Annotated in this window: 56 protein-coding genes and 1 pseudogene (2 of these 57 running past the window's edge); 27 read left to right on the forward strand and 30 right to left on the reverse strand. The window is 67.9% G+C overall.

Features of this window, described 5'->3' with window-relative positions:
* Together FND50_RS27465 and FND50_RS27470 are read right to left on the reverse strand one after the other, a co-directional pair.
* Nucleotides 1–607: the beginning of an MFS transporter gene (locus tag FND50_RS27465; RefSeq protein ID WP_144287804.1), read on the reverse strand. The gene continues 758 nt to the left of window position 1, outside the view; the window shows 607 of its 1365 coding nt (coding positions 1–607); its start codon is at nt 605–607; its stop codon lies beyond the left edge, outside the window.
* 151 nt (nt 608–758) lie between these two features.
* Nucleotides 759–1652: a LysR family transcriptional regulator gene (locus FND50_RS27470; RefSeq protein ID WP_144287805.1), complete on the reverse strand. Its 894-nt coding sequence runs from the start codon at nt 1650–1652 to the stop codon at nt 759–761.
* Between the two features lie 134 nt (nt 1653–1786).
* On the opposite strand from FND50_RS27470, the gene FND50_RS27475 reads away from it, so the two are divergent.
* A complete protein-coding gene (locus FND50_RS27475; protein WP_144287806.1) occupies nt 1787–2479 on the forward strand; it encodes an SDR family NAD(P)-dependent oxidoreductase in 693 nt (230 codons plus the stop codon).
* Between the two features lie 12 nt (nt 2480–2491).
* Here FND50_RS27475 and FND50_RS27480 read toward each other — a convergent pair whose 3' ends face one another.
* The 4 genes from FND50_RS27480 to FND50_RS27495 all read right to left on the reverse strand — a co-directional run bounded on the left by FND50_RS27480 (nt 2492) and on the right by FND50_RS27495 (nt 6007).
* On the reverse strand, nt 2492–3211 hold the full coding sequence (locus FND50_RS27480; RefSeq protein ID WP_144287807.1) for a maleylpyruvate isomerase family mycothiol-dependent enzyme: 720 nt from the start codon (nt 3209–3211) through the stop codon (nt 2492–2494).
* A gap of 11 nt (nt 3212–3222) precedes the next feature.
* Nucleotides 3223–4050: a fumarylacetoacetate hydrolase family protein gene (locus FND50_RS27485; protein WP_087559642.1), complete on the reverse strand. Its 828-nt coding sequence runs from the start codon at nt 4048–4050 to the stop codon at nt 3223–3225.
* A 7-nt stretch (nt 4051–4057) separates the two neighbouring features.
* Complete coding sequence (locus tag FND50_RS27490) at nt 4058–5137, reverse strand: cupin domain-containing protein (RefSeq protein ID WP_144287808.1); 1080 nt, start codon at nt 5135–5137, stop codon at nt 4058–4060.
* 63 nt (nt 5138–5200) lie between these two features.
* Complete coding sequence (locus FND50_RS27495; RefSeq protein WP_005253927.1) at nt 5201–6007, reverse strand: IclR family transcriptional regulator; 807 nt, start codon at nt 6005–6007, stop codon at nt 5201–5203.
* Between the two features lie 48 nt (nt 6008–6055).
* Here FND50_RS27495 and FND50_RS27500 point away from each other — a divergent pair, with 48 nt between their 5' ends.
* The 3 genes from FND50_RS27500 (at nt 6056) to FND50_RS27510 (ending at nt 9646) form a co-directional block, all read left to right on the forward strand.
* On the forward strand, nt 6056–7318 hold the full coding sequence (locus FND50_RS27500; protein ID WP_144287809.1) for an aromatic acid/H+ symport family MFS transporter: 1263 nt from the start codon (nt 6056–6058) through the stop codon (nt 7316–7318).
* Nucleotides 7319–7386: 68 nt separating this feature from the next.
* Nucleotides 7387–8586, forward strand: a complete 1200-nt coding sequence (locus FND50_RS27505) for an FAD-dependent monooxygenase (RefSeq protein ID WP_144287810.1) — start codon at nt 7387–7389, stop codon at nt 8584–8586.
* Nucleotides 8587–8623: 37 nt separating this feature from the next.
* Nucleotides 8624–9646: a magnesium transporter CorA family protein gene (locus tag FND50_RS27510; protein WP_144287811.1), complete on the forward strand. Its 1023-nt coding sequence runs from the start codon at nt 8624–8626 to the stop codon at nt 9644–9646.
* A gap of 17 nt (nt 9647–9663) precedes the next feature.
* On the opposite strand, the gene FND50_RS27515 is transcribed toward FND50_RS27510, so the two are convergent.
* Nucleotides 9664–11241 carry an FMN-binding glutamate synthase family protein gene (locus FND50_RS27515; protein ID WP_206032162.1) on the reverse strand — a complete coding sequence of 526 codons (1578 nt, stop codon included), beginning with the start codon at nt 11239–11241 and terminating at the stop codon, nt 9664–9666.
* Nucleotides 11242–11292: 51 nt separating this feature from the next.
* Nucleotides 11293–11916 carry a TetR/AcrR family transcriptional regulator gene (locus FND50_RS27520; protein WP_005253918.1) on the reverse strand — a complete coding sequence of 208 codons (624 nt, stop codon included), beginning with the start codon at nt 11914–11916 and terminating at the stop codon, nt 11293–11295.
* Between the two features lie 82 nt (nt 11917–11998).
* Here FND50_RS27520 and FND50_RS27525 point away from each other — a divergent pair, with 82 nt between their 5' ends.
* Together FND50_RS27525 and FND50_RS27530 are read left to right on the forward strand one after the other, a co-directional pair.
* On the forward strand, nt 11999–12934 hold the full coding sequence (locus tag FND50_RS27525) for a patatin-like phospholipase family protein (RefSeq protein WP_144287812.1): 936 nt from the start codon (nt 11999–12001) through the stop codon (nt 12932–12934).
* Nucleotides 12931–14412: an NAD(P)/FAD-dependent oxidoreductase gene (locus FND50_RS27530; RefSeq protein WP_144287813.1), complete on the forward strand. Its 1482-nt coding sequence runs from the start codon at nt 12931–12933 to the stop codon at nt 14410–14412. Before FND50_RS27525 ends, FND50_RS27530 begins: the two co-directional genes overlap by 4 nt.
* On the opposite strand, the gene FND50_RS27535 is transcribed toward FND50_RS27530, so the two are convergent.
* From FND50_RS27535 to FND50_RS27555, 5 genes are all read right to left on the reverse strand, one after another.
* Nucleotides 14393–15538, reverse strand: coding sequence for an acyl-CoA dehydrogenase family protein (locus tag FND50_RS27535; RefSeq protein ID WP_144287814.1), 1146 nt, complete (start codon nt 15536–15538; stop codon nt 14393–14395). The two genes, FND50_RS27530 and FND50_RS27535, sit on opposite strands and share 20 nt — an antisense overlap.
* 14 nt (nt 15539–15552) lie before the next feature.
* Nucleotides 15553–16734, reverse strand: coding sequence for a thiolase family protein (locus tag FND50_RS27540; RefSeq protein ID WP_007300355.1), 1182 nt, complete (start codon nt 16732–16734; stop codon nt 15553–15555).
* Nucleotides 16735–16826: 92 nt separating this feature from the next.
* Complete coding sequence (locus tag FND50_RS27545) at nt 16827–18383, reverse strand: GMC family oxidoreductase (protein WP_144287815.1); 1557 nt, start codon at nt 18381–18383, stop codon at nt 16827–16829.
* Entirely contained in the window at nt 18380–19939 is a 1560-nt protein-coding gene (locus tag FND50_RS27550; protein WP_144287816.1) for an APC family permease, read from the reverse strand. Before FND50_RS27550 ends, FND50_RS27545 begins: the two co-directional genes overlap by 4 nt.
* Nucleotides 19940–19966: 27 nt before the next feature.
* Nucleotides 19967–21469 carry an aldehyde dehydrogenase family protein gene (locus tag FND50_RS27555; protein ID WP_144287817.1) on the reverse strand — a complete coding sequence of 501 codons (1503 nt, stop codon included), beginning with the start codon at nt 21467–21469 and terminating at the stop codon, nt 19967–19969.
* 225 nt (nt 21470–21694) lie between these two features.
* Between FND50_RS27555 and FND50_RS27560 the strand changes: the two genes are divergently transcribed.
* Nucleotides 21695–22642 carry an aldo/keto reductase gene (locus FND50_RS27560; protein ID WP_144287818.1) on the forward strand — a complete coding sequence of 316 codons (948 nt, stop codon included), beginning with the start codon at nt 21695–21697 and terminating at the stop codon, nt 22640–22642.
* A 2-nt stretch (nt 22643–22644) separates the two neighbouring features.
* Here the strand turns inward: FND50_RS27560 and FND50_RS27565 are convergent, their stop codons facing one another.
* Nucleotides 22645–23562, reverse strand: a complete 918-nt coding sequence (locus FND50_RS27565) for a tyrosine-protein phosphatase (protein ID WP_144287819.1) — start codon at nt 23560–23562, stop codon at nt 22645–22647.
* Nucleotides 23563–23788: 226 nt separating this feature from the next.
* Between FND50_RS27565 and FND50_RS27570 the strand changes: the two genes are divergently transcribed.
* The 4 genes and pseudogenes from FND50_RS27570 to FND50_RS27585 all read left to right on the forward strand — a co-directional run bounded on the left by FND50_RS27570 (nt 23789) and on the right by FND50_RS27585 (nt 26694).
* Nucleotides 23789–24565 (forward strand): SDR family oxidoreductase, encoded by a 777-nt coding sequence (locus FND50_RS27570; RefSeq protein ID WP_144287820.1) that lies wholly within the window; start codon nt 23789–23791, stop codon nt 24563–24565.
* Nucleotides 24566–24600: 35 nt separating this feature from the next.
* Nucleotides 24601–25392, forward strand: coding sequence for an SDR family NAD(P)-dependent oxidoreductase (locus FND50_RS27575; protein WP_144287821.1), 792 nt, complete (start codon nt 24601–24603; stop codon nt 25390–25392).
* 46 nt (nt 25393–25438) lie between these two features.
* Nucleotides 25439–26251: an SDR family oxidoreductase gene (locus tag FND50_RS27580; protein ID WP_144287822.1), complete on the forward strand. Its 813-nt coding sequence runs from the start codon at nt 25439–25441 to the stop codon at nt 26249–26251.
* A 33-nt stretch (nt 26252–26284) separates the two neighbouring features.
* Nucleotides 26285–26694, forward strand: a pseudogene (locus FND50_RS27585) (hypothetical protein).
* A gap of 6 nt (nt 26695–26700) precedes the next feature.
* Here the strand turns inward: FND50_RS27585 and FND50_RS27590 are convergent.
* Nucleotides 26701–27312 (reverse strand): maleylpyruvate isomerase family mycothiol-dependent enzyme, encoded by a 612-nt coding sequence (locus FND50_RS27590; RefSeq protein WP_005565301.1) that lies wholly within the window; start codon nt 27310–27312, stop codon nt 26701–26703.
* Between the two features lie 120 nt (nt 27313–27432).
* On the opposite strand from FND50_RS27590, the gene FND50_RS27595 reads away from it, so the two are divergent.
* The gene (locus FND50_RS27595; RefSeq protein WP_144287823.1) at nt 27433–28722 is read left to right on the forward strand and encodes an HNH endonuclease signature motif containing protein; all 1290 of its coding nucleotides are present in this window, start codon (nt 27433–27435) and stop codon (nt 28720–28722) included.
* Between the two features lie 32 nt (nt 28723–28754).
* On the opposite strand, the gene FND50_RS27600 is transcribed toward FND50_RS27595, so the two are convergent.
* Nucleotides 28755–29930, reverse strand: coding sequence for a hypothetical protein (locus tag FND50_RS27600; protein ID WP_144287824.1), 1176 nt, complete (start codon nt 29928–29930; stop codon nt 28755–28757).
* Between the two features lie 95 nt (nt 29931–30025).
* Here FND50_RS27600 and FND50_RS36355 point away from each other — a divergent pair, with 95 nt between their 5' ends.
* Nucleotides 30026–30664 carry a hypothetical protein gene (locus tag FND50_RS36355; protein WP_186301162.1) on the forward strand — a complete coding sequence of 213 codons (639 nt, stop codon included), beginning with the start codon at nt 30026–30028 and terminating at the stop codon, nt 30662–30664.
* A gap of 6 nt (nt 30665–30670) precedes the next feature.
* On the opposite strand, the gene FND50_RS27610 is transcribed toward FND50_RS36355, so the two are convergent.
* Nucleotides 30671–31906: a type II toxin-antitoxin system HipA family toxin gene (locus FND50_RS27610; protein ID WP_005258080.1), complete on the reverse strand. Its 1236-nt coding sequence runs from the start codon at nt 31904–31906 to the stop codon at nt 30671–30673.
* On the reverse strand, nt 31906–32154 hold the full coding sequence (locus FND50_RS27615; protein ID WP_005258081.1) for a helix-turn-helix transcriptional regulator: 249 nt from the start codon (nt 32152–32154) through the stop codon (nt 31906–31908). Before FND50_RS27615 ends, FND50_RS27610 begins: the two co-directional genes overlap by 1 nt.
* Nucleotides 32155–32352: 198 nt before the next feature.
* On the opposite strand from FND50_RS27615, the gene FND50_RS27620 reads away from it, so the two are divergent.
* Nucleotides 32353–33123, forward strand: coding sequence for a deoxyribonuclease IV (locus FND50_RS27620; protein ID WP_144287825.1), 771 nt, complete (start codon nt 32353–32355; stop codon nt 33121–33123).
* On the opposite strand, the gene FND50_RS27625 is transcribed toward FND50_RS27620, so the two are convergent.
* A complete protein-coding gene (locus FND50_RS27625; protein WP_144287826.1) occupies nt 33120–34583 on the reverse strand; it encodes a SulP family inorganic anion transporter in 1464 nt (487 codons plus the stop codon). The two genes, FND50_RS27620 and FND50_RS27625, sit on opposite strands and share 4 nt — an antisense overlap.
* 97 nt (nt 34584–34680) lie before the next feature.
* On the opposite strand from FND50_RS27625, the gene FND50_RS27630 reads away from it, so the two are divergent.
* Genes FND50_RS27630 through FND50_RS27640 form a run of 3 tightly spaced genes read left to right on the forward strand, consistent with a single transcriptional unit; the run spans nt 34681 to nt 36906 of the window.
* Nucleotides 34681–35469 carry an amino acid ABC transporter substrate-binding protein gene (locus tag FND50_RS27630; protein ID WP_007298021.1) on the forward strand — a complete coding sequence of 263 codons (789 nt, stop codon included), beginning with the start codon at nt 34681–34683 and terminating at the stop codon, nt 35467–35469.
* A 10-nt stretch (nt 35470–35479) separates the two neighbouring features.
* Nucleotides 35480–36148 carry an amino acid ABC transporter permease gene (locus FND50_RS27635; RefSeq protein WP_005258090.1) on the forward strand — a complete coding sequence of 223 codons (669 nt, stop codon included), beginning with the start codon at nt 35480–35482 and terminating at the stop codon, nt 36146–36148.
* Nucleotides 36145–36906 (forward strand): amino acid ABC transporter ATP-binding protein, encoded by a 762-nt coding sequence (locus FND50_RS27640; RefSeq protein ID WP_144287827.1) that lies wholly within the window; start codon nt 36145–36147, stop codon nt 36904–36906. The genes FND50_RS27635 and FND50_RS27640 overlap by 4 nt, the downstream gene beginning before the upstream one ends.
* 4 nt (nt 36907–36910) lie before the next feature.
* On the opposite strand, the gene FND50_RS27645 is transcribed toward FND50_RS27640, so the two are convergent.
* A complete protein-coding gene (locus FND50_RS27645) occupies nt 36911–37405 on the reverse strand; it encodes an N-acetyltransferase (protein ID WP_005258099.1) in 495 nt (164 codons plus the stop codon).
* Between the two features lie 119 nt (nt 37406–37524).
* Between FND50_RS27645 and FND50_RS27650 the strand changes: the two genes are divergently transcribed.
* A complete protein-coding gene (locus FND50_RS27650; RefSeq protein ID WP_144287828.1) occupies nt 37525–38772 on the forward strand; it encodes a lipase family protein in 1248 nt (415 codons plus the stop codon).
* Nucleotides 38773–38775: 3 nt separating this feature from the next.
* Here the strand turns inward: FND50_RS27650 and FND50_RS27655 are convergent, their stop codons facing one another.
* Genes FND50_RS27655 through FND50_RS27665 form a run of 3 tightly spaced genes read right to left on the reverse strand, consistent with a single transcriptional unit; the run spans nt 38776 to nt 41961 of the window.
* A complete protein-coding gene (locus tag FND50_RS27655) occupies nt 38776–39627 on the reverse strand; it encodes a patatin-like phospholipase family protein (RefSeq protein ID WP_144287829.1) in 852 nt (283 codons plus the stop codon).
* Between the two features lie 17 nt (nt 39628–39644).
* Nucleotides 39645–41444, reverse strand: a complete 1800-nt coding sequence (locus FND50_RS27660; protein WP_144287830.1) for a long-chain fatty acid--CoA ligase — start codon at nt 41442–41444, stop codon at nt 39645–39647.
* Nucleotides 41437–41961, reverse strand: coding sequence for a MarR family winged helix-turn-helix transcriptional regulator (locus FND50_RS27665; protein WP_144287831.1), 525 nt, complete (start codon nt 41959–41961; stop codon nt 41437–41439). The genes FND50_RS27660 and FND50_RS27665 overlap by 8 nt, the downstream gene beginning before the upstream one ends.
* 190 nt (nt 41962–42151) lie before the next feature.
* On the opposite strand from FND50_RS27665, the gene FND50_RS27670 reads away from it, so the two are divergent.
* Together FND50_RS27670 and FND50_RS27675 are read left to right on the forward strand one after the other, a co-directional pair.
* A complete protein-coding gene (locus FND50_RS27670) occupies nt 42152–42655 on the forward strand; it encodes a GNAT family N-acetyltransferase (protein WP_144287832.1) in 504 nt (167 codons plus the stop codon).
* Nucleotides 42656–42723: 68 nt separating this feature from the next.
* Nucleotides 42724–43152, forward strand: coding sequence for an antibiotic biosynthesis monooxygenase (locus tag FND50_RS27675; protein WP_144287833.1), 429 nt, complete (start codon nt 42724–42726; stop codon nt 43150–43152).
* On the opposite strand, the gene FND50_RS27680 is transcribed toward FND50_RS27675, so the two are convergent.
* Nucleotides 43098–43613, reverse strand: coding sequence for an SRPBCC family protein (locus FND50_RS27680; RefSeq protein WP_144287834.1), 516 nt, complete (start codon nt 43611–43613; stop codon nt 43098–43100). The genes FND50_RS27675 and FND50_RS27680 overlap by 55 nt on opposite strands.
* A 128-nt stretch (nt 43614–43741) precedes the next feature.
* Here FND50_RS27680 and FND50_RS27685 point away from each other — a divergent pair, with 128 nt between their 5' ends.
* Genes FND50_RS27685 through FND50_RS27705 form a run of 5 tightly spaced genes read left to right on the forward strand, consistent with a single transcriptional unit; the run spans nt 43742 to nt 50958 of the window.
* The gene (locus FND50_RS27685; protein ID WP_144287835.1) at nt 43742–45064 is read left to right on the forward strand and encodes an SWIM zinc finger family protein; all 1323 of its coding nucleotides are present in this window, start codon (nt 43742–43744) and stop codon (nt 45062–45064) included.
* Nucleotides 45061–46536, forward strand: coding sequence for a DUF5691 domain-containing protein (locus tag FND50_RS27690; protein WP_144287836.1), 1476 nt, complete (start codon nt 45061–45063; stop codon nt 46534–46536). The genes FND50_RS27685 and FND50_RS27690 overlap by 4 nt, the downstream gene beginning before the upstream one ends.
* Nucleotides 46533–47636, forward strand: a complete 1104-nt coding sequence (locus FND50_RS27695; protein ID WP_144287837.1) for an AAA family ATPase — start codon at nt 46533–46535, stop codon at nt 47634–47636. The genes FND50_RS27690 and FND50_RS27695 overlap by 4 nt, the downstream gene beginning before the upstream one ends.
* Nucleotides 47633–49801 carry a DUF5682 family protein gene (locus FND50_RS27700; protein WP_186301163.1) on the forward strand — a complete coding sequence of 723 codons (2169 nt, stop codon included), beginning with the start codon at nt 47633–47635 and terminating at the stop codon, nt 49799–49801. Before FND50_RS27695 ends, FND50_RS27700 begins: the two co-directional genes overlap by 4 nt.
* Nucleotides 49798–50958: a VWA domain-containing protein gene (locus FND50_RS27705; RefSeq protein WP_144287839.1), complete on the forward strand. Its 1161-nt coding sequence runs from the start codon at nt 49798–49800 to the stop codon at nt 50956–50958. The genes FND50_RS27700 and FND50_RS27705 overlap by 4 nt, the downstream gene beginning before the upstream one ends.
* A 7-nt stretch (nt 50959–50965) precedes the next feature.
* Here FND50_RS27705 and FND50_RS27710 read toward each other — a convergent pair whose 3' ends face one another.
* From FND50_RS27710 to FND50_RS27735, 6 genes are all read right to left on the reverse strand, one after another.
* On the reverse strand, nt 50966–51169 hold the full coding sequence (locus tag FND50_RS27710) for a hypothetical protein (RefSeq protein WP_005252231.1): 204 nt from the start codon (nt 51167–51169) through the stop codon (nt 50966–50968).
* A 186-nt stretch (nt 51170–51355) separates the two neighbouring features.
* Nucleotides 51356–52483 carry an acyl-CoA dehydrogenase family protein gene (locus tag FND50_RS27715; RefSeq protein ID WP_144287840.1) on the reverse strand — a complete coding sequence of 376 codons (1128 nt, stop codon included), beginning with the start codon at nt 52481–52483 and terminating at the stop codon, nt 51356–51358.
* Between the two features lie 9 nt (nt 52484–52492).
* Nucleotides 52493–53668: an acyl-CoA dehydrogenase family protein gene (locus tag FND50_RS27720; RefSeq protein ID WP_005568314.1), complete on the reverse strand. Its 1176-nt coding sequence runs from the start codon at nt 53666–53668 to the stop codon at nt 52493–52495.
* A 117-nt stretch (nt 53669–53785) separates the two neighbouring features.
* Nucleotides 53786–54229 (reverse strand): hypothetical protein, encoded by a 444-nt coding sequence (locus FND50_RS27725; protein WP_043790546.1) that lies wholly within the window; start codon nt 54227–54229, stop codon nt 53786–53788.
* 23 nt (nt 54230–54252) lie between these two features.
* Nucleotides 54253–54756, reverse strand: a complete 504-nt coding sequence (locus tag FND50_RS27730) for a twin-arginine translocation pathway signal (RefSeq protein WP_144287841.1) — start codon at nt 54754–54756, stop codon at nt 54253–54255.
* Nucleotides 54753–55280, reverse strand: coding sequence for a hypothetical protein (locus FND50_RS27735; RefSeq protein WP_065492009.1), 528 nt, complete (start codon nt 55278–55280; stop codon nt 54753–54755). Before FND50_RS27735 ends, FND50_RS27730 begins: the two co-directional genes overlap by 4 nt.
* Before the next feature lie 189 nt (nt 55281–55469).
* On the opposite strand from FND50_RS27735, the gene FND50_RS27740 reads away from it, so the two are divergent.
* On the forward strand, nt 55470–55931 hold the full coding sequence (locus tag FND50_RS27740; protein WP_144287842.1) for an Asp23/Gls24 family envelope stress response protein: 462 nt from the start codon (nt 55470–55472) through the stop codon (nt 55929–55931).
* Nucleotides 55928–56159 carry the 5' portion of an Asp23/Gls24 family envelope stress response protein gene (locus FND50_RS27745; RefSeq protein WP_005252220.1) on the forward strand. The gene runs 83 nt beyond the window's last position, so the window shows 232 of its 315 coding nt (coding positions 1–232); the start codon lies at nt 55928–55930; its stop codon lies off the right edge, out of view. The genes FND50_RS27740 and FND50_RS27745 overlap by 4 nt, the downstream gene beginning before the upstream one ends.

Raw genomic sequence — 56159 nt, forward strand, 5'->3', positions numbered from 1 at the left:
CGAAGATGCTGAGCAGGAAGGGCACACGCCAGCCCCACGAGTAGAGCGCGTCGTCGGGCAGCGCGGCCACGGGAATGAACACCAGGCTCGAGATGACGATGCCGAACATGATGCCGCTCATGGTGAACGAGGTGTAGAACGAGCGACGGTTGTCCGGTGCGTGTTCGAGCGTCAACGCGGAGGACCCGGGCGATTCGCCGCCGGCCGACAGGCCCTGCAGCAACCGCAGGAGCACCAGGATGATGGGCGCGGCGATACCGATCTGGTCGTACGTGGGCAGGCAGCCGACGACCACGGTCGCGATACCCATGAGCAGGAGGCACGCCAGCAGCGAATTCTTGCGCCCGTATCGATCCCCGAGATGTCCCCACAGCACTGCGCCGAGTGGACGCGCGATGTACGCCACACCGAGCGTGCCGATCGACAGCAGGGTCGCCGTGGCTCCTCCGCCCGGGAAGAAGATCCGCGGGAAGACCAGCGCTGCCGCGGACCCGTAGATGAAGAAGTCGTAGTACTCGAGCGTGCTGCCGAGGAATCCCGAGACGGCGGCCCGGCGGGCGTTCTCGTTCGGTTGTCCCCCGGTGTCGCGAGTAGACGTGCTTGCCATGGTGTTCCTTTCGTCCCAGGGATCCGGTGCGCCGCAAGGCTTCTTCGAGGGTGACCCACCTCACACGAAGTTCCGGACCGTGACGAGCGTGTCATGGCGGACTATGCGCAGTCCAGCGCAAAAAAAGTCTTAGATATAGACCGAAAATGTCCTAATCGGGCGTCGGGAGAATGTTCTCCGATACCGTGAGGGCCACCCGGAGCGCGTCGGAGACCCGACGCGGGGACCAGGCGAGTCCGTGGTTCATGTAGATCGGCTCGCCGGTGAGCGGCACGAACACCGTGCCCGGGGGCGTGAGCGCGGCAATACCCGACGTCATGAGCGCCACGCCGACACCCGTCGCCACCAGCATCAGGATCATGTACGGGTCGGTGATCTCCTGCACCACGCGGGGACGGAATCCCGCATCGACACAGGCCCGCATCGCGACCTCCTGCAATGCCGAGCCTGCCGACAGCGGTGTCGTGACGAACCCGTCTTCGGCGAGGTCGCGCAAGTCGATCTCCGGCTCCGAGGCGAGCGGGTGGTCCGCCGGGAGCACCGCCCCGAACGGCTCGCGGCGGATCAACCGGGTGGACACCGAGGCGGTCTCCACGGGAAGTCCGACGAACGCGAGATCGAGTGCGCCACTGTCGAGTTGAGTGATGGCGTCGCGGGTCATGATGCGTCCGACGAGGGTGAGTTCGATGTCGGGGTAGCGCTGCCGGAGTGCACGGGTGAGCGGGGGCAGCGACAGGTGATTGAGCACGCCCGTGAAGCCGATCTTGATGCGGCCGTACACGCCCCCGGCGGACGCGCGGGTGGCCTGCCGCGCGATGTCGACACTCTCGAGAATGCGGTAGGCGTGCGGCAGGAACGTGTGGCCGGCCGACGTCAGGGCCACACTGCGGGTGCTCCGCTCGAACAACGGCACGCCGATGTCCTTCTCGAGTTTGCGCACCGTCTGACTCAGCGGCGACTGGGCCATCTGGAGCCGCGCGGCGGCCCTGCCGAAATGCAGTTCTTCGGCGACGGCGACGAACGCTTGCAGCCAGCGAATCTCCATCGGATTCCCTTCGGCGAGTTTGATGTGTGTGGCTCAGCCCATATATTCCAATTCGTACACAGTGCGAAACCGATCATTCCGATTTCGCACATAGAACAAGACTAATGCGCACACAGTCGCGAGGAGAAACCACCATGGCCACGTATCCCGAGGGCGCGACCGCGCTCGTCACCGGCGGAGCGAGCGGAATCGGTGCGGCGTGCGCGAAACGCCTCGCCGGCGCCGGGGTCCGCGTCGTCACCGCCGACGTCGCCGCTGGGGCCGACGAGCACCTCGACGTCACCGACGCCGACGCCGTCGAGAAGCTCGCCGCCCGGCTCGGCCGTGTCGACATCCTCGTCAACAGCGCCGGTGTCGTGGGACCGTCCGCTCCCCTGGTGGACGTCGACCTCGAGGACTGGCGCCGCACGTTCCGCATCAACGTCGACGGGACGTTCCTCCTCTGCCGCGCGTTCGTGCCGGCCATGGCCGACGCCGGCTGGGGGCGGGTCGTGAATCTGGCGAGCATCGCGGCGAAGGATGGAAATCCCAACCAGAGCGCCTACTCGGCGTCGAAGGCCGCCGTGATCGCGCTGACGAAATCACTCGGCAAGGAGGTCGCGCAAACCGGTGTCCTGGCCAACGTGGTGGCGCCCGCTGCAGTGGAGAGCCCGATGAATGCCGGCACCGACCCGGCGATCCTCGCGCGGTCGCAGAGCCTGACCCCGATGGCCCGGATGGGACGGCCCGAGGAGATCGCCGAACTCGTCGCATGGCTGTGCTCGGAAGCGCTCAGCTTCTCGACCGGCGCCGTCTACGACGCCAGCGGTGGCAGGGCGTCGTACTAGCGGGACACTCGCTTACAGCCAGTGCGGTGGCTGTTTCAGATCCCCTTCGATTCCTACGCCGACGGTGCCGCGTCCGGCGGCCCACCGCACGACCGCGGCGAGGGGCCCGGACACCTTGTCCGCCGGCGATGAATCCGGCTGCACGGCAACCGGTTCACCTCCGTCGACCGCGAGTATCAGACCGGCGCCGAGGTCCTTGCGCTGCCACATCCCGACGATGTCGGTGAGCAGCGACTCGAGGACCACGTCGGGGAAGTCGCCGAACCGGCCGCCGTTGCCGAGGTCGACCGCGTGGATCCACACCTCCCGGGTGCGCATCCACGCCGTCTCCGACACCGGCACCAGCCGGCCCTGCGCGGTGCGGACCTGCGCCTCCCACGCCGAGGCCGGCAGCTTGCGCCACTTCTCGTCGAGCCGGGCGACGGTGTGGTCGAACAGGTTCCGCAGCGCCGCCGCCGACAGGGTGGCGCCCTCGGCGATCTCCCGGCCCCGCTGCTCCGGCGACGCATACATCGGGGTCTGCACCCCGGTGGCGGCCCAGTCCAGCAGCCGGCACAACGCGGCCGCGTTGTAACCGACGTGCGCCACCAGATGTCGACGCGACCACCCCGACAGGAGGGTCTCCCCGTCGAGGTCGGAATCGGACACCTCGGCGAGGCGTTGCGCGAAGTAGGCGGTGCCGCGGCGGGCGATCAGCAGCCGCTCGGACACATCGAGATCGTGGAAACCCACCGGGTGCACCCCTATTTGACGATCGTCGTGTTGCGGACGGTGCCCAGGCCCTCGATGGTGACCTCGACGGTCTGCCCGTCCTGAATGTAGAGACCGGGCTTGCGGGCGTGCCCGACCCCGCCGGGGGTGCCGGTGATCACCACGTCCCCGGGCTGCAACGTCACGATGTGCGAGATGTACTCCACCAGCCTGGCCGGGGTGAACACCAGATCGTCGGTGGTGGTGGTCTGCACCACCTGCCCCTCCAGGGTGGTGACCAGGGTGCCGCCGAACGTGTAGGAGTCGGTGGTCGTCAGGAACGGCCCGAAGCCGCTGGTCTTCTCGAACGTCTTGCCCTGATCCCACTGCAGCGTCCGGTACTGGTAGTCGCGCATCGTGTAATCGTTCATCACCGAATACCCGGCGATGTAGGACTCGGCGTCGGCCTCGGGCACCTGGTACGCCTGCCGGCCGACGACGAACGCCAACTCCCCCTCCCAGTCCAGCTGGGCGGCGGCATACGCCGGGACGATCACGTCGTCGTACGGGCCGGTCAACGCTTCCTTGAACTTCGCGAACAGGGTCGGATACTGCGGCAGATCGCGGCCCATCTCCTGGATGTGGTTGGCGTAGTTGAGGCCGACGCAGATGATCTTCCCCGGGTGCGGGACCACCGGGGCGTAGTCGGCGCCGTCGAGGTCGACGGTGGCACCGGACGCGTTGTCCGCGATCGACCTCCAGTCCGGGTCGGTCAGCAGGGCGGACAGGTCCGGGTACCCGTCGATGATCGTGCCGGTGGTGTCGGAATCGACGCGGACGGCGACAGTGGCACCGCCGCGGCGCAGGGTGGCAAGCTTCATGGGATTGTCAGGCTCCTTCGGAGATGAATGTGCGGGCAAAGTGCAGGCGCTCGACGATGGGGGCGTCGGAGAACGCGAACAGGTCGAACTCGGTGTCGGCCTCGATCGACCACTCCGTCCAGGACGGGACGACGATCATGTCGCCCGTGGCCACGGTGCGGGCCTGGCCGCCGAGGACGAACCGCCCCGTCCCGTCGAACACCTGGTAGACGGTCGACCCGACGTCGCGGCGGGGCCGGGTGCGGGCGCCCGCGCGGAGGCGGTGGAACTCGGCGCGGATCGTGGGCATCACGTCGCCGCCGGTGGTCGGGTTGGTGTAGCGGACCGCGGCGTGACCGGGTTCGGTGGTCGCCGCAAACCCCTCGTCCTCGAGTGCCAGTTGCTCGCGCAGTGCGGCGTCGGTGTGCTCCCACCGGTACGCCGCGATCGGCGAGGACGTTTTCGCGTCCAACCCGACCAGCGGTCGCAGCCCCGGATGCGCCCACAACCGCTCCGACCGGGACACGTCCGGGGTGGAGTCGTCGGTGACGTTCTCGGACCCGAATTCGAAGAACCCGGTGTCGGTGTAGTGCACGAACGGGATGTCGAGGCCGTCGATCCAGGCCATCGGCTGATCGGTTTCGTTGTGGTGGCCGTGGAAATGCCAGCCCGGGGTCAGCAGGAAGTCGCCGCGCCGCATCGCGACCGGGTCCCCGTTGACGACCGTCCACACCCCCTGCCCCTCGACGACGAACCGGAACGCGTTCTGCGCGTGCCGGTGCTCGGGCGCCACCTCCTTCGGGCCCAGATACTGGATCGCCGCCCATAACGTCGGCGTCACATACGGCACCCCACCCAGGCCGGGGTTCGCCAGGGCGATCGCCCGGCGTTCCCCGCCCCGGCCGACCGGCACCAGATCCCCGGCCCGCTGCGCCAACGGATACAACGTCGACCACTTCCACACGAACGGCACCGCCCGCGACGTCGGCGTCATCGGCATCAGATCACCGAGCTGGGTCCACAACGGTTTCAGGTGTTCGCTCTCGAAGTCCCGGTACAACTGGGCGAGTGGAGCGTCGTCGTCGAGGTGCGGTTCGGTAGCGGTCATGGCATCGACGCTAGGAGGGTCGGCGTCCCGGCCGATACAGAATTCTTCTGTGCAGAATTGCTGTCAGGGTTCGAGGTCGGCGATGTCCACTTCGAGCTCGCGGATCGCGTTCTTGATCTGCGACACCAGCGGTCCCTGTGAGTGCTGTCGGAAGCGGGTGATCGGCACGGCCACCGTCAGCGCCCCGACGGCCGTGCGGGCCCGGTTCCGGATCGCGACACCGAACGCCGCGACCCCTTCCTCGGTCTGCTGCACGTTGACGGCGAATCCGACTGCGCGGGCGGCGGACAGTTCGCGCCGGAACCGCTCGAAGTCGTCGGGTGACAGACGGCGGTCACCCCACTCGCGTTCGTCGTCGGCCAGATCCGCGGGCCTCAGGTACAGCTGTTCGAGCGTCTCCCTCGGCAGTTCTGCCAGCAGAATGCGCCCGCCCGCAGTCAATTCCGCGTCGAGCACCTGCCCCTGACGGTCGCCCACGCGCAACATCCCGGTCGACTCGGCGGACGACAGGAAGCGCGCCTGGGTGCCGACGCGGATCACGAGGTTGACGGTCTCGCCGCACAGGATCGCGAGGGCTTCCATGTGGGGCCGGCAGAGGTCGGTGAATTCACGGGTCCACCCGCGCTGTGCGGGGCCGGCGCCCATCGCCGACCCGGGGTGGTACATGCGTTTCTCGTCCTGAACGGCGAACCCCCGGTACACCAGCATTGCCAGCAGCCGGTGCGCGGTGGACGGCGCGATGCCGAGTTCCTCCGCAGCATCCTTGAGCCGCAGCCCGCCGACGTCGCGCAGCATTTGCAGGAGGCGCAACGCGTTGTCGACGGACTCCAACATGTACGTCGGCTTTTCGATCGTTCGCTTCTTCTGCACAGCAGAACTTTATTGCACGTGGGCTGTGCGCCGCATCACCCTCGATTCATGCCCCTCACAGCCACCACCGCGGCGCCACCGGTGAACCGGGTCGGACTGGACCGCACCGCCATGATCGCCGTCGTCGTCTGCTGGCTGTTCGTAGTCTTCGACGGCTACGACCTCATCGTCTACGGCAACGTCATCCCCAGCCTGCAGAAGGAATGGGGCATCAGCGCCGCGACCGCGGGCACGCTCGGCAGCCTCGCATTCCTCGGGATGATGATCGGCGCCGTGCTCGCGGGACGCCTCTCCGACGTGGTGGGACGCAAACGCGCGGTGATCGGATGCGCGATCGTCCTGTCCGTGTTCACCGCGCTGTGTGCGCTGGCGACCGGACCGGTCATGTTCGGCGCATTGCGTCTGATCGCCGGACTCGGCTTGGGCGGCCTCGTGCCGACCTCCAATGCACTTGCCGCAGAGCTGATCCCCGCGAAGTGGCGCGCCGCGGTGGCCACGATGATGATGTCCGGTGTTCCCATCGGCGGTTCGATCGCGGCACTGATCGGCATCCCCGTCATCCCGAACTGGGGTTGGCAGCCGATGTTCGTCTTCGCGCTCGTCCCGCTGATCCTGCTGGTGCCGATCGCGTGGAAGACGCTGCCCGATCACACCGCCGCGGTAACGTCGACGCTGCCCGATCACACCGCCGCGGTAACGTCGACGGAGGTGCGGCCGGCAACCGGCTTCAGCGCACTGCTCGGTACCCGGTGCCGGTCTGTCAGCATCATGTTCGCGCTCGCCACCGTGGTCACCCTGCTCGCCTGGTACGGCCTCGGCACGTGGCTGCCCAAACTCATGCAGGGCGAGGGAACCGATCTCGGCAGCACGCTCACGTTCGCGCTCGCACTCAACCTCGGCGCCGTGGCGGGCTCGTTCGTCACCGCGTGGGGCGGCGTCCGGTTCGGCACGATCCCCACGAGCATCGTCGCCGCACTCCTCGCGGGTCTCGCGTTGCTGACGTTGCTCACCGGCCCACCGGTGGCGCTGATCTATGTGATCTTCGTGCTCGCCGGCGTCGGGACACACGGAACTCAGTGCCTCATCATCGCGGCGGTCGCGTCCTACTACCCCGATTACCTCCGGGGCACCGCCCTCGGCTGGGCGCTGGGTGTCGGCCGTATCGGTGCCGTCGCCGCACCGCAGATCGGTGGCTGGCTCCTGGCCGCCGGACTCGGCGCGGATTCCAATTTCATCCTCTTCGGTGTCAGCGCCCTCGTCGCCGCACTGCTGCTCACCGTGATCTGGCGCCGCTTCCCCTCCCCCACGTGAGTGCCGCCGCGTGCCCCGGCACGCATTGCCACTCACATGCCCCGAACGCTCGAAACGAAGGAACTGTCATGTCGAATCTGCAGGACGCACGCATCATCATCGCCGGAGGCGGGATCGGTGGCGCGGCCAACGCCCTGGCTCTCGCCCGGAAGGGCGCGAACGTCACGTTGTTCGAACGTGCCTCCGAGTTCGGTGAGGTCGGCGCCGGACTGCAGGTCGGACCGCACGGCGCCCGCATCCTCGACTCCTGGGGCGTGCTCGACGACGTTCTCTCCCGGGCCTTCCTGCCGAAGAACATCGTGTTCCGCGACGCGATCACCGCGGAGGTGCTCACCACGATCGACCTCGGCGCCGACTTCCGCGCCCGCTACGGCGGACCGTACTTCGTCACCCACCGCAGTGACCTGCACGCGACCCTCGTCGACGCCGCGCGGGCTGCGGGCGCCGAACTGCACACGGGCGTCACCGTCACCGACGTGATCACCGACGGTGACAAGGTGACCGTCGGCACCGACGACGGCTGCAGGCACGAAGCGGACATCGCGCTCGGCATGGACGGCCTCAAATCCCGGCTGCGGGAGAAGATCTCGGACGACGAACCCGTGTCCTCCGGCTACGCCGCCTACCGGGGCACCACCCCGTACCAGGACGTCGCACTCGACGAGGACATCGAGGATGTGGTCGGGTACATCGGACCGCGGTGCCACTTCATCCAGTACCCGCTGCGCGGCGGCGAAATGCTCAACCAGGTCGCGGTGTTCGAATCGCCCGGTTTCAAGAACGGAATCGAGAACTGGGGTGGACCCGAGGAGCTCGAACAGGCCTACGCGTACTGCCACGAGAACGTCCGCCGCGGGATCGACTACCTGTGGAAGGACCGGTGGTGGCCGATGTACGACCGCGAGCCGATCGAGAACTGGGTGGACGGGCGGATGATCCTGCTCGGCGACGCAGCGCACCCGCCACTGCAGTACCTGGCCTCGGGAGCCGTGATGGCGATCGAGGACGCCAAGTGCCTCGCCGACTATGCCGCCGAAGACTTCTCCGCAGGCGGAAACTCCGCGTGGCCGCAGATCCTGAAGGAGGTCAACACCGAACGCGCACCGCGCTGCAACCGCATCCTCACCACCGGACGCATGTGGGGCGAGCTGTGGCACCTCGACGGCACCGCCCGCATCGCGCGCAACGAACTGTTCCGCACCCGCGACACGTCGAGCTACAAGTACACCGACTGGCTGTGGAGGTATTCGTCCGATCGCGCGTCATAACCGCTTCCCTGCCGGAATGGTTCGGCAGACTGGGAGCGTGACCCTCAACCTGGTGCAGACCCGTGTGTGGCGCGACGGCGAGTGCGTCGGCAAGGATTTCCCGCTTGCCGACGTGTCCGAACAGGTGAAGGACGAGAATGCGCTCGTGTGGGTCGACCTGTGCGACCCCGACCACGAGTGCCTGACCGAGCTTGCGGCCGAGTGGTCGCTCGATCCGAACGCCATCGAGGATGCCGTCGCCCGCGGTGAGCGGCCGAAGGCGACGCGCTATGCGGGCCATGCGTTCGTGACCGCGTACGCCACCTGGTTCGAGACCGACGACGTCAGCACTCTCGGCGTCCTCGATTCCCGGCTTCGGCTCAGCCGCGTCTCCGCGTTCGTGGTGTCGAACGGGATCATCACGGTGCGGCGGGACGATCGATTCGACATGTCGCAGGTGGTGGAGCGCTGGGAGGAGGACCCCACACTGCTCACACCGGGTTCCGGCGCACTCGCGCTCCTGCACGGACTGCTCGACGCCATCGTGGACGGGCAGTTCGAGACGATCGAGACGATCGACGACGCGATCGAAGCGCTCGAGGAGGGCTTGTTCGACGAGTCCGCGCGGACCCGGGAGATTCAGCAGCGCACGTACCGGCTGCGGAAGGAACTGGTGCAACTGCGTCGCGTCGTGCTGCCGATGCGTGAGGTGGTGGGCGCCGTCATGCGCGGGCGCGCCGAATCAGGACGCGACAAGTCGCCGGTTCTCGACAGCTTGTACACCGATCTCTACGACCACGTGACGCGCGCCGCGGAGTGGACGGAGTCGTTGCGCGACATGGTGGTGACCGTCTTCGAGACGAATCTGTCGCTCCAGGATGCCCGGCTCAACACCGTCATGAAGAAGCTCACCGGTTGGGCGGCCATCATCGCGGTTCCCACCGCGGTGACCGGGTGGTTCGGTCAGAACGTCTTGTTTCCCGGAGTCGGGCAACTGTCGGGAATGATCGCCAGCACCATCGTGATCGTGACGTCGGCCACCCTGCTCTACATCCTGTTCCGCCGACGCGACTGGCTGTAGTCGGGACGGACACGCCCTCAGGGCGCCGTCTTCGCTCCTGGCGACCCGGTCTCGCCCGCGGGAACGGCGGCGGCCTCGCTCATCAGGCGGGTGATCTCGGCACGGTCGGCGTCACCGGGCAACCCCCAGCCGGTCCGGTAACCGTAGAGGTCGGCGAGCGTGATCGAATGCCGGTTGCCGTCCGCGACCTCGACGTCCGACGCGGTGATCAGGCCCGGGTGCGCGACACCACACGCCTCGGCCACCTTGAATACGTCCCGGCGCAACGCCCGCAGGTAGTTCGCGGCCCGGACCGATTTGATGCCGGCGTCGAGTCCGTGTGCGAGCCAGGGGTTTTGCGTCGCAACACCCGTCGGGCACCGATCGGTGTGGCACTTCTGCGCCTGGATGCACCCGACCGCGAGCATCGGCTCACGCGCCACATTGATCAAGTCGCATCCGAGCGACATCGCCGCCACGGCATTGTCGGGCAGGCCCAGCTTGCCCGAGCCTATGAACGTGATGCCGTCGGTCAGACCGGCTTCCGCGAACTTGGCGTACACGCGCGCGAAGCCGCTACGGAACGGCAGTGAGACCGCGTCGGTGAACACCAGCGGTGCCGCGCCGGTACCGCCCTCACCCCCGTCGATGGTCACGAAGTCGACACCCCGCCCGGAGTTGCTCATCGCGTCGACCAGCAGGTCCCAGAACGTCGGGTCGCCGACCGCGGACTTGATCCCGACCGGCAGCCCCGTCTCGGCGGCGAGGAGCTCCACCCAGTCGAGCATGCTGTCGACGTCACGGAAGGCCGTGTGCCGGGACGGGCTGATGCAGTCACGGCCCTCCGGTACGCCTCTGATCTCGGCGATCTCCGGTGTCACCTTCGCCCCGGGCAGGAGACCCCCGAGGCCCGGTTTCGCGCCCTGGCTGAGTTTGATCTCGATGGCCCGCACCGGCGCCGACTCGACCAGCGCCCGGAGCCGCGCCAGGTCGAACCGGCCGTCCTCGTCGCGGCAGCCGAAATACGCGGTCCCGATCTGGAAGATCAGGTCTGCGCCGTTCCGGTGGTATCGGGAGATTCCACCCTCGCCGGTGTTGTGCAGGCAATCGGTGGCAGCGGCACCACGGTTGAGAGCGACCACGGCCGCGGACGACAGCGCCCCGAAACTCATCCCCGAGATGTTCACGATGGAGCGCGGGCGGAATGCATGCGTCCGGCCGCGGGCGGCACCGAGCACCTTCGCCGACGGAATCGCGAGATGTTCGTCGGCATGCGGCATCGCCGAGGGAGGAATCTCCGAGAACGTCCGGTGCTTGATGATGGTGTAGCCGTCGGTGAACTCGATGTCGTTGTCCGTACCGAACCCGAACGTGTCGGTCACCCGCTTCGACGACGCGTACACCCAGCGACGCTGGTCCCGGGTGAAGGGACGTTCCTCGTCGTTGCCGGTCGTAATGTACTGCCGGAGTTCCGGGCCGAGCGACTCGAGCAGATAACGTCCGTGCCCGACCACGGGAAAATTCCGGAGCAGCGCGTGGCGTCGCTGAACAAGGTCGTACGACGCGATCGCAGCCGCGGCGGCAGCCGGAATTGCCAGGACGTTCCACCGCTTCATGAATTCACCGTACGCGCGCGCCGCCACTCGGATCGGCTCCTCGCGCCAATTTCACCCCGGCACGGACCCCGGAGTCGGAGCCTCCTGCGACACCGAAAGCAGCACCCGCAAGTTGTCGGTGACCACCCGAGCGGAAATGGTCGGATCGATGGCGCGCTGAATACCCAGTCCGACACCGAGGCTGAGGATGCTGCCGGCCGCATCCTCCGCGGGCACCGGCAGGACGACCCCGAGTGAGTCGGTGAACGACTTCAGCAGTGTCACCGTGATCTCCCGCGCGACCCCGAGGGTGGCGGTGAGTGCGTCGCGGAGTTCGGGATCGTGGCGGGACAACACGATCAGCTCGAACTCGAGCATGGTCCATCCGACGTCGCCGAGCGTCTTCTCCGCCCAGGACTGGAACGCCTCGAGTCGCTCCTCCATCGTGTCGCCACCGCCGAGCGCCTCGGCGATCTCCTGCCCCTTGGTGGCGTGGATGAGCCCGAGCACCTCGAGGCACAGTTCCTTCTTGTTCTTGAAGTTGGAGTACACCGCCCCCTTGGAATAGCCGGCCTCGTCGGCCACCTTCTCGAGCGACGTGGCCGCGTACCCGTCAGCCAGGAAGAGGTCGCGTGCAGTCGCGACGAGATGCGCCCGCGTGCGCGCCTGACTCTCCGACCTGGTCAATCGCGCCATGCTCACCCTTTCTTCGAAGCCCCTGCGAGAATATTCCAATTTTCATATACCGCCGGTATCTGGTTTCTGCTAGGTTCTAGATATGACTTCGAGTGACATACAACTCAGCCGCGGACTGGTGATCGGTTGCGGCGGCACGCTCGGCGCGGCCTGGACCGTGGCGGCCCTGGTCGCCGTGAGCGACGCGCTGGGCTGGGACCCACGCGACGCCGACGTACTCGTGGGCACGTCCGCCGGCGCCGAACTCGTCACCATGCTGGGTGGCGGGGCGGGCGTCGACGAACTGCTCGCGATGCAGCTCGGTGGGCCCACCCATCCGGCGCTCGACGGACACCTCGCCGCCGCACCGGGACGGTTCCCGCCACTCCCCGGGCCGGGCCTCGGTTCGCCAGGGCTGTTGCGCCGCGGGCTGCCACCCGTGACCGCCGCGAGCGGACTGCTCCCCCGCGGCCGCGGCGACGCGGCCTGGCTCGACCGGCTCGCACAACGGTTCGCCTGCGACTCCGGCTGGGTGCGCCACCCGGCGACGTGGCTGGTGAGCATGGACTACGACACGGGAGAGCGCGTCGCGTTCGGCTCACCCGGTGCACCGGCCGCGACCCTGTCCGAGGCGCTGCGGGCGTCGTGGGCGATTCCCGGCTGGTATCCCCCGGTCCCGATCGGCGGCCGCCGGTTCGTCGACGGCGGCGCGGCGTCCACGGCGTCCGCCGACCTGGTGCTGCCCCTCGAACTCGACGAGGTGGTCGTGCTGGCACCGATGGCGTCGACCGGCCGCATCGCCGGCCGCGGGGCGGCCCGGATCGAACGCCTGATGCTGCGGAACTGGATGAGTTCCGGGCTGGACGCCGAGATCGCGAAGCTGGAGGCGGCCGGCACCCGGGTGATACGCCTCGACGCGACCGCCGAGGACCTCGCGGTCATGGGTCCGAACTTCATGGACGGCCGGCGCCGGCTCGCCACACTCGAACATTCCCTCGTCACCATCCGCACTCAGCTCGCGAACGGAGTACGCGCATGAAGCATTACGACATTCTGATCGTCGGTGCCGGGATCTCCGGTATCGGAGCCGCAATTCGTCTGAAGCAGAGCGGAATCGACAACTTCGCCATCCTCGAGAAGGGGGACGCGCTGGGCGGGACCTGGCGCGACAACACCTACCCGGGCTGCGCGTGCGACGTCCCCTCGGCCCTGTACTCCTACTCGTTCGCACCCAACCGGGAGTGGTCGCGGTTGTTCGCCGGACAGGAGGAGATCCGCGGGTACATCGAGCGCACCGCCGCCGAACACGGGGTGCCCGCACACGTGAAGTTCGGCACCGAGATGCAGCGTGCCCAGTGGAGCGAACAGAGCAGGCGGTGGACGGTGGACACGTCCGCGGGCACGTTCACCGCACACGCTGTCATCGCCGCCGCCGGACCGTGGAACGAACCGCTCGTTCCCACCATCCCCGGCCTCGACACCTTCACCGGCGAGGTGTTCCATTCCTCCCGCTGGAATCACACCTACGACCTCACCGGCAAACGCGTGGCCGTCGTCGGAACCGGTGCGTCCGCAGTGCAATTCGTCCCGGCGATCCAGCCGCAGGTCGAATCGCTGCATCTCTACCAGCGCACCGCGCAGTGGGTGCTACCGAAACCGGATCACACCCTGCCCGGCGTCGAGCGCGCGATCATGCGCCGGGTACCGGGTGCGATCCGCGCGCTGCGACGCGTCGAGTACGCGATCATGGAATCGCTCGGACTCGGTTTCCGGCACCCGTGGATCCTGCGGGTGATCCAGCAGGTCGGCAAGGCACAACTCCGCGCGCAGGTGCGGGATCCGAAGCTGCGCACGGCGTTGACCCCCGACTACACGCTCGGGTGCAAGCGACTGCTGCTGTCCAACACCTACTACCCCGCACTCACCCGCCCGAATGTCGAGGTGCATGCCAACGCCGTGGAGTCGGTGCGCGGAAACGTCGTCATCGGCAGCGACGGCGCAGAACGGGAAGTGGACGCCATCATCTTCGGCACCGGCTTCCACATTCTCGACATGCCGATCGGTGCCACGGTGTTCGACGGCGACGGTCGCAGCCTCGACGATCACTGGAAGGGCAGCCCGCAGGCCTACCTCGGCACCACCGTCGCGGGTTTTCCCAACGCCTTCGTCCTCCTCGGGCCCGCGCTGGGCACCGGCCACACGTCGGCGTTCATGATCCTCGAGGCGCAACTTGACTACCTGATCCAGGCCGTCACCACTGCCCGGAGCAACGGGTGGACCAGGATGGAACCGCGCCGGGAAGTGCAGGACGCGTTCAACGCCCAGGTCCAGGAAGCCCTGGCCACCACCGTGTACAACGCCGGTGGCTGCCAGAGCTACTTCCTCGACGTCAACGGCCGCAACAGCTTCAACTGGCCGTGGTCGACCGACCGCATGCGGCAGCGACTCGGCCGGTTCGACGAGGCGGCGTATGACGTGTCGTGTGAGCCGGCGTCGGCTACAGCGACTTCGCGATGATTCCCTTCATCACCTCGTTGGCGCCCGCGTAGATCTTCTGGACGCGGGCGTCCTCGTACATCCGGGCGATCAGGTACTCGCGCATGTACCCGTAACCGCCGTGCAACTGCACGCACCGGTCGATCACCGCGCACTGCTGCTCGGTGAGCCAGTACTTGACCATCGCCGCCTCGGACGGGTCCAGTTCCCCACGAAGGTGCGCCTCGATGCAGTGGTCCAGGAACACCGCACACGTGCGGGCGATGGTCTGGCACTCGGCGAGCTCGAACGCCGTGTTCTGGAACTCGAACAGACTGTGCCCGAACGCCTGCCGCGACTTCGTGTACGCAACGGTGTCCTCCACCGCACGCGTCATCGCACCGGACGCCTGCGCGCCGATGATCAACCGCTCCTGCACCAACTGCGCCATCAGCTGCCCGAAACCCTGCCCCTCCTCGCCGAGCAGATTCGACACCGGCACCCGCACGTCGGTGAACGACAACTCCGACGTGTCGGCCCCGTGCTGACCGACCTTGTCCAGCACCCGCCCGACAGCGAACCCCGGGCAGTCCCGCAGATCCACGATCAGCAGCGCCACCCCCTTGGCGCCTGCCTTCGGGTCGGTCGTGACCGCCAGCACGATCATGTCGGCCGACGCACCGTTGGTGATGAACGTCTTCGACCCGTTGACGATGTACTCGTCACCGTCCCGGATGGCGGTGGTCTTGATCGCCTTGAGATCCGAGCCGGCACCGGGCTCGGTCATGCCGATGGCGCCGAGAATCTCCCCGGTCGCCATCGCCGGCAGCCAGGTCTTCTTCTGCTCCTCGGTGCCGTACTCGAGGAGGTAGTGCGCCACGATGCCCGAATGCACCGAGATGCCGAGCGCGAGGTCGCCGGCATAGCCCTGGGCCTCGAACACGGCGAGATCGTGCGCGAACGTGCCCCCACCGCCGCCGTACTCCTCCGGGATCGAGCAGCACAGCAACCCCAGCTTGCCGGCCGCGAGCCACACCGCACGGTCGATGCGATGCTGGGCGTCCCACTTCTCGTTGTGCGCGACTACCTCACGTTCGAAGAACCCGACCGCGAGCTCGGACAGGGCCTTCACCTCGTCGTCGAGCCACGACGGGATGTGCTTCTTCATCGCCCGCCCTGTTTCTAGACGCGCCGGAAGAGTGCCGCGAGGGCCTGGCCGCCGCCGATGCACATGGTGACGATGCCCAGTTCGAGGTCGCGGCGCACGAGGTCCTTCGCGAGGCGCAGGCTCAGGATCGCGCCGGTCGCCCCGACCGGGTGACCCAGCGCGATCGCACCGCCGTACGGGTTGGTCTTCTCCGGGTTCAGCTTCGCGTCCCGGATCACCGCGACCGCCTGCGACGCGAACGCCTCGTTCAGCTCGATCACGTCGATGTCGCCGGGGGTGGTGCCGGTCTGCTCGAACAGGTTCGCCAGCGCCAGCACCGGGGCGTATCCCATCAGGCCCGGGTCCATCGCCGCGGTCGCGACGGCTTCCAACGTGACCAGCCCGGTCAGGCCCTTCTCCTGCGCGGCGGACTGCGTCGCCAGCACCAGGGCCGCGGCGCCGTCGTTGATACCGGACGCGTTGCCCGCGGTCACCGAGCCGCCTTCCTCGAAAGCCGGCCGCAGCTTCGCCAGGGTCTCGAGGGTGGTGTCGGGCTTGGGGTGCTCGTCGACGTCGATCGTCTTCGGGCGGCGGCCCCCGATCTCGACCGGGGTGATCTCCTCGGCGAACGCGGCCTTCGCGGCCTCGGAGGCGGCACGGCGCTGGGATTCGACGGCGAACTCGTCCTGCTGCTGCCGACTGACGCCGTACTTGCGGGCGACGGCCTCGGCGGTGCGGCCCATGTGCACGCCACCGAACGGGTCGGTCAGAATCGCGACCGTGCCGTCGACGAGCGTGCGGTCGCCGAGTTTGTAGCCGGAGCGGGCGGAGAAGTCGTAGAACGGCATCCGCGACATGCTTTCGTCGCCGCCGGCGAGGGCGAAGTCCACCCCACCCCAGCGCATCTGCTGCGCCGCCGACCACACGGCCTGCAGACCGGACCCGCACAGCCGGTTGACGGTGTACGCGGGGGTCTTCTCGGGAAGTCCGGCGGCGAGGGCGACGCGGCGGGCGTTGTAGGCGTCCGGTCCGACCTGACCGATGCAGCCCATCACCACCTCGTCGATGTCCTCACCCGGCACCCCGGCACGCCCCAGTGCGGCCTTCGCGGCGGTGGCACCCAGTTCGTGGGCGGGCACGTCCTTGAACGCACCACCGAAGCTGCCGATCGGGGTCCTCGCGCCGTCGACTACCACGATCGGTTCAGGAGAATTCATGACGTGTCCTTCCGTCTCTCTACCAGTATGGAGAGATAGTAGGACTTCAAAGTACCCAGCGGTTCACGCAGGGCCTCCGGCACCTCGTCGGGTCAGGTTCCGCGGATCAGATCGGCGCACTTCTCGGCCATCGTCATGACCGTGATATTGGGATTGACGTAGGGCAGTTTCGGCATCGCGGACGCGTCGACCACCCGCAGATCGCGGACGCCCTTCACCCGCAGTTCCGGATCGAGGACGGCCATCGGGTCGGTGGCCGCACCCATCCTGGCGGTCCCGGCGGGGTGGTACACCGTGTTGTGCGTCCGGTGCGCGTAGTCGATCAGTTCGTCGTCGGTGACCGCCTCCGGCCCGGGAGCCAGTTCCCTCGTGATCCAGCCGCGGAGAGGTTCCTGCTCGGCGATGCGACGTGCCAGCCGGATTCCGGCGAGCATCACCGCCTCGTCGTGGCCGTCGGGGTCGGTGAAATACCGGGGATCCACTCGCGGACGATCCCGGAAGTCGCGGGACCGCAGCCGCACCGTTCCGCGAGAGAGTCCCTGCGTGACGTTCGGGGTGAGACAGAAGCCGTTGTCCGTGGTCGGGTATCCCCACCGGAGTGTGTTCATGTCGAACGGCACGCTGCCGTAGTGCATCATCAGGTCCGGATGGTTCAACCCCTCCTCGGTGGTGGCGAACAGACCGATCTCCCACCACTGGGTGGACGTCTCGACCATCGGCCGGGACGCCTCCCAGAACACCAGCCCCTCGACGTGATCGTCGAGGTTCTGCCCGACCCCGGGGGCGTCGACCCGAACCCGCACACCCATCTCGCGCAGGTGCACCGTCGGCCCGATACCCGAGAGCATCAACAGTTTCGGTGTGTCGATGGCCCCGGCGGTGACGATCACCTCGCGGCGCGCGGACACGGTGTCGTATCCGGTGAGATCGGGGCGCTGGTACCGCACGCCGGTCGCCGCCATCGCATCGTCGATGACGATCTCGCTGACCCAGCAGTCGGTGCGCACGTCGAGGTTGGGGCGGGACCCGAGAATCGGATGCAGGTAGGCGTGCGACGTCGACATCCGGGTGCCGTCCTCGGACGCGTTGATCTGGAACCACCCCGCCCCGTCGAGCACCGTCGAGCCCCGGTTGAACTGCACGGTGGGCAACCCGACCTTCGCCGCAGCCTCGAGCAGGGCCACGCCGCACGGGTCCTGCGGCGGGACGTCACGCAACCGCACCGGACCGCTGCGGCCGTGCTGCTCGCCGGGGGCGTCGTTGTTCTCCACCCGCGCCACGAGCGGCAGCACGTCCGTCGCGCCCCAGCCGGTGGCGCCCGCCGCCGCCCAGTCGTCGAGTGTCTCGGCGGGCGGCCAGAACGCGATGCACGAATTGTGGGAGGAGCATCCGCCGAGCACCTTGGCGCGGGCGTGCCGCATGAAACTGTTGCCCTTCTCCTGCGGCTCCACCGGATAGTCCCAGTCGTAGCCGGAGTCCAGCAGATGCATCCACTGCGACAGCTCGAGGACGTTGCGGTCACCGACGTCGGAGGGCCCGGCCTCTACGAGGCAGACGGTCACCGAGGGGTCCTCGCTGAGCCGCGCGGCGAGCACACATCCGGCCGTTCCGCCGCCGGCGATCACGTAGTCGAACACGGTGTCCGTCATGGCAGTTCACTCTCCGCCTCGTCCTTCGACGATGCCGCGTGCGACGCGAGACAGCCGATGTGGTTGCGGCCCTTCACCGCATACCAGAGAAGGCCCAGCCCGAGGATGAGGCCGATGTAGACGAACGCACCCCACGTGTTGTACCAGGGAGTGCCGTACACCTCGGGGCGCGGCCACGCCAGATTGAGCGCCATCCCCACTCCCCACAGCACGGCGAAGATGTTCACCGGAAGCCCCCACCGGCCCATCGTGAAGTAACCGCTCTCGGCGAGTTCCTTCGGCGGCCACTGCCCTTGCAGACGTTTCTTCAGCAGCGGACCGGTGACCATGAGGTACGCCAGGTAGATCATGATGATCGCGATAGACGTCAGCACCGTGAAGATCTGCGGCTGGCCGATGTTGATGACGAGGATGAACGCGGCGAGCACACCGATCACGATGGCCGGGACCACGGGCGTCTGGTGCCTCGGGTTGACGTGAGCCAGCCGCTCACCGAACGGCAGCGCGTTGTCGCGGGCCATCGCGAACGTGAGCCGGATGGCCGCGGCGTGCACCGCGAGCGAACACACCGTGACCGCGACGACGATGCAGACCAGGAAGATCTTGCCGAGCGGTCCCCACATCACCTGCTCGACGATGTACTGCAGGCCGCCCTCGCTGCTGCCGATGAGCGGATCCTCGAGGTCGGGGGCTGCCATGACGGCGAATACCAGAATCGCCCCGCCGATGACGAACGATGCGAGGATCGCCCGCAGGATGGCCTTGGGAGCCGTCCGCCGTGGGTCGACGGTTTCCTCGCCGAGCGAACTCGCGGTGTCGAATCCGTACATCACATACCCGGACGCGAGTGACGCCACGAGGAACACCGTCAGATATCCACCGCTCTCCCCGGCGCCGTACCCGTGGGTGGAGAAGAACACGTCCGGACCGCGAGTGATGTTGGCGGCGAGGATGATCGCGATGAGGACGGCCGCGATCAGTTCGACGAACACACCCGTGCTGTTGATGAGAGCCATCAGCTTGACGCCGAACGCGTTGACCGCCGTGGTGAACGCGATCATGATGGTGCCGAGAATGACTGCGTTGGTGGCGAAGTCGTACTCACCGCTGCCGTCACCGATGATCTGGAACCCGCTCCACAGCCTCGGCAGGTTGAGTTGCAGAGCGAGCACGACGGCGGAGAGGGTCACGATCGACGCGGTGAGCATCAGCCAGCCCGACGACCATCCCACGATCCTGCTGCCGAGCAGCTTGGCCCAGTTGTAGACCGAGCCGGCGACGGGGTACTTGGCGGCGAGCTCCATGAAACACAGGGCGACGGCCATCTGCCCGACGAACACCATCGGCCAGGACCACAGATATGCCGGTCCGGCGGTGCCGAACCCGAAGTAGAACAACTGGAACGTGCCGGTGAGAATCGAGATGTAGCTGACTCCCGCCGCGAAACTGGCGAATTTGCCGAGGCTGCGGTCCAATTCCTGTTTGTACCCCAATTCGCCGAGTCCACTGCCCTCCGGCGCACCTCCGTCACCCACTGCTCCGTGCCGAGTAGCCATGGTTCTCTCGCCTCTCCGTGCGCCGGCCTAGCCGTTGTCGAACCACCCCGCCGCCGTGGGCGAGGTGTTGTGCCAGATGTGTTTCGTCTCCTGGTATTCCGCCAGACCGGTGGGGCCGAGTTCGCGCCCGTTACCCGACATCTTGAAGCCGCCCCACTCGGCGGCGGCGGTGTAGTAGCCGAAGTCGTTGAGCCACACCGTGCCGTGGCGCAGACCTCGCACCATCCGCTCGCCCCGCGCACTGTCGGCGGTCCGTACGCCCGCGGCGAGGCCGTACTCGGTGTCGTTGCCGAGTCGTAGCGCCTCCGCTTCCGTGGTGAAGCGCTCGACGGTGAGGATCGGTCCGAACGTCTCCTCCTGCACGAGGCGCATGGTGCGGTCGCAGTGGTCGAAGATGGTGGGCAGGTAGTAGCTCCCGTCCGCCAACGCGGGTTCGGAGGGCCGGGTTCCCCCGGTCACCAATCGGGCGCCCTCGGAGAGGCCGAGCGCCACGTACCGTTCGACCTTCTCCCGGTGGGCCTCGGATACCAGTGGGCCGGTTCGGCTCGCGGGATCGAGACCGTTGCCCATCCGGATCTTCTCCGCCCGTGCGGCGAGCGCGGCGACGAACCGGTCGGCGATGGACTCCTCGATGATCAGGCGGGTTCCCGCCGAGCACACCTGACCGGAATGCAGGAACACCCCCGTGAGTACCTGGTCCACCGAATCGTCTCCGTCCGCGTCGGCGAAGACGATGTGCGGATTCTTGCCACCGAGTTCCACCGCCACCTTGGTGACGTTCTTCGCTGCGGTCTCGAGGATGACGCGTCCGGTGGCCAGCCCGCCGGTGAACGAGATGAAGTCGACGTCGGGGGTGCCCGTGAGTGCGGCGCCCAGGACGGCGCCGCTGCCCTGCACGAGGTTCACCACCCCTGCGGGGACACCTGCTTCGGCGATCAGCGCCGTGAACGCGATGGTGCTGAGCGGGGTCACCTCGCTCGGTTTGAGGACCATGGTGCACCCGGCGGCCAGCGCGGGCGCCACCTTCCACGAGATCTGCAGCAGCGGGTAGTTCCACGGTGCGATGAGCACGCACACCCCGATCGGCTCGCGAACCACCCGGCTGACCACCTCGGGGCGCCCGACATCGACCAGATTGTCGGCTTCGACCGCGGCGAGTTGCGCGTAGTACCGGAACACCGACACCACGTCGTCGATGTCGATCCTGCTCTCCTCCAGAGTCTTTCCGGTGTCGAGCGTCTCGATGCGCGCCAGGGTCTCCTTGTCTCGCTCGAGGAGATCGGCGATCCTCGCGACCAACGCCGTGCGCTCGGCGACGGGTGTGCGGGGCCAGGTTCCCTCGTCGAACGCCGCGCGGGCCGCGGCGACTGCGCGAGTTGCGTCCTCCGGGGAGGCCTCGTCGACGGTGGCGACCACCGATCCGTCGGCCGGATTGATGCAGTCCCGGGTCTCACCGGAGCTGGAGCGGATCCATTGCCCGTCGACGAACAGGCCCGTGTTCAAGAAGTCATCGATCGACTGGTCCCGCATCACTCAACTCCGTGTCTCGCCGGAACGAACGCACCCGCTTTACGGTAGGCCGTCGGAGTCGCGGTGGGCGGGAATCGCGCACACATGTCCGATTCGCGACGGTATCCGTCACCGAGAAGACTGTGTCCGGTAGCCGGACGCGCGTGCGCCTAGCGGCTGCGATAGCGTCGTCAGGCGAACTCTTCGCACATTCCCGGACAGGACACACCTAGAAACGGAGCACCCGTGGTCGCGATCGGCAACTCGGATCTGGACATCTTTCCCCTGGCCCTCGGTGGTAACACCTTCGGCTGGACCAGTGACGAACCGACGTCGTTCGAGATCCTCGACGCCTTCGCCGCAGGCGGCGCCAACTTCGTCGACACGGCGGACTCGTACTCCGCGTTCGCCGAGGGCAACTCCGGCGGCGAGTCCGAGACCGTCCTCGGCAACTGGATGGCGTCCCGCGGCAACCGCGACCACATGGTGATCGCCACCAAGGTCAGCCAGCACCCGGAGTTCAAGGGCTTGGCCCCCGCCAACGTCCGCGCGGCGGCGGAGGCATCCCTGAAGCGGCTGCAGACCGACCACATCGACATGTACTACGCCCACTTCGACGACACCGACACTCCCCTCGTCGACACACTCGGCGCCTTCGACGAGCTGGTCCGCGACGGACTCGTCCGCCACGTCGCCATCTCCAACTACTCGCCCGAGCGCATCCGCGAGTGGCTGTCGCTGACGGCCGAGAACGGCTTCGCGGCCCCGATCGCGCTGCAGCCGCACTACAACCTGGTGCACCGCCACGACTACGAGCCCGAGGTGGCCGCGATCGCCACCGAGAACGGCCTGGGCGTCTTCCCGTACTACTCGCTCGCCGCGGGCTTCCTCGCGGGCAAGTACCGCACCCAGGCCGACCTGGACGGTCAGCCGCGCCAGCGGATGGCGACCCGCTACTTCTCCGAGTCCGGTCTCGCCGTCGTCGAGGCCCTGGCCGAGATCGCCGACACGCACTCGGCGGAAATCTCGACCATCGCGCTCGCGTGGCTCCTCACCCGGCCCGGCATCACCGCGCCGATCGCGAGCGCGAGCCGCCTCGAACAACTTCCCGCGCTGCTCGACGCCCCGACCGTGACCCTGACCGCATCCGAGATCAGCGGGCTCACGACTCTCTCGGACGCGATCGGCGCCTGACCTCAGCTCAGCAGCTTGCCCCGGAGCCGGTCGACAGTCGCCGCGCTCAGACCGAGCCCCTCGGTGAGATAGCGGTCGACCGTGCCGTACTGCTCGGTGAGCCGGCCGAGCCCGGCCTCCAGGTAGCTCCGGTCGACCCCCAGTAGCGGCTGGTAGATCTGCGCCACCGCCTCGCCGCGGCTGGCGGCGATCTGGTCGTACGTGACCTTCATCGACGCGGCGGTGTACTCGTTGGTGAGCAGATAGTCGTCGAAGATGGTGTCCTGCGGGACGCCCGCGATGGAGAGCAGCAGCGCGGACGCCCAGCCGGTGCGGTCCTTGCCCGCCGTGCAGTGGAAGACCTGCGGTCCGTCGGTGTCGGCCAATGACGTCAGGAGTTGCGCGAACCCGGCCCGGGTCGCCGCGTCGTCGACGAAGCTGCGGTTCATCTGCTGCATGAACGCGACGGCGTCGGCGGGCGACTTCAATTGCGCGACTGCGGCACCCAGGTCTCCCGACAGGATGGGGATGCCGAGGTAGCGCGCCCCGGCCGGGAGCCGGTCGGGCTTCGCCGCCACCTCTTCAACCGTCCGGACGTCGTACACCGCCGTCAGTCCGAGCCCGGTGAGGAGGGCGAGATCCTGATCGTTCGGAACCAGAGCGTTCGAACGGTAGAACAGTCCCCTCGTGACGTGTCCTCCGCGGGTGGTGGCGTACCCCCGGCCCGTTCCCCCGACGTCGCGGAAGTTGTCGACCGACGCCAGTCGCGGTGTCTCGACGACCGGGCCCGCGCTCCCGAGGTCGGACGAACCGAATCCCGGGAGGCTGATTCCGGGCAGCGACAGCGGGTCCGCCGACGCGAGCGCAGGCGTGCCGAAACCCGCGAACAGGACGCTGCCGGTGATCAGCACCGCGGCGGTGGAGGTGACGCGTCGAGACATAGGGGAAGCCTTTCGATGGGCTGTCGGGGAGATCCGCTCGTCCGGCATGTCCGGAGTATCAGCGGGTAACCCACATCACAGTGGTCGGATGTTTCCCGTGGCTACGAGTTGTTCCGATCACCGGGAGAACCCGTTTCCCGACGGCGGCGCCCACAGCAGACTCGGGCCGTCGGCAGCCGACGTGCCCGACGAACGTGACTCTTTGACGACGAGGATGTGAGCTGAGATGACCGAGACCGCACAGCAACTGGCGGGAAAGGTGGTGATCGTGACCGGGGCGGCGCGGGGGCTCGGGGCGGCGTTCGCGCAGCGCATCGTCGACGAGGGCGGCAGCGTCGTGGTCGGCGACGTTCTCGACGACGACGGCCGCGCGACCGTCGACCAGCTGGGCGACCGGGCGCGGTACAGCCACCTCGACGTCACGGACCCGCAGCAGTGGCAGGCCACGGTCGACGTGGCGACGAGCGAATTCGGACGCGTCGACGGCCTCGTCAACAACGCCGGCATCTCCACCGGCCAATACATCGAGCACGAACCGCTCGAACACTTCCGGACGGTCCTCGACATCAACCTGACCGGTGTGTTCATCGGCCTGCAGGCCGTGATCGCCCCGATGCGCGCCGCCGGCGGCGGATCGATCGTCAACATCTCGTCGGCCGCCGGTCTGATGGGACTCGCGCTGACCGCCGGTTACGGCGCGTCCAAGTGGGGCGTGCGCGGGCTCACGAAGATCGCCGCCGTGGAACTGGGCACCGACCGGATCCGCGTCAATTCCGTCCACCCCGGGATGACGTATACCCCGATGACCGCGGGCCTCGGAATCCAGCAGGGCGAGGGCAATTACCCGAACACTCCCATGGCCCGGGTCGGCGTGCCCGAGGAGATCGCCGGTGCCGTCGGGTTCCTGCTGTCGGATGCGTCCACGTACGTCACCGGAGCGGAACTGGCCGTCGACGGCGGATGGACCGCCGGGCCGACCGTCAAATACGTCATGGGCCAATGAGATCGAATTCGCAAGCCACACGAGGAGCACACACGATGAATCGATTCGACAACCGGCGGATCCTGGTGACCGGAGCCGCGTCGGGGATCGGACAGGCCACCGCCCTCCGCCTGCTCGAGGAAGGCGGCACCGTCGTGGCAGCCGACGTCTCCGAGGACGGCCTCGCGCGGACGGCGGAACTGGCCGACACGGCAGGCACGGCGGGACGCCTCAGCGTCGCCGCAATCGACATCGGCGACGAGAAGTCCGTCACCGACGGCGTGAGCCGCAGTGTCGAGAAGCTCGGCGGACTGGACGTACTCGTGAACGCCGCGGGCATCCTCCGCGCCTCGCACACCCACGGGACGTCGCTGGACCTGTGGAATCAGGTGATCGGGATCAACCTCACCGGCACGTTCCTCATGGTCCGCGAATGCCTGCCCGCGCTGCTGCGCAACGAACGCAGCGTGGTCGTGAACTTCAGTTCCACGTCCGCCGCGTTCGCGCACCCCTACATGGCCGCGTACGCCGCGAGCAAGGGCGGCATCCAGTCGTTCACCCATGCGCTGGCCCTCGAATACGGCAAGCAGGGTCTGCGCGCCGTCGGTGTCGCCCCCGGCAGCATCAAGACCGGCATCACCGACGCCACATCCGGATACGTTCCGTCCGATGCCGATTGGAGCCTGTTCGCCAAGCTCTCACCCATCCTGCCCACGACCCTGGAATCGGGCGGCGCGGCCATGGGTGGACCCGAGCAGGTCGCCGGAGTCGTCGCCATGCTCGCCTCCGACGACGGCGCGTTCGTCACCGGAACCGAGATCCGCATCGACGGCGGAACCCACGCCTGACCGGTTGAACCCTTGCGCGTGCGACGGCGGCACGTAGGTTGGACACATGAGCCTGCCCACCCCTGCCGCCGACCGCACCGCGCTCGTCACCGGAGCGTCGTCGGGGATCGGCGCGGCCCTCAGCCGTGAACTCAGCCGCCGCGGTCACCAGGTGGTGCTCGTCGCCCGCCGAGCCGAGAAGTTGGAGGAGCTGGCCACCGAGCTACGAGCCGCAGGTGGTCGGGCGCATGTGCTGGGCGCCGATCTCTCCGACCGCTCGGCCCGCGCGACGTTGCTCGACCGGGTCGACGAGCTCGGGCTCACCCTCGACATCCTCGTCAACAATGCCGGCCTGTCCACGCTCGGCCCGGTGGCCGCGTCCGACCCGGCCGCCGAGATGAACATGATCGAGGTCGACGTCATGGCTGTCGCCGACCTCTGCAGCCGCGCCCTGCCCGGCATGGTGCAACGACGCCGGGGAGCGGTCCTCAACGTCGCCTCCACGGCCGCGTTCCAGCCGCTGCCCGGACAGGCTGCCTACGCCGCCGGAAAGGCATTCGTCCTGTCCTACACCGAGAGCCTCACCGGCGAACTGAAGGGCACCGGTGTCACCGCGACCGCCCTCTGTCCCGGGCCCGTGGACACCGGTTTCGGTGAGACAGCCGGCTTCGCGAAGGAAGACGCCGAAGCCGCACTGCCCAGCTTCATGTGGGAAAGCCCAGAATCCGTGGCCAGGGCCGGAATCGACGGCCTCGACAAGGGGCACATGATCGCCATCCCCGGCCTCGCGAACCGGGCGGCGTCCGTGTTCGCCCACCTCGCGCCGAACAAGCTCCTCGTCCCCGTCCTGGCCAGCCGTCATCCCGGTTTGCGGACGTAGAAACTGCCGCCGGTTTACTGTGGCGTGGTGGAGATGACTACCGCTACTCGCCGATCGCACAGCTCACCGCGACCGTGGCCGTCGTCGCCGCCGCCCTTCTCGGGAGCGCCGGTATGGCCGCGGCCGACGAATGGCCGCCGGTACCCACCGAGCCCAGTCCGGTCGCGCCGTTCGACACCCAGAACTTCCTCACCCCCACGGACCTCGACTATTGGAATCCGTTCGTCAGCGCGAATCGGCTCACGTCACCGTTCGGAACCGCCAACCGCATCGTCTGCACCGGATTCCACGGCGTACTGCTCGACTGCTGGCAAGCCGACCAGAACGGTCAACCACACAAACTCGTCAAGTTGTCCATGAACTTCCCCGGATCCCTCGGCGCCACCCTCCCCGGCGGAGGTCCCGGACACTTCGTCTACCCGGGCTTCATCCCGGGTATCTGAACCGGGCTACAACGGGTCGCCCTCGACCCGTCCGGCCGGCAGCGTACGGCCGCAGATCATCAGCGCCAGATCCTCGCCCGTTCCGCGTAATTCGGCGCCCGACCCGTACGACCAGTCGAGGTCCGTGGCCCGCAGGCCGCGTCCCTCGATGTCGATGCCGAAATTCGAGTGCCCACCACCCGCCGTGAGATCGTTGAGGACGACGCGCATCGTCTCCTCCGGTACGTGTCGTGGCACGCCGAGCGGCACGGTGGCGTCGAGACCGTGGATCACCACATGGTTGAGCGCGCCGTGATAGCCGCCGCCCGGCGGGATCCACTGGCGCATGACATCCGAGCGCAGGTTGGCGACGAGTTCCGCCGGTGCCAATTCGGCGTCGCTACGGGCGATCTCGTTGGAGAGCCGGGTGAAATCGAACTCGCACTCACGCAAGCGCGCCATGAACTGCTCCTCGGAGTAGCGCGCTGCCATGGTGAAATGCGCGACCACTTCCCGAATCCGCCAGCCCTCGCACAGCGACGGCGTGTCCCATTCCGCATCCGAGATCCCGTCGAGCAGATCGGCCAGTGCCGAGAACTCGTTCGCAACCGCCCGCTGCAGATCGGCGTCATCGGTCATCGCACCCAGCCCCTACATCTTTCTCGACGAGAGTTCCCACACCACCGTATCCGGGTATTGCCTTGGTCGAACCTGATTGATAAAGTCGAACATACATTCGAACCTTGGGGGAGGTTGGTTGTGGGGGAATTGATGGCACCGGATCTGGACGAGTTGCGGGCGTTCGCGGCGCGGCTGCGATGCGTCGAGGCGGGCGGGGATGCGGGGTTGGGGATCGAGTGGCTCGATGCGATCGAGGCGTTGAAGTCGGTCGGGTGTGCGGTGCAGGCGGTGATCGCCGACGGCGTCGCGACGAGTATCCGTGTGGACCGCAGGGCTCGGGGGTTGCCGCGGGTGGAGTGGGACCGGGGTATCGCGTCGCAGATTGCGTTGGCGCGCCGGGAGTCCCCGAACCGCGGCGGGCGGCACCTCGGGTTCGCCCAGGCTCTGGTGCACGAGATGCCGCACACCCTGGCCATGTTGGCGACCGGGTGGTTGAACGAATGGCGGGCGACGTTGTTGGTGCGCGAAACGGCGTGCCTGTCGGCGGCCGATCGGGGAATCGTGGACCGCCGGTTATGCTCGGATCCGGCCATTCTCGACGGGGTCGGCGATCGTGGTCTGATCGCGCGGGCGAAGGCGTTGGCGGTGGAACTCGACGCCGCAGCGGTCGTGGCCCGGCACCGCAAGGCTGTGTCCGAACGACGGGTCACAACACGCCCCGCGCCGGACTCGATGGCCTACCTGAGCGTGCTGATGCCGGTCGAGCAGGCCGTGTGTCTGCAGGCCACGCTGGGTCGGGATGCGGACAGTCTGATCGCGACCGGGGACAGTGGTGGCCGTACTCGCAATCAGCTGATGGTGGACTTGTTGTTCGAGCGCGGCACCGGAACATCCGTAGCATCGGGTGTGCCGGTGGCGGTGAATCTGGTGCTCTCGGACGAGACGTTGCTGGCCGGCGGGCACGAGGCCGCGCAGCTCCACGGGTTCGGGCCGGTGCCGGCCGGAATCGCCCGGCTGCTGGTGGCCGACGCCGTCGATCGTGACACCGAGACATCGCTACAGCGGGTGTATTCGTGCCCGCAGTCGGGGGCGTTGACGGCGATGGAATCACAGTCCCGCACGTTCCCGAAAAGCCTGCGAAAGCTGATCGACCTGCGGGATCGCACATGTCGTACGCCGTGGTGTGATGCACCGATCCGGCATCACGACCACATCCGCTCCCGCCGACAGCACGGGGCGACCAGCGTGCACAACGGGTCCGGACTGTGCGAGGCCTGCAACTACGCGAAGGAAGCACCAGGGTGGACGGCCCGACCGGTGCACAACCCCGGCCGGACCCACCTCATCGACGTCGGCACCCCGACCGGACACCACTACCGGTCAGCGGCCCCACCGCTCCCGGTCCCGGCACACCTGCGCGCGTCATGAGGTGGCGGCGGCTACCTTCGCGGTCGCCGGGGTCACCTGTTCCCACCCGACCAGGAGGTGAGTTCGGCGATGTCTCCGTACAGCGCCGACTGGTAGGTGAGCATCAGCTCCTCCACCCCGCCGAACTGATCGCCCACGTAGTGGGTGTTCTCTGCCGACAGCTCGCGGTCGCCGGAGCGTGCGATGAGTTCGTCGATGCGGCTGTCGAGACTCATCGCCCGGTTGACCGCCAGCACGGACCGCAGTTGCACCTCGGCTCGGGACAGCAGGTCGCCGATCCGTGCGAGTGCGGCGACGCGGTCGACCAGCTGATCCCACACCGGCTTCAGCGCGTTCTGCCGGGCCTCAATCTGTTCGCGCGCCGTGTCGGAATGGGTGGCGCGCAGCGCTTCGTCGAGCTCGGTCCGGATTCCGCGCAGCGCCACGGTGTCGACGGCGATCTGTGTCAGTTCTTCGGCGAGGTCGAGTTGGTACCGCTGGATCGCGAAGTGCTCCGACTGCCAGACTGCAGAACCGTCGATCCTGTCGAAGAGCATCCCCGCCAGATAGAGCAGGGTGTCGTACGAGTCGGCGAATCTGTCGTTGTCGAGATCGACGCCCTTGCCGATGGCGTCGGCGACGCGTCGTCCGACCGCGGCCATCGGCGTGTTCTCGGCCGCCTGGCCGAGTCGTTCCGCCGCGGTGCCGCGGGCATAGTTGCCTGCACGTTCGAGCGCGGTACCGGCGATCGGCGCCGGTGTGCGTTGCAGAGCCCGGAACAGAGCCTCACGCTGTTCGAGATCGAGATGGACGCCCTCACGCCGATCCCGGCGCATCGCCCGGACACCGTTGCCGTAGTGCGCCGGCGACATCACGACCGCAGACCGAGACGACTGCAGCTTGCGGCCCAGTTCGGTGGCACGGTATTTGAACAGTAGTTGCGCCGGTCCGGGACGCAGGCTGTCGGCGCGGCGCGCCACCTGGTGGTACTCGTCCGTCAGCAGACGCAGTGCCCCGAAGCCGCCGATCGACGGGACGGTGCGGCCCGCGCGACGCCGGTGGGTGAGTACCTGCCGGGTGGGCGAATCGAGGTGTCCGGCGGCGATCAGCACGGCAGCGGCGTCCGACAACGGGGCGTGGGTGCCCGTGATCGCGGATCGTTCGCACCACTGGCGGACCTGCAGCGAGATGCGTGCACGCCGCTCCTCGTACTGGGTGCTTTCCGACATCGGACCTCCTGGCAGTTCACTGGTCACCACTGTCCCAGAATTTCGTCCGACGCGCCGCGACCGCCGAGGCGGGGTGCGGTTCTAGGCTCTCCACCATGACCTACACGGTGCGTGCGGTACTTCTGTTCGCGACGGCATTGGTGGTGGCCGGTTGCGGTCGCTCGGTCGACGGATCCCCCGAGACCGGCGCCGTCACGGGGCCCGCGACCACCCCGACGGTGACGACCGCACCGAAGACGACGACAAGTACGACGAGCACGACCACGACCACGACCACGTCGACGAGCCCCATCACCACGACTACCACCACCACGAACACCCCGGCCGAGGCAAACCCGCAGACGTTTGCCGGTACCACGGCGGGGAGCTACTACTTCACGACGCCGAGCACCAAGTTCCACTGCGCGATCCTCACCGGCGGCGACCTTCCTACCGCCGGCTGTCACGGCCCGATGCCGGCGTCGGCGCCGAAGGTTCCGGGTGCCGGCGCGTCCGGCACCCCGGTGACGCCCAACGCGATCGAGGTCACCGGTGGCCGCGCCGGTCAGTTCGCCAGCGCCGGCGATCCCCGGTACTACCCCCTCGACGGATCCGCCGCCCCCGCACTGTCGTACGGCACCGCGTTGCAGGTGAACGACCTGACGTGCCTCGTCGACGAGACGTCCGGGGTCACGTGCCGCAGCGAAGTGGGCCACGGATTCACGCTCTCGGACAGCGCGTTTCGAGTGTGGTGAACCGGTTCAGCCCAGTTCGTCCGAGCGCCGTTCCATCAGCGTACGCAGTAGGGCGTTCTCCTTCGCGGTGAAGCCGATCGTCTCGATCTCCTCGATGCCCCGTCCGATGCCCTTGCGGACGCCGTCGAGCATTCTGGTGACCGCGCGCTCGGGAACACCGAGGCGCCCACCGGATTCGACGAAGTGCCTGCGGTTCAGTTTGTTCGCCTTGCCGTAGAAGTCGAGAGCCATCGGGTCGCGCCATCCGAGGTACGGCTGGGTGCACAGCAGGTCGTAGGCGGGGGTGACACTCCACAACCCCGATTCGGCGAGCTGCACCGAGAAGTTCTTTCCGTGCAGGTCGCCGTTGCCGATCGCGTACGAATAGGCCACCAGCCGAAGCAGTTCCAGGGTGGCCACCCGCGCCGAACCGCCGCCGCGCTCACAGACGCCGGCGAGCGCGGTGATCACGCTCTCGGTCTTCAGCCGGTACTTGGCGGCGGGGAACATCCCCATCACCTGGCACGCATCCTCCTGGGGTGTGCGGATGACGCGGCCGGACGGATCGACGCGCCGGTCGAAACGGGCGACGAGCAGACCGGCATTACCCTTCCCGTCACGCACCAGCTGATGATCGGCGACGGGCAACCCGCACTGCGCGGCGAGTCCCATGAAGAAGTGCTCGTTCTCGACCAACTGCGGATACCCCTGCGGTGGTGAGAGTTTGAGGATGGCGGGACCCTTCTCTGTCGCGATCGGCGTCGAGTACATCTGCGCCGACACCTTCGCCTGAACACCGGGCAGCGAGGTGGGGTCCAGCTTCACCGCCTCGTGCCCCGACATGTGCTCGAACAGCGCCCGCAGGTCCTGGCGCTCGACCGCGTCGGGGTCGAACATCGGTGCGGTCTCGGGCGGCGGCACCCCCGCGGGCAGGACGCGCACGTCGCCGATCGTGTCGGCCCCGACCGCCATCAGGATTGTGAGGTGATCGTCCTCGGACGTCTTGGTGGCTGCTACCGCGCCCCGCAGCCGGATTCCTTCCGGGAGGAGCCCCGCGAAGAACGGCGGGACGCTGCCCCCACTCGCGCGCACCTCGGTCGACGACGTGGGGATCGTCCATGCGACCTGCGGGGCGCCGGGGTCCTGCAGGTAGGCGGTGTCGTAGCGGAAGACGACGTCACCGCCCTCCCGCACGAGACTGCCCGCGAGGCGTTCGCCCTTGTAGACGTCGGCGCGGTCGACACTGCTGAGGTTCTCGACCATCAGGACGCCACCTCCACACCCGAGCGGGTGACGAGCGCCAGACGGCACCCCATCGCGTCCGCGACGGCGACGACGAGGTCCAGTTGCACGGTCCCCCGACCAGATTCGATCGACTGCACACTCGACCTCGACACCCCGGCCAGGTCGGCCAGCTCCGCCTGCGTCAGCCCGAGCTGGTGGCGCCGCGCGACGAACCCGTCGGCGACTCCGCCGGTCTCGGTTCGCTCGCGGCGGCGCGGAGTTGCCATGCAGCCTCCCTGATCGGTGCAATGCTTGTCGACGGACGCTTAACTACAGTGTGCGCCGATTCTGCCCCGAAGTCCACCCCTATGACTGCGATAGCAAGCTTAAAGCGCGAGAAGAACATGAACCGGGTCATCTCCCACGTTAAGCCTGCGATCACAAGCACAAAGGACGTCGACACACCCACCCCCTACCCTGGATACATGCGCATAGGAGCACACGTCCGCCAGGACGAAGATCCGATCGGATACGGCGAAACGCTCGGCGCCGACGTCATCCAGATGTTCCTCACGGACCCACAGAAATGGGAGAAGCCGCCCACGCATCCGCGGACCGACCAGATCCGGAACAGCCCCATCGACGTCGTCGTGCACTCGTCGTACGTGATCAACGTGGCCAGCCTCAACAACCGGCTCCGGATGCCGTCCCGCAACGCCGTCGCGCAGCAGGCCCAGGCCGCCGCCGACATCGGCGCATTCGGGCTGGTGGTCCACGGTGGCCACGTCCGCGACGGCGAGGACGTGAACGCGGGGATCGTCAACTGGCGCAAACTCTTCGAACGCCAGGCAGACAAGGGCGGATTCCCCGTCCCCATCCTGATCGAGAACACCGCAGGCGGCGACTTCGCGATGGCACGGCACTTCGACGCCATCGACCGGCTGTGGCAGGAGGTCGGCGATTTCGGCGCCGGATTCTGCCTCGACACCTGTCACGCGTGGGCGGGCGGTGAGGAACTGGTGGGTGTCGTCGAACGCATCAAGGCCATCACCGGACGCATCGACCTGGTGCACCTCAACAACTCCCGCGACGAATTCAACTCGGCCCGCGACCGGCACGCCAATCTCGCCGACGGAACCATCGACGCCGAACTGCTCGCCGAGGTCGTGCGCACCGCCGATGCGCCCGTCGTCCTCGAGACACCGGCGGAGGGGCTGGCCGAGGACCTCGCGTACCTGCGGGAAACCGCAGGTTAGTCGCCCAGCCGGCCGGTCAGCCTGCGGTACCGCTCCTCGCTGACCGGATTCAGGCCCTCCACCGTGACGTCGGTGCCGCGACTCGCGTACTTGGTGGTGATGCCGTCGAGCGCGGCCACGGTGGACGCGTCCCAGATGGTGGCGCCCGACAGATCGATCACGACGCGGCCGGGGTCGTCGGCGTAATCGAACGAGAACACGAGGTCGTTGGACGAGGCGAAGAAGAGCTGACCGCTCACCCGGTACGTCTTCACGTCGCCGTCGAGTTCGCCGCGCACGTCCACCATGTGGGCCACCCGGCGCGCGAACAGAACCATCGCCACCAGCACGCCGACACCGACACCGATCGCTAGATTGTCCGTGGCCAGGGTGCCCGCCACGGTGCTCAGCATCACCATCGTCTCGCTCAGCGGCATCCGCCGGAGCGTGCGAACGCTGTGCCAGTCGAAGGTCGTGGCGGCCACCAGCACCATCACGGCGACGAGCGCCGCCATCGGAATGGTCCCCACCACGTCGCCGAGCCCGACCACGAGAATCAGCAGAAACGCACCGGACAGGAACGTCGACAACCGGGTTCGCGCGCCACCGGTCTTGACGTTGATGATGGTCTGCCCGATCAGTGCGCACCCGCCCATGCCGCCGAAGAGTCCGGTCACGATGTTCGCGACGCCCTGGCCCCACGACTCCCGCGTCTTGTCCGAGTGGGTGTCGGTGACGGAGTCCACGAGTTTGGCGCTCATCAACGATTCGAGCAGCCCGACGACGGCCATCGCCAGCGCGAACGGGGCGATGATCTTCAGGGTGTCGACCGTGAGCGGAACGTCCGGCAGCCCGATCAGGGTCGGCAGTCCGTCGGGCAGTTCCCCCTGGTCCCCGACGGTGGGCACCGCGACACCGGCGAGCACGGTGAACGCGGTGAGACCGACGATCACCAGCAGCGGGGCGGGCACCGCGGTGGTCAGCTTCGGGATCCACACGAGCAGCGCTACACCGGCGGCGAGGAGCGCGTACACCGCCCACGGCACGTTCGTCAGATACGGGAACTGGTGAACGAAGATGAGGATCCCCAGCGCGTTGCAGAACCCGACCATCACGCTGCGAGGCAGGAACCGCATGAGACGCGCGACCCCGAGGACGGCGAGGAGGATCTGCATCGCACCGCCGAGGAAGACAGCGGCAATGAGGTACTGCAATCCGTGTGATGCCATGAGCGGGGCCAGCACCAGCGACACCGAACCGGTGGCCGCGGAGATCATCGCAGGACGTCCGCCGGTGAACGCGATGGTCATCGCCATGATCGCGGCGGTGAACAAGCCGACCCGCGGATCTACCCCCACGATGATGGAGAACGACAACGCCTCCGGGATGAGAGCCATCGCCACGACGAGCGCGGACAACGACTCGATACGAAACACCGTTGGATGCAGCCACACCGGCCGTCGGAGAGCGAGAGAAGGCACGACGCGACAAACCTACTTCCTGAGGAGACCCGAAGATCCTATCCGGGTAGCGTTCGACCAGTACGGTTAGCTGATCCGCCGACAGAGGAGGAACCCCGTGCGACGCACACTTCCGGCCGTCCTGATCGCCGTCCTGACCGCGCTGTCGCTGGCGGGGTGTGGGAACTCCGACTCGGGGCCGGTCATCGACCAGGTTCGCGAGGCCGGGGTCCTGAAGGTCGGCACCGAGGGCACGTACACACCGTTCAGCTACCAGGGCCCGGACGGTCAGCTCACCGGGTACGACGTGGATGTCATCCGCGCGGTCGGTGACAAACTCGGCGTCTCCGTCGAGTTCACGCAGACTCCGTGGGACTCGATCTTCGCGGGCCTCGAAGCGAAACGCTACGACCTCGTCGCCAACCAGGTGACCGTCAACGACGAACGCACCCAGAAGTACGACCTGTCGACGCCGTACACCTACTCCGAGGGTGTGATCGTCACCCGCGCCGACGACAACTCGATCACCTCGCTCGCCGACCTGAACGGCAAGACGACAGCGCAGTCGGCGACGAGCAACTGGGCGCAGGTCGCCAGGGATGCGGGCGCGAACGTCGAATCCGTCGAGGGCTTCGTGCAGGCCATCACGCTGCTCAAGGACGGCCGCGTCGATGCCACCGTCAACGATAATCTGGCCGTCGCCGAATACCAGAAGCAGACGAACGACACCGGTGTGAAGGTGGCCGCCGAGACCGGTGACACGAGCGAGCAGGCGTTCGCGGCCCGCAAGGACAGCGGTCTGATGCCCGACATCGACAAGGCCCTCGACGAACTGCGCGCCGACGGAACGCTCGCCCAGATCTCGCAGAAGTACTTCGGCACCGACGTCTCGGCACCGACCAACTGAGAGCCTGCCTGTGGACGACGCAACAGTCCAGCTGATTCTGGACAACCTGTGGCCGATGCTGAAGGCCACCGTCACCATGACGATTCCGTTGACGATCATCAGCTTCAGCATCGGACTCGTCATCGCTTTGCTGGTGGCGCTCGCCCGGATCTCGTCGATCAGACCGTTGTCGGTGATCGCCCGGTTCTACGTCTCCATCATCCGCGGCACGCCGCTTCTGGTGCAGTTGTTCATCGTGTTCTACGCGCTGCCCCAGTTCGGCGTGGTTCTCGACCCCTTCCCGGCGGCCGTGATCGCGTTCAGCCTCAACGTCGGCGGGTACGCCGCCGAGGTGATCCGGTCGGCGATCCTGTCGATCCCCAAGGGGCAGTGGGAAGCCGCGCAGACCATCGGGATGGGGTACACCACCACATTGCAGCGGATCGTCCTGCCGCAGGCCGCACGGGTCGCGGTGCCGCCGCTGTCGAACACGCTGATCTCACTGGTGAAGGACACCTCGCTGGCGTCGACGATCCTGGTGACCGAACTGCTGCGCGTCGCCCAGCTCGCGGCCGCGCCCACCTTCGACTTCTTCGCCCTGTACAGCGTCGCTGCCCTGTACTACTGGGTGATCTGCATCTTCCTGTCGGCCATCCAGGGCCGGCTCGAAGCCCGACTCGACAGGTATGTGGCCACATGACCGACACCTCTCCCCTGCTTCAGGTATCCGGCGTCGAGAAGTCGTTCGGCGACCATCACGTCCTGCGGGACATCAGCTTCGACGTCGGGGCAGGAACGGTGACCGTCATCATCGGGCCGTCGGGCTCCGGCAAGACGACGGTGTTGCGCACCCTCAACGCCCTCGACCTCGCGGACCGCGGGACGATCTCCATCGGCGACGTGTCCGTGGACTTCGGCGCCGATGTGGACCGGTCGACGCTGGCCAGGTTCCGCGGGCAGAGCGGCATGGTGTTCCAGGCCCACAACCTGTTTCCGCACAAGACGGTGATCCAGAACGTGACCGAGGGCCCGATCGTGGTGCAGAAACGCCCCAAGGACGAGGCGCGCGCGGACGCGATGCGGTTGCTCACCCAGGTCGGCTTGGCGGAGAAGGCGGACCAGTACCCGTACCAACTGTCGGGCGGTCAGCAGCAGAGGGTCGGTATCGCCCGGGCGCTCGCCCTGAAGCCGAAACTGATGTTGTTCGACGAGCCCACGTCCGCACTCGACCCCGAACTGGTCGGCGAGGTGTTGCGCGTGATCCGGGATCTCGCGACCGAGGGCTGGACGATGGTGATCGTGACCCACGAGATCCGGTTCGCGCAGCAGGTGGCCGACCAGGTGTTGTTCGTCGACAACGGGGTCGTACTCGAACGCGGCACACCGAAAGATGTACTCGCCAATCCGACCGGGCCGAGACTGCGTCAGTTCCTGCACCGCATCCTCGACCCGCTGTGAACGGTCAGCGCAGGGATTTCTCCATCAGCACCACGCTCGGCCACTCCACCTCGAAGTCCCTGCGACCCACCAGGAAGAAACCCTGCTCCTCGTAGTAGTCCCGGAGCCGGGCGTTGGTTTCGACGCATTCGAGCCGGACGACGGACGCCTCTTCGGAGCGGGCGTGCTCGTCGACCCACCGGAGCAACTGGGCGCCGAGTCCGGCGCTGGCGTGCCGGCGGTCGGTCATGACGCGGGCCACGTAGGCGGCCGGAATGTCGTCCTCGATCCACACGTCCGGGTCGGACCGGAGCACCCGCAGCGCCCCCACCACGATGCCCGCGAACAGTGCGACACGCCATTCCCCGGACTCGATCTGTTCACGAACGTCGGCGAGCGACACTTCCCCCCGGGCGGGTGCGTCGAGTTCCCTGGCCAGGATCCAATCCTCGGCGTCCCAGTGCATCTGAACGATGTCTTCAGCCTGCTCGAGTACTGCCCGCTCCACGGTGACCGCCATGCACACACAGTAACCACCCAGCGGCAAAAACAAACCACCGCTGTACCCGCGTCGATCTGCGATGATGTGACTGGAGTTACAGTTACATTCTGGGACAGTTACCTCAGGCGGTGGTAGCGATGATGCTGTTTCGTGCAGTGGTCCTGATGACACTGTCCACCTGCGCAGCCGCGTATGTCTGCGCCCATCCCCCACGGGTGTCCGCCCAGCCCCTGGGGACCGAATCCATTCTCCCGTCCCCCATTCTGGACGACGACTTCTTCGCGTGGCCGCCGAACGTCGCGGAGTTCGGTGCCGGCGAGATCATTCGCTCACGGGAAGTGACGCTCCGGGCGTTCCCGAACACGCTGGTGCCGCACCGCGCCCACCAGATCATGGTGCGTTCCAACGATTCCAAGGACCGCCCCGTGCCGGTGACCGCGACGGTCCTGGTGCCGACCGCGGCGTGGACGGAGACGGGACCGAGACCGGTGGTCGACTACAACATGCCCATCGACTCCCTGGGCGCCCGGTGCACCCCGTCCTACAAGATGGTGCACGACTGGCAGACCCTGGACCTGGACATCCCACCGGTGCTGTCGCTGTTCCTCGCGAAGAACTACGCGGTGCTCGTGCCCGACCACCAGGGACCGCGGATGGCGTACAGCGCGGGACGAATGGCGGGTCATGCCGTGCTCGACAGCATTCGCGGCATGAAGCGGCTGCCCGGCCTCGGGCTCTCGGACAGTCCGGTCGTCGCGACCGGTTACAGCGGCGGTGCGATCGCCACCGGCTGGGCAGCGCAACTGCAACCGTCGTACGCGCCGGACGTCGAACTCGCCGGCGCCGCCGCGGGCGGGATACCCGCCGATTTCGGTTTGCTGCGCGGGACCATGAACGGCCAGCTCGGTTCGGGTCTGTACCTGTCCGCCGTCCTCGGGCTCGCCCGCGAGTATCCGGAAATGCTGACATTGGCGAATCCACTCGGTGTGCTGCTGGCGACGTCCCCGCTGAAGGACCAGTGCATCCTGGCGCTCGCGCCGGCCGGGATCGCATTGCTTCCCGCCGAACTGTTCGCGGCCGTACCCGACCCGTTCGCCAATCCCACCGCCCGAACGGTGGTCGCCGAGAACAGGATGGGCGCGCTCACCCCGGCCACGCCGGTGCTCCTGTATCACGGTTCGTCGCGGGTGTTCCTCGGCGACGAGTGGATTCCGGAGGAAGGGGTGATCGCGCTGCAGCAGGAGTGGTGCGGCGGTGGCGGCGACGTCGCCTACGCCCCGCAGTTCGGCGAGCACCTCACCGCGGCTGTAGTCGCGTTGCCCGAGGTGGTGCGCTGGATCGACGAGCGACTGGCCGGGGTGCCGGCACCTGTGGGGTGCCGTTGACGGTCATCCGTGCACGTGCGGCAGCAGCAGATCGGCCTGACCGACCTGGACGACCCGCGCCTCGTCGAGCCACTTTGCGGCCTGCTCCCGCGCCCGCGTGATCAGCGCGTCGGCGTCGCCGAAGTCGGCGGGACTCGTGTCCAGCGGGCACAGCGGGGGCACCACCCGGATGTCGGCGGCGCTCTCGTACCGCTCGATGTCGAGGGCGAGCCGCTGATTGATCGCGAGGGTCACACCGAGCAGCCCCATACCCAGGGCACTTCCGGGGACCTTCGACAGTGTGCACGCATATCCGGTGGGGAGCACCCACACGGTCGTGGCCCCCAGTTCGATCGCGTGGGAGATGGGCGTGTTGTTGACGACCCCACCGTCCATCAGCGCGCGGCCGTCGATCACCACGGGTGGGAGGATGCCGGGCAGCGCCGCGCTGGCGGTGACGGCGTCGACGGCCGGTCCCGTCGACAACCGGACGTCCTTGCCGGTCAGCACGTCGGCGGCGATGACGTGCAGCGGGGTGGGTGCGTCCTCCATCCGCTCGAACCGGAGATTCTGCTCCAGCAGCCTCCGGATGGAGCGGTTGGACACCAGGTGGTTACGGAGGCCGACGAAACCGGTGAATCCGGTGAGCAATCCGGTGGGAAACACCGCACTGCGGGTGAGACCGCGCCACAGGTCGGCGAGTTCACGCAGGTCTGCGTCGGAGGAGCCGCCGGCGAGCCAGGCGCCGTTGAGCGCGCCGACGGACGTGCCGACGATGAGGTCCGGCCGGATTCCCCTCCCGATGAGGGTCTGCAACATGCCGACCTCGATGGCCCCGAGGCTCGCCCCGCCCGACAGAACGAAAGCTGTTGTCATGCCGCCACCGTAGCGGGTCAGCCCCGCCGGTACAGGCTCGCGATGTCGTCGGCGAAGCGCTCGGTCACCACGCGACGCTTGATCTTCAGGGTGGCGGTCAATTCCCCGTCGGCCTCCGTGAGGTCGCGGCCGAGGACGACGAACCGTTTGATCGACTCCGTGTGCGACACGGTGGTGTTTGCGTCGTCCACCGCGTCCTGCAGATCCCCGCGCAGCTCCTCGTCGTCACGGAGGTCCGCGACCGTGGCGTCGGACGGCTTGCCGTGCACGGACTTCCACTTGTCGAATTCCTGCGGATCGACGGTCAGCAGGGCACCGACGAACGGGCGGCCGTCCCCCACCACCACGGCCTGCGAGACGAGGGGGTGCGAGCGCAGCCGGTCTTCGAGGGGTCCAGGCGACACATTCTTGCCGCCTGCGGTGATCAGCAGATCCTTCTTGCGGCCGGTGATGGTGAGGTAGCCCTCGTCGTCCAGGTCGCCGAGGTCACCGGTGCGGAACCAGCCGTCGTCCAGCACTTCCCGGGTGGCGTGTTCGTTGCGCCAGTAGCCGCCGAACACGACGCCGCCGCGCAGTTCGATCTCACCGTCCTCGGCGATGCGCACACTGTTGCCGCTCAGGGGCTGACCGACCGTCCCGATCTTCTGGACACCGGGGACATTCACGCAGTGCGCAGCAGTCGATTCGGTGAGACCGTAGCCCTCGTAGACCGGAACTCCGATGCCGCGGAAGAAATGACCGAGCCTCGGCATGAGCGCCCCGCCACCCGAGATCGCCCACCAGCAGTCGCCGCCCAGGGCGGCACGGAGTTTCGCGTAGACGAGCTTGTCGGCGAGCGCACGCTCGAGCCGGAGCCGCAGCGACGGACCACCCGCGTCCTGGGCCTCGCTGTACGCCACCGCCGTGGCCTCGGCGAAGTCGAAGATCCGTTTCTGCAGGCCGCCCGCCGACGACGCCTTGCGCGCCGCACCATCCCGCACCTTCTCGAACACGCGGGGAACACCGAGAATGGTGTGGGGCCGGAACCGTTCGAATTCGCCCGTGACCGTGCCGAAGTCGGACCAGTGCGCCTGAATCGCGCCGGCCTCGAACATCGCCAGCGACACCGCGCGCGCCAGCACGTGTGCCAGTGGAAGAAACGTCAGGACCCGGTTGCCCGGCCGGGCGACGTCACCGATCGGCGCCGCGAGCAACGCCCGCACCTCCGACAGGAAGTTCCGGTGGGTGAGGATGCAGCCCTTGGGACGGCCCGTGGTCCCGGACGTGTACACGAGCGAGGCGAGATCGTTGGCGGTCAGCGCCACCACGCGTTTGAACACCTCGGAATCGTCGATCGACAATCCGTCCCTGATGAGCGTGCCCACCGCGTCCTCGTCGATGGTGAGGATCCGCTTCAGCGTGTAGGGGATGCCGTCGCCCGCGAAACTCGACGCGTGGGCCGGCGTCTCCACGAGCGCGGCGACGGCCCCCGAATCCTCGATGATCCACCGGATCTGGTCGTGCGAGGACGAGTCGTAGATCGGAACGGACGCGGCGCCCGCCGCCCAGATCGCGTAGTCGAGCAGCGACCATTCGAATCTCGTCGACGACAGCAGTGCCACGCGGTCGCCGGGCTGGACACCGTTGGCGATCAAACCCTTCGCGACCCCGACGACGAGCGCGCCGAAGTCCTTGGCCGTCACGTCGACCCATCCGCCGGACTCCGGGCGGGTGTACATCACCCGATCCGGATGGCTCTCGGCGTGCGCGAACACCCTCAGCACGGCGTTCTCGTGGTCGGAGACGGTGAACGTCGGGGCGCTGGTGTACTCACGCACGGGTGTCGTCTCCGATGCTGTCATGGTCTGTGTCGCCGCCCTGGCGGAATTTCCGGAGGTGCCGGGCGAACGCGGCGATTTCGCCGTCCGACCACGAGGCGACCCGGTCGCGTACTTCCTCCACGCGGCGTGCGTCGGCGCCGGCCAGCACCGCGACCCCGCCGTCGGTGAGGCTCAGCGGGTGACCGCTGCGGAGCGGTCCCGGCTCGGCGTGCACCCATCCCTCGTCGATGCACCCCCGGAGTTGACGCGACACGGTGGAGCGGTGCACGCCGAATGCGTCCGAGATCTGGGTGGCCCGGCATCCCGGATTGCGGGCGACGAAGGAGAGCAGCGAATGTTGAGCGAACGTCGGGGATCCGACGGGAGGGCGGTCACCGGCAACCAGTTGACGGACGAGGCGGACGAGTTCGTCATGGACGGCCACCACGCCCGATGCGGGCGTTTCCTCCGGCTCGGCCTCGTTGTGTTGCACACTGCAACTGTATCCGACCACTCTGGCCTCGACCACCCGCACCTCGATTCCCGTTGTCGTTTGCTCGACTCACGTTCTGCCCATACTGCTATCGATGCTCCGGAAATTCATTCGGCCGGAGACGTCACACGGTCACAATTGGAGAACGCTTTCCGTCCACCGCTACCGGCCGGACAACGGGCGCCGTCAGAAATCCGTTGCGGGCGCGGGCCCGTCGATGCACTCTGTCCGCATGCTGATCAGACGCGAGAATCCGGGCGACATCGACGCGGTGGCGGAGGTGCACCGGCAGGCGTTCGACGGTGACGCTCCCCCCGAGGTCGGCCTCGTGACCCGGTTGCGCTCGAGCGACGCGTGGGTTCCGCAGCTGTCCCTCGTCGCCGAAGTGGCGGGGTCCGTCGCCGGTCATGTGTGCCTGACCCGCGCGACAGTCGACTCCACGGACGTACTCGCGCTCGGCCCGATCGGCGTGCTCCCCGGCCTCCAGCGCGACGGCGTGGGTTCGGCACTGATGCACGCCACGCTCGGCGGAGCCGACGCCAGGGACGAACCCCTGGTGGCACTGCTCGGTCACCTCGACTACTACCCGCGGTTCGGCTTCGTCGCCGGAACGTCGGTCGGGATCGAGCCGGACCAGCCCTCGTGGTCGTCCCACTTCCAGGTCCGCCGGCTCGCACGCTGGGATCCGAGCATGTCCGGCACGTTCAGGTACGCCGCGCCCTTCTACGACCTGTGAGCTCGTATCCGCTGGTAGTTTGAGGTGGCACGTGTCATGGGGGTGAGCGGGAACCGAGGTAGGAAACGATGGAGCACGCGGCCGAGGGCGCCGGAACAGCCGGGCCTGTGGATGCGTCCGTCACGACGACCATCGTCCGCCGGGTCCTTCCCGGCTGCGACGAGGAGTTCGCCGATTGGATCCAGACCGGACTCGGGCTCGCCCGGCTGTTTCCCGGATTCCTCGGCGGAGGATGGCTCAAGGAGAGCAGCACCTCGGATGTCTGCGTGATCGTGCTGAAGTTCGAAACCCAAGCCGCGCTGGACAACTGGTTGACGTCTTCACTGCGGAACGGGTGGCTGAGGACCGGCGGGAACATCGCGGTCGAGGAACCGGACGAGCCGGCGTCGGACGTGGAGAGCCTGTTCGAACGCCCTCGCCGCCGGACTGCCACCGGCCACGATCAGGCGGACTCGCCAGGGATCTGCGCACCGGACGGCATCCCCTCCCCCAAATAGGTCTGGTAGAACGGCCGCCAGTCCGCAGACGCATCTCCACGGTGACCGGGCGCGTCGGACCCGTCGAGGTGCCGGTCGAGGTCGGCGAGGCAGACACTCCACCCGGCGGCGTTCCTGGCCGCAGTGTTGCGGACCTCGAGAACGTTGACGAGCGTCAGGGCGCACCCGTCCGCGGTCGGCTCGACCTCGAAGTGGATCTCGTCCCCGCCCCACGTGAACGCGAGCGTGCACGGGGCGCCGTAGACGAGGACCGTCCCCGTCTCCGGGTCGCTGTGCGGTTCCGGAAAGAACTCGATGTCGCCACCGGCGTAGGTGTCGACGCGGACCCGTGACGGAAACCACTGTGCAAGCTCGTCCGGCTCGGACACCGCCTCCCACAGCCTCTGGACGGGAAACGGGTACGTGCACCGGAACCGCACGGCGGGACGACCCTTGAACTCGAAATACCTTCCGTGGATCACCGGCCCACTCCCTCGCTGTCGTACCTGACGACAGCTTGACACGGGAGACCGACGTCCACACCGAAGTTGGCCGACAATTCCGGCCACCCTCCTCCCTTCCTGTCGGACAACTCCCCTACGGTGACGGAGTGACGTCGCCTTGGTCGGAGGGACAGGTCGCATCGGTCGCCCCCGATGCCGGCTCGCTCGCTGCCGCAGGAAAGCTGTCGGCCGCGTGGTCGGCGACGGGCAGCAACGGCGGCGCGCTCTGGGGACTGTGCCAGGGCAGCGGCAAGAGCCCCTATCGATCGGTCGTCGACCTGTCCGGGCCGGCCTACAACTGCTCGTGCCCGAGCCGGAAATTTCCCTGCAAACACACCCTCGGCCTGCTGCTGATCTGGTCGCGGGGCCGGGTCCCGGAGCAGTCCGAACCGCCCCCGTTCGTGGCGGAATGGCTCAGCCGCAGGGCCGGGCGGGCAGCCGCTCCGGCGGCTCCGGCCACCAAGACGGCCGGTGTGAAGGCCACCGAACGCCGGGCCGAGCGGGTGACGGCGGGCCTCGACGAACTCGACCTGTGGCTCACCGACCAGATCCGCGGCGGGCTCGGCGCAGCCGACATCTCGGCATCCGCGTTCGACGCCATCGCGGCCCGGATGGTCGACGCCCAGGCGCCCGGCGTCGCGTCCGCCCTGCGTCGCCTGCCGATCGTCGTGGCCACTCGAGCAGACTGGCCGGACCGGTTGCTCCGCGAGTACGCCAGGCTGCACCTTCTCGTCGTCGCCCATCGCCGCCTGAGCGAACTACCGGAACCCCTGCAGGCGTCGGTGCGCGCGCACGTGGGATACCCGGTGGCCACCGACAGCGTGCGCAGCGAGCCGGGAGTCCGCGACCGGTGGATGGTCCTGGGAATGCAGACCACCGAGGAGAAGCGCCTCTTCACCCGCAAGGTGTGGTTGATCGGCCGCGACCACGGTCGCCGCGCGATCCTCCTCGACTTCGCGCACGGCTCCGCGAACTTCTCCACAGTGGTCCCGCCGCTCGGATCGCTCGTCGACGCCACCCTGCACTTCTACCCCGGCGCCGCACCGCTGCGCGCCCAGTTCGGCGACGCCCACGAAACCCCCGAACCGTTCACCACCGTCGCACCGAGCGACATCGACACCGCTCTCGACCACTTCGCCGCCGCGGTCGGAGCCGACCCGTGGGTCCGCTCGTGGCCGGCTCTGCTCACCGGCGTCACCCCGGCATTCGACGACGGACACTGGTTCGTCGTCGACGCGCAGGGGCGCGCGTTGCCGCTGTCCGGCGAAGACCCGGTCCTGTGGCGGCTCCTCGGAATGTCCGGCGGCCGTCCCGTCACCGTGTTCGGTGAGTGGAACAGCGAATCGCTGGTTCCCGTGTCCGTGTTCGATCGCGGCGACGTGTACCCACTCGGGGCCGGTACACCCTCGGCCGTGGGGAGTCGGCGATGAGCGAACTCCTGTCCGCAGCCCTGCTCGGCACGGCACGGACCGTCCCGTCGTTCGAGGATCTGGCCACCGGTGAACTGGCACACTCGGTCAGCGGCGATCCGGCGGAGACTCTGCTGGGCGCCGCAGCCCTCGAGAACGCCTACCGCGACGGCGGGGTCGCCGCCTCCGCGCGCGTGCTGCCCGCACCCGCCGAGGACGATCCGAGGCTGCAGTTGCCACCCGCGTCCGCGTCGCATCTGATGCAGTTGCTCGCGGCCAAGTCGTGGACGCTCACCGAGTGGTTCGCGGTCGCGGCCGAGCGGGATTACCGCGCGCCGGATCATCTCGTCGCCGACCTGATGACCTCGGCCCGCACCAACGACACCCACCGCGAGAGCATTCTCCGACTGGTGGGTTCCCGCGGCCAGTGGCTCGCCGCGCAGAACCCGGACTGGTCGATGCTGGTCCGTCGGTGCGATCGCACCGACGTGTGGACACACGGCGCACACCAGGAACGACTGCAATGGCTCACGACCATGCGGGCGGTGAACCCGGCGATCGCGATGGCCGAATTGAGGCGCACCTGGGATTCCGAACGGGGCGAGCACCGGGCGGCGTTCATCGCCGTTCTGGGAACGGGGCTGAGTGACGCCGACTCCGCCTTGCTCGAGCACGCACTCGACGACCGGCGGAAAGAGGTGCGCCAGCAGGCGGTCCAGTTGCTGCGGCAGCTGCCGAACTCCGCATACGCCGGGCGAATGGCCGCTCGCGCCCGGGCATGGGTGCGGGTGGAGAAGAAGCCGCTGCGTACCCGTCTCGTGGTGAACATGCCCGGCTCCCTGGACGATTCGGCCCGTCGCGACGGCATCGAGGACGTCCACTTCAAGAACAAGGGAATCCGCAGCTGGTGGTTGCGGATGGTGGTCACCGCAGCCCCCTTGTCGGTGTGGGAAGGCATGATCGGCTCCGCCTCCACCGCGTTGGAGATCCGGATCGAAGACCAGTGGCGGGAGGTGATGATGGAGGCGTGGACCACCGCCACCGTGCTGCAACGCAATCCGCGCTGGGCGTCGGCTCTGCTGCACCGCGAAGGGCGGAAGACCGAACGTCGCGTCGTACCGGTCGTCCCCGCCCGCGAACGCCTCGCATACATCCTGTCGGGTCGCGCCGACTCCTACCTGCTGGGCGTCGACGGCGCCGCACTGTTCGACGGTCTGCCCCACCCCTGGCCGCTCGACCTGGCCGAGCGGGTGATCGCTCGCCTCGAGGACGTCGCCGGGCGGCACGCCGAGACCGGCAAGGACCTCGGGCAGTTCTCCCGGCACAGCCACTACTCGACCCTCCGCAGCGCCGAGACGCACTTCCCGTTCGCTGCGGCGCCGCTTCTCCGAACGGCCGCCGAACGCACCCGTGATCCCGGCTGGCACCAGGCATTCGCCACTGTCGCCACCAACATCGACCACCGCAGAACAGTCCTGAAGGAGCTCGAGTGACCGAGATCGCGGCCGCCCAGGCCGACCTGCTACGACCCCACGCCGAGCAGGCCTACGCCGACGAACTCGCCGCCCTCGCCGCGCACGACACCCGGCCCCGGCCACCGTCGTGGAAATTGTCTCCGTGGGCGGTCGTGACGTACCTGCTCGGCGGCGAACTCGACGACGGCACCGTCATCACCCCCAAGTACGTCGGTCCCCGCCGGCTCATCGAAGTGGCCGTCGCGACGCTCGCGACCGATCGCGCGTTGCTCCTGCTCGGTGTCCCCGGAACCGCCAAGACGTGGGTGTCCGAACACCTGTCGGCGGCGGTCTCCGGCGAGTCGACCCTGCTCGTCCAAGGAACGTCGGGGACACCGGAGGAGGCCATCCGGTACGGCTGGAACTACGCGAGGCTTCTCGCCGAGGGCCCGACACCGGGCGCGCTCGTTCCGTCCCCCGTCATGACGGCCATGCAGGGCGGGCGGATCGCACGGGTCGAAGAGCTCACCCGCATTCCCGCCGATGTACAGGATGCACTCATCACCGTGCTGTCGGAGAAGACGCTGCCCATCCCCGAACTGGGCACCGAGGTGCAGGCCGCCAAGGGTTTCAACCTGATCGCCACCGCGAACGACCGCGACCGCGGGGTCAACGAACTGTCCTCCGCGTTGCGCAGGCGGTTCAACACGGTGGTCCTGCCCCTGCCCGCCAACGAGGAGGACGAGGTCGCCATCGTCGCTCGGCGCGTCGAGCAACTCGGGTCCTCGCTGGAACTGCCGGAAATCCCGGCGACCGTCGACGAGATCCGGCGTGTAGTCACCGTGTTCCGCGAACTCCGGTCGGGCGTCACCGGCGACGGCCGCACCAAACTGAAGTCGCCGTCCGGAACGCTGTCGACGGCGGAGGCGATCTCGGTTGTCACCAACGGACTCGCCCTCGCGGCGCACTTCGGCGACGGGGTGCTCCGTCCGTCCGACGTCGCCGCCGGCATCCTCGGGTCAGTGCTGAAGGACCCGGTGGCCGACAGGGTGGTGTGGACCGAATACCTCGAGGCCGTGGTCCGCGAACGGGAGGACTGGGCCGACTTCTACCGGGCGTGCCGCGAGGTCACCGGGTGAACTCCGACGTCCGTGTCTTCGGCATCCGCCACCACGGGCCCGGTTCGGCACGATCGGTGCGTCGCGCGCTCGACGAATTCGTCCCCGACGCCGTCCTCATCGAAGGGCCCGCGGACGCCGATCCGCTGGTCGCGTTGACTGCCTCCGACACCATGGAACCTCCGGTGGCCCTGCTCGCGTATGCCACCGGGGAGCCCAGGACGGCGGCGTTCTGGCCGTTCGCCGTGTTCTCCCCGGAGTGGCAGGCGCTGTCGTGGGCGGCCGGACGCGGCGTCGACGTCCGCTTCTGCGACCTTCCGGCCGCCAACACCCTCGCCGCCGACGACTCCGACCCTCGCTCCGAGGATCCGCTGACCCAGTTGGCCGCCGCGGCGGGCTACGACGACACCGAACGCTGGTGGGACGCCGTCATCGAATCAGGTTCGGGCCCCGACTCGTTCGACGCGATCACCGAGGCCATGACCGCGCTGCGGGACACCGTCGAACTCGACGAACCCACCAGCAGGCGCGAGGCGTACATGCGCCAGACGCTGCGGAAGGTGCTCAAGGGCGGCGCCCAGCGGATCGCGGTGGTGTGCGGCGCCTGGCACGCCCCGGCACTCGCCGGACCTCTCGGACCGGCCACCGCGGACGCGCGAATCCTCAAGGGAATCCCCAAGATCAAGACCTCGCTGACGTGGGTGCCGTGGACACACTCACGACTGTCCGCGGCGTCGGGGTACGGCGCCGGGATCACGTCCCCCGGCTGGTATCACCACCTGTTCACCGCACCGGACCGGACGATCACCCGATGGCTCACCAAGGTCGCGCGGGTACTGCGGGACGAGGACCTTCCGGTGTCGAGTGCGCACGTCATCGAATCCGTGCGTCTCGCAGACACGTTGGCAGCGATGCGTGCGCGGCCGCTGGCCGGTCTCTCCGAGGTCACCGAGGCCACCCGCGCCGTGATGTGCGACGGCGACGACGTCCTGCTCGACCTCATCACACGGCGACTCGTCGTCGGCGAGGCTCTCGGCGCCGTCCCGGACGACACCCCGACGGTTCCCCTCGACGCCGACCTGCGGGCGCGGGCGAAGACCTTGCGGCTCAAGCAGCAGGCCACCGAGAAGACCATCGACCTCGACCTGCGCCGAGACAACGACGTCGTTCGGTCCCGGCTCCTGCACCGCCTGCAGATCCTCGGTGTCGGCTGGGGCACCCCGGCCGACAGCGACGTCCGCGGTACCGGCACGTTCCGCGAGACGTGGTCCCTCACCTGGAAACCCGAACTGGCGGTCTCGATCATCGAGGCGTCGCTGTGGGGCACCACCGTCGAGGCCGCGGCGACAGCGAAGGTGCGTGAGGAGGCCTCGTCCGGTGACGTCTCCCTCGCCCGGCTCACCGGGCTGCTCGAGCAGGCCCTGCTGTCGGATCTCGGAGATGCGCTGGCCGAGTTGCTGCGCGCGCTGGAGACCGCGGCCACGCTCGACCACGACGTGATGCACCTGATGGATGCCCTGCCCGCGCTCACCCGCACGCTGCGATACGGCGACGTCCGCGGCACCGACGTCTCGTCCCTCACCCGCGTCACCGACAGCCTGCTCGTCCGCATCTGCGCGGGACTGCCCTCGGCGCTGTCGGGTCTGGACGACGACAGCGCACTCGACCTGCGCCGCGCCGTCGACGACGTCCATGCGGCGGTGATGCTGCGCGACGACGATCGTGCGTCGACGCGGTGGCTCGGCACGCTCGCCGGCCTCGTCGACCGCAGCGACGTGAACGGCCTCGTGATCGGACGCATGGTCCGATTGCTCCGCGACGCAGGCACCGTCAGCGAAACCGAGTCCGCCACCCGACTGTCGCGGGCGCTGTCCGTCGGCGCCGATCCCTCCGCCAAGGCGGGGTGGGTCGACGGCTTCCTCGGCGGCGGAGGTCTGCTGCTGGTCCACGACCGGCAGCTGCTGCGACTGCTCGACGGCTGGGTGTCGGGACTGCGCGAGCAGGACTTCGTCGACGTGCTGCCATTGCTGCGGCGCACGTTCGGCGGCTTCGAAACCGGGGAACGCCGGGCGATCGGGCAGTCCGTGGAGGGCGGGTCCACGGTAGATGCCCGCACCGAGATCGACGCTCGTCGGGGCACGATCGCGGTCCGGACCGTCGCGGACATTCTGGGGGTGACATCGTGACCGAAGACGCGGAGCGGCTCCGACGGTGGCGGTTGCTGCTCGGCAACGCCGCCGAGGAGTCCACCGGCGGTCTCGCGTCCAAGACGGACACCGCGATGGACGGCGCTCTGGCCGCCCTGTACGACACCAGCAGCGAAGGGTCGAAGAGCCGCCGTCGCGGCGCGGGTCTCGGCGGATCGGCGCCGAAGGTCGCCCGCTGGCTCGGCGACATCCGCACCTACTTCCCGAGCAGCGTCGTGCAGGTGATGCAGAAGGACGCCATCGACCGACTCGGCCTCACCCAGCTGCTCCTCGAACCCGAACTGCTCGACGCCGTCGAACCGGACGTCCACCTCGTCGGCACGCTGCTGAGCCTGAACCGGGTGATGCCCGAGACCAGCAAGGCCACCGCCCGGATGGTCGTCGAGAAAGTGGTCCGGGAGGTGGAGGAACGGGTCGCGCAGAAGACCAGGACCGCCGTCACCGGTGCCCTGAACCGGTCGGCCCGCATCACCAACCCCAAGTACCGCGACATCGACTGGAATCGCACCATCCGCGCCAACCTCGCGCACTACCTGCCCGAATACAAGACGGTGGTGCCGGAGCGACTGCTCGGATACGGCCGCCGATCGCAGGCCGTGCACCGCGACGTCGTCCTCGCCATCGACCAGTCCGGGTCGATGGCGTCGAGCGTCGTGTATGCGTCCGTGTTCGGCGCGGTGCTCGCCTCGATGCGGGCGCTGAAGACGTCGCTGGTCGTGTTCGACACGGCGGTCGTCGACCTCACCGACAAGCTGTCCGATCCGGTCGACGTGCTGTTCGGCACGCAACTCGGCGGCGGCACCGACATCAACCGGGCCATCGCCTACAGCCAGTCACTGCTCGACAGGCCGACGGAATCGCTGTTCGTGCTGATCTCGGACCTGTACGAGGGCGGGATCCGCGCGGAGATGCTGCGGCGGATGGCGGCGATGAAGAACGCAGGCGTCCAGGTGGTTGTTCTGCTGGCACTGTCCGACGACGGCGCCCCGTCGTTCGATCACGACAATGCGGCGGCCCTGGGGGGGCTCGGCATTCCCGCGTTCGCCTGCACACCGGACAAGTTCCCGGAACTGCTGGCGCTCGCACTGGAACGCGGCGATATCGGCAGGTGGGCCGACAGTCTCCGGACGGAATGACCGGGGGTCAGCCGGCAGCCATCCGGCGGTCGCTGTGCAGTTCGGGGTGCGCGTCGGCGCGGATCCTCAGCAGGACCAGTCCGGAGACCGAGGCGACGATCAGCGATGCGACCGTCCAGGGAACGTGCAGTTCGGAGATCCCGACTCCCGCACCGACGAGTCCCACGAAAAGCAGGCTCCACATGATCGCTTTGACTGGACCGGACCCCATGGCAATGCTCCTTCACCGAGATTACGTACATCCCCCGTGAGTTCTGGTGTGCGCGCAGAACGTTAGCCGCGTCACACTGGGGTCCCTGTGCGACACGTCGAAAACGCTCTTTCCGATACCAATCCGAGACCTGGACCCGTGAGTACTTATTAACCGCGGGCGGTTAATAAGTACTCACGGGGGCGGCTAGATGATGCTGACGGTCCCCTGAGTGGTCGCCGACGCGAGCACCCGCAGGTGGTCGTCGGACCCGCCGAGGGTGTGCTCGATGGCGGTCAGCCGGCTCACGTAGTGTCCGACCGGATACTCGGCCGTCATGCCGATGCCGCCGTGCATCTGGATCGCTTCCTGCCCGATCGTGCGGGCGGAGCGGCCGATCTGCAGTTTGGCGCGCGAGGCGACCACCGGATCGACGGTTCCGTCGGCCAGCGACATCGTCGCGTAGAGACTCATGCTGCGAGCCAGTTCCAGCAGCACGTACATGTCGGCCGCACGGTGCGTGAGCGTCTGGAACTTCGCGATCGGGACACCGAACTGCTTGCGGGTCTTCAGGTACTCGGTGGTCAGCCGCAGCGCCTCCTCCATCGCGCCGACGGCCTCCGCGCCCAGTGCCGCCTGTGCCCGGATCTGCGCGCTCTCGATCGCCGACGACGCGTCGCCGCCCTCACCGAGGGGCTCCGCCGGGGTGTCCGACAGTTCCACCTGCGCGGCCCGCAGTCCGTCGTGGGTCGCGTAGGCGGTGCGGGTCAGGCCGCTGGCGTCGGCGTCGACGAGGAACAGTCCGACCCCACCGTCCGGGAGTGCCGCCGTGACGACCAGTGTGTTCGCGCTACCTCCGTGCGGAACGGGGTTCTTGGTACCGGTGAGGGTCCACGCGTCGCCGTCCTTCTTCGCGGTCGTGGACACCTGGGTCGACGGCCAGCGCACACCCGGTTCCCGATCCGCGAATGCCAGCAGGAGGTTGCCCTCGGACACGTCGGGCAGAATCCGGCGGCGCTGCTCCGTGCTGCCTGCCGCGGCGATCAGGCCGCCGGGGACGAGCACCGCGTCGAGGACGGGTTCGGGCGCGAGGCGGCGGCCGATCTCGGTCATCACCGATGCGACCTCGACCGGTCCGGCGCCCATTCCGCCGTCTTCCTCGTCGAAGCTCAGGCCCAGCAGTCCCACCTCGGCGAGTTGCTTCCACACCTGCGGGCTCCACCCCTGCTCGGTGTCGGTGACGGCGTTGCGCTTCTCCGCGTCGTAGCTGCGGCCCAGCAGTTCGCGGGTGGTGTCGCGCAGCAGTTTCTGTTCGTCGGTCAGTTCGAAGTCCATGTCACGCCCTCACAATCCGAGGATCGAGGAGGCGATGATGCTGCGCTGCACTTCGCTCGATCCGCTGTAGATGGAAACCTTGCGGTAGTTCAGATACGTCGGAGTCGTCCGCTGCGCCCAGAGCGGCGAGGAGATGCCGTCACCTGCGGCGAAGGGCAGGGAGTCGGGTCCCGCGACGTCGGTGAGCAGTTCGAGGGTGGCCTGCTGCAGTTCGGACCCGCGCAGCTTCAGCAGCGACGACGCCGGGTTCGGCTTGCCGTCCGCCGAACTGGCCACCACCCGCAGCTGGGTGAGTTCGAGCGCGATGATCTCGTTCTCCAACTCGGCGATCCGAGCGGCGAACAGCGGATCGTCGAGCAGCGTCCCCTCGCCGACCGAGATCTCGGCTGCGCGTTCCTTCGCCTGCGCGAGACGGACTTTGGAGAATCCCAGCCGGGTCACACCGGTGCGCTCGTTGCCGAGCAGGAACTTGGCGTAGCTCCAGCCCTGGTTCTCCTCGCCCACGAGGTTCTCGGCAGGCACGCGCACGTCCTCGAAGAAGATCTCGTTGACCTCGTAGCCGCCGTCGATCAGCTTGATCGGGCGCACCGTGACGCCGGGCGTCTTCATGTCGACGAGGATGAACGAGATACCGGCCTGCTTCTTGGGGGCGTCCGGGTTGGTGCGAGCGAGGACGAAGATCCAGTCGGCGTGCTGCGCCAGCGTGGTCCACGTCTTCTGGCCGTTGAGCACGTAGTCGTCGCCGTCGCGGACGGCGCGGGTCTTCAGCGACGCGAGGTCGGAGCCGGCCTCGGGTTCGGAGAATCCCTGGCACCACCAGATGTCGAGGTTGGCGGTCGGGGGAAGGAACTTCTCCTTCTGCTCCTGCGAACCGAACGCCGCGATGACGGGGCCGACCATGCTGGTGTTGAACGCGAGCGGTTCGGGCACCGAGGCGAGCTGCAGTTCGTCGAGCCAGATGTGCTTCTGCACCGGAGTCCAGTCGCGGCCGCCCCACTCGACCGGCCAGTGCGGCGTCGCGAGACCGTTGGCGTTCAGAATCCGCTGGGACTCGATGAACCCTTCCTTCCCCACTTCTTCTCCACGCGCATACCGCTCGCGGATCTCCGCCGGAATCTGCGTGGTGAAGAACGTTCGCATCTCGTCGCGGAACGCCAGCTCCTCGTCGGTCAAGGCCAGATTCATCGGAATTCCTTCGCACTCGAGGTCGGATTCATGTTCTGGTCCCGACGTTACTCCCTCGTGCGGCTCCGCCGCCCGTGAGTACTTGTCAACCGCCCGCGGTTGACAAGTACTCACAGGTCAGGCGGTGCGGAGGACGAGCAGGTACGCACCACCGGCGGCATCGATCTGCGTCTCGACGTTCAGTTCCGGTGCGAGACGGGACAACCTGTCGAGCAACCACGCCGCCGCGTCCTCGGCGTCCGATTTGCCCGGGCACCGCGCCACCGCCACCCGGCCACCCTTGCGGCCGAGCTGTTCGACCACACCGATGATCGGAGCGGGATCGACGACGAACAACCGGTCGGGCCACGGCACGACCGGTTTGACGGCACCCTTCTTGGTGTTGCACGCACGGTGAGCGAGGCGTTCGACGCCGCCCTTCGCCTTGGCCTTCTTCGCGGTGACGACGCTGTCGATACTGGGGCCGCGCGGATCGTTGACCGACATGTCGGGATCCACCGGTTCATCACACAGCCAGCAGCGCCACGACTCGCGGTCGCCGACCTCTCGAAGAGTACTCATGGGCGCCAACGCTACCCGTGCGGCTAGACCGGATCGAAGCCGGAAATCAGCCAGTTCTCGCCGGACTTGGTCAGCTCGACGTTGATGCTCGTCGCCGTCACCGCCGGTTCCGGTTTCGCCGCACTGGTGGTGGTCTGGTTGACGAACAACAGCACGGTCGCGGTGTCGGCCGCCACCTCGACCGGACCGGACGCGGCCACCGTCGCCTGGGTGGCCACCTGACTCTCCTTGGCCGCGGGGACGACGACGTCCGTCGTGAACTGGGTGTAGTAGTCGAGGAACTCCCCCGTCAGGCGTTCCTTTGCGGCGCCGACGTCGTTCTCCACCGTGTCCGGCTCGTACGACAGCAGGGCGATCGCGCCCTGCGAAGCGGTGTCGGTGACGTCGGCGCGGACGGTGTCGTCGACGCGCTGGTCGGGCCGGTAGAGCGTGAAGTACAGAACCCCCGCCAGCACGGCCGCGACCGCGGTGAGCGCGCCCAGGATCAGGAGGAGTCTGCGCGACTTCGGCGATGCGTCGGTACTCACTGCACGAACCCTGCCTTCACGATCTTGTATGTGCCGTCCTCGAGTTGCATCGTCACGCGCATTCTCTGACCGCGTGGCTCCTCGGCAGCGCCGCCCGCGTTGGACACCTTCTGCGCGACCGCCACGAGCACGTCCGCGGAGTCGCCGTTCTGCGTCTCGATCGCAGCCTGGCGCACCTCCCCCTGGGACTTGACCTTGGCCTCCTGCATGACCGCGATCAGGTCTGCGGACCGGGCTTCGAATTCGTCGCGGAATTCTCCGGCCGAGCCGTCGAGCACCTTCTGTACGTCCTCGTCGGCCCGCTCGAAGTCCATCGTCGTCAGATCGACGACGCCCTGGCGCGCTGCATCGAGGATCTCGGATCTCTGCTGCGCCTCCTGCTCCGCCTGCCGGTGCGTGTAGCCGAAGTATCCGCTGACCGCGACGAACGCGAGCGCGAGGACGGCCAGAACCACCACACTCGCGGTGACGGCCGGCGTCCGGGCCTGGGGAGCGGCGTCCTCACCGGTGGGCTCTTCCGCCATGGAGTTCCTTTCGTCGTGCCCCACCTCTGTTACCTGCATCACGTCACATGCTACCGGGTAGTCATATCAAATATTTTTTGGTGTCATTCGTCGGCAGATCCGCGGGTGCAAAGGCGCGTGGGAGACCCCGCGTACGGTCGGTGATCATTACTGTTGAGGGGAAGGCAGGCGACTCGAAGGGGATCCACGATGACCAGCGATTCAGGCGCACGCAGCCGCGTGCAGTTCGGTGCCGGGGCGACGCCGGAACTCGTCAGTTCCGAGGGACGGACCATCATCGCGGACGCCGTGGTCGCCAAGATCGCCGGTATCGCCACCCGTGAGATCAACGGCGTCTACGACGTCGGCGGCGGCACCGCACGCGCTGTCGGCGCTCTCCGCGATCGGATCCCTGGCGCCCGCGTCAACCACGCTCAGGGCGTCGCCGTCGAAGTCGGCGAGAAGCAGGCCGCCATCGACATCGGCATCGTCGCGGAATACGGCGTCGCACTGCACGAACTCGCGGTCGGCATCCGCCGCAACGTCATCGCGGCCGTCGAGCGCATGACCGGGCTCGAAGTGACCGAAGTGAACATCACCGTCTTCGACGTCATGCTGTTCGACGAAGCCGAGGCCGCGTCCGAGCTCGACGGCAAACCGAGGGTGCAGTGACAGGACCACTTCCACCGGACACTCACGCCGAGGACATCTCCGAACGCATCGTCGCGGCCGTCCTCGCAACCCCCGGGGTGGCAGCGATGCACGGCGGCGCGTTCGGTGAAGTCGCGACCTACCTGCCCGGACGCCGGGTGACCGGGGTGACCGTCGGCCCCACGTCCTGTGCCGTCCACCTCGCGGCGCGCTACCCCGCCAACGTCGTCGACACCGCCGAAAGAGTGC

Origin of the sequence: Rhodococcus sp. WB9 (genome assembly GCF_007558985.1) — a bacterium.
Taxonomy (GTDB): domain Bacteria; phylum Actinomycetota; class Actinomycetes; order Mycobacteriales; family Mycobacteriaceae; genus Rhodococcus_F; species Rhodococcus_F opacus.

Coding starts and splice junctions, on each gene's coding strand:
- FND50_RS27470 (WP_144287805.1), bottom strand. CDS start 1,652: ATGGAGATTCGCTGGCTGCAAGCGTTCGTCGCCGTCGCCGAAGAACTG.
- FND50_RS27715 (WP_144287840.1), bottom strand. CDS start 52,483: ATGGACTTCGAACTGACCGACGAACAGAAACTGCTGCGCGACACCACC.
- FND50_RS27550 (WP_144287816.1), bottom strand. CDS start 19,939: ATGGCTACTCGGCACGGAGCAGTGGGTGACGGAGGTGCGCCGGAGGGC.
- FND50_RS27720 (WP_005568314.1), bottom strand. CDS start 53,668: ATGAATCTGGCCTTGACCGACGAGGAGCTGGCGTTCCGCGACGAGATG.
- FND50_RS27535 (WP_144287814.1), bottom strand. CDS start 15,538: ATGAAGAAGCACATCCCGTCGTGGCTCGACGACGAGGTGAAGGCCCTG.
- FND50_RS27645 (WP_005258099.1), bottom strand. CDS start 37,405: ATGGCGGTCACCGTGGAGCGGGCAGTACTCGAGCAGGCTGAAGACATC.
- FND50_RS27545 (WP_144287815.1), bottom strand. CDS start 18,383: ATGACGGACACCGTGTTCGACTACGTGATCGCCGGCGGCGGAACGGCC.
- FND50_RS27740 (WP_144287842.1), top strand. CDS start 55,470: ATGACCAGCGATTCAGGCGCACGCAGCCGCGTGCAGTTCGGTGCCGGG.
- FND50_RS27670 (WP_144287832.1), top strand. CDS start 42,152: ATGCTGATCAGACGCGAGAATCCGGGCGACATCGACGCGGTGGCGGAG.
- FND50_RS27555 (WP_144287817.1), bottom strand. CDS start 21,469: ATGCGGGACCAGTCGATCGATGACTTCTTGAACACGGGCCTGTTCGTC.
- FND50_RS27735 (WP_065492009.1), bottom strand. CDS start 55,280: ATGGCGGAAGAGCCCACCGGTGAGGACGCCGCTCCCCAGGCCCGGACG.
- FND50_RS27590 (WP_005565301.1), bottom strand. CDS start 27,312: ATGACCGATGACGCCGATCTGCAGCGGGCGGTTGCGAACGAGTTCTCG.
- FND50_RS27525 (WP_144287812.1), top strand. CDS start 11,999: ATGACTTCGAGTGACATACAACTCAGCCGCGGACTGGTGATCGGTTGC.
- FND50_RS27515 (WP_206032162.1), bottom strand. CDS start 11,241: ATGAAGCGGTGGAACGTCCTGGCAATTCCGGCTGCCGCCGCGGCTGCG.
- FND50_RS27690 (WP_144287836.1), top strand. CDS start 45,061: ATGAGCGAACTCCTGTCCGCAGCCCTGCTCGGCACGGCACGGACCGTC.
- FND50_RS27600 (WP_144287824.1), bottom strand. CDS start 29,930: ATGTCGGAAAGCACCCAGTACGAGGAGCGGCGTGCACGCATCTCGCTG.
- FND50_RS27575 (WP_144287821.1), top strand. CDS start 24,601: ATGAATCGATTCGACAACCGGCGGATCCTGGTGACCGGAGCCGCGTCG.
- FND50_RS27580 (WP_144287822.1), top strand. CDS start 25,439: ATGAGCCTGCCCACCCCTGCCGCCGACCGCACCGCGCTCGTCACCGGA.
- FND50_RS27565 (WP_144287819.1), bottom strand. CDS start 23,562: ATGTCTCGACGCGTCACCTCCACCGCCGCGGTGCTGATCACCGGCAGC.
- FND50_RS27610 (WP_005258080.1), bottom strand. CDS start 31,906: ATGGTCGAGAACCTCAGCAGTGTCGACCGCGCCGACGTCTACAAGGGC.
- FND50_RS27650 (WP_144287828.1), top strand. CDS start 37,525: ATGATGCTGTTTCGTGCAGTGGTCCTGATGACACTGTCCACCTGCGCA.
- FND50_RS27540 (WP_007300355.1), bottom strand. CDS start 16,734: ATGAATTCTCCTGAACCGATCGTGGTAGTCGACGGCGCGAGGACCCCG.
- FND50_RS27485 (WP_087559642.1), bottom strand. CDS start 4,050: ATGAAGCTTGCCACCCTGCGCCGCGGCGGTGCCACTGTCGCCGTCCGC.
- FND50_RS27520 (WP_005253918.1), bottom strand. CDS start 11,916: ATGGCGCGATTGACCAGGTCGGAGAGTCAGGCGCGCACGCGGGCGCAT.
- FND50_RS27505 (WP_144287810.1), top strand. CDS start 7,387: ATGTCGAATCTGCAGGACGCACGCATCATCATCGCCGGAGGCGGGATC.
- FND50_RS27615 (WP_005258081.1), bottom strand. CDS start 32,154: ATGGCAACTCCGCGCCGCCGCGAGCGAACCGAGACCGGCGGAGTCGCC.
- FND50_RS27675 (WP_144287833.1), top strand. CDS start 42,724: ATGGAGCACGCGGCCGAGGGCGCCGGAACAGCCGGGCCTGTGGATGCG.
- FND50_RS27475 (WP_144287806.1), top strand. CDS start 1,787: ATGGCCACGTATCCCGAGGGCGCGACCGCGCTCGTCACCGGCGGAGCG.
- FND50_RS27655 (WP_144287829.1), bottom strand. CDS start 39,627: ATGACAACAGCTTTCGTTCTGTCGGGCGGGGCGAGCCTCGGGGCCATC.
- FND50_RS27620 (WP_144287825.1), top strand. CDS start 32,353: ATGCGCATAGGAGCACACGTCCGCCAGGACGAAGATCCGATCGGATAC.
- FND50_RS27725 (WP_043790546.1), bottom strand. CDS start 54,229: ATGAGTACTCTTCGAGAGGTCGGCGACCGCGAGTCGTGGCGCTGCTGG.
- FND50_RS27500 (WP_144287809.1), top strand. CDS start 6,056: ATGCCCCTCACAGCCACCACCGCGGCGCCACCGGTGAACCGGGTCGGA.
- FND50_RS27570 (WP_144287820.1), top strand. CDS start 23,789: ATGACCGAGACCGCACAGCAACTGGCGGGAAAGGTGGTGATCGTGACC.
- FND50_RS27530 (WP_144287813.1), top strand. CDS start 12,931: ATGAAGCATTACGACATTCTGATCGTCGGTGCCGGGATCTCCGGTATC.
- FND50_RS27490 (WP_144287808.1), bottom strand. CDS start 5,137: ATGACCGCTACCGAACCGCACCTCGACGACGACGCTCCACTCGCCCAG.
- FND50_RS36355 (WP_186301162.1), top strand. CDS start 30,026: ATGACCTACACGGTGCGTGCGGTACTTCTGTTCGCGACGGCATTGGTG.
- FND50_RS27710 (WP_005252231.1), bottom strand. CDS start 51,169: ATGGGGTCCGGTCCAGTCAAAGCGATCATGTGGAGCCTGCTTTTCGTG.
- FND50_RS27640 (WP_144287827.1), top strand. CDS start 36,145: ATGACCGACACCTCTCCCCTGCTTCAGGTATCCGGCGTCGAGAAGTCG.